This is a genomic window from Microbacterium atlanticum, from assembly GCF_015277815.1.
Classification (GTDB): domain Bacteria; phylum Actinomycetota; class Actinomycetes; order Actinomycetales; family Microbacteriaceae; genus Microbacterium; species Microbacterium atlanticum.
This window is the reverse complement of the sequence record NZ_CP063813.1, coordinates 1,783,050-1,839,569: the sequence shown is the minus strand read 5'-3', so window position 1 is coordinate 1,839,569 and position 56,520 is coordinate 1,783,050. Positions and strand designations below refer to the sequence as shown.

General features: G+C 71.5%; 56 protein-coding genes (2 of these 56 running past the window's edge). 5 read left to right on the top strand and 51 right to left on the bottom strand.

All coding sequences use genetic code 11. The features are described from left to right. The 7 genes in view from IR212_RS08285 to rpe are tightly spaced (at most 50 nt apart) and all read right to left on the bottom strand, a layout consistent with a single transcriptional unit that may run on beyond the window. Positions 1 to 278: the start of a Trp biosynthesis-associated membrane protein gene (locus tag IR212_RS08285; protein ID WP_337907631.1), read on the bottom strand. It extends 337 nt beyond the left edge of the window; 278 of the gene's 615 nt are visible here — the first part of the coding sequence; its start codon is at positions 276 to 278; the stop codon falls past the left edge of the window. Positions 279 to 288: 10 nt separating this feature from the next. Further along, positions 289 to 2,136: a cell wall-binding repeat-containing protein gene (locus IR212_RS08280; protein ID WP_194398422.1), complete on the bottom strand. Its 1,848-nt coding sequence runs from the start codon at positions 2,134 to 2,136 to the stop codon at positions 289 to 291. A 29-nt stretch (positions 2,137 to 2,165) separates the two neighbouring features. Beyond that, complete coding sequence (gene hisI / locus IR212_RS08275; protein ID WP_194398421.1) at positions 2,166 to 2,531, bottom strand: phosphoribosyl-AMP cyclohydrolase; 366 nt, start codon at positions 2,529 to 2,531, stop codon at positions 2,166 to 2,168. After that, positions 2,528 to 3,301 carry an imidazole glycerol phosphate synthase subunit HisF gene (gene hisF, locus IR212_RS08270; RefSeq protein ID WP_194398420.1) on the bottom strand — a complete coding sequence of 258 codons (774 nt, stop codon included), beginning with the start codon at positions 3,299 to 3,301 and terminating at the stop codon, positions 2,528 to 2,530. The genes hisI and hisF overlap by 4 nt, the downstream gene beginning before the upstream one ends. Next, the gene (gene hisG / locus IR212_RS08265) at positions 3,301 to 4,143 is read right to left on the bottom strand and encodes an ATP phosphoribosyltransferase (RefSeq protein WP_194398419.1); all 843 of its coding nucleotides are present in this window, start codon (positions 4,141 to 4,143) and stop codon (positions 3,301 to 3,303) included. Before hisG ends, hisF begins: the two co-directional genes overlap by 1 nt. A 40-nt stretch (positions 4,144 to 4,183) precedes the next feature. After that, a complete protein-coding gene (locus IR212_RS08260) occupies positions 4,184 to 4,447 on the bottom strand; it encodes a phosphoribosyl-ATP diphosphatase (RefSeq protein ID WP_194398418.1) in 264 nt (87 codons plus the stop codon). Positions 4,448 to 4,497: 50 nt separating this feature from the next. Continuing rightward, a complete protein-coding gene (gene rpe / locus IR212_RS08255) occupies positions 4,498 to 5,193 on the bottom strand; it encodes a ribulose-phosphate 3-epimerase (RefSeq protein WP_194398417.1) in 696 nt (231 codons plus the stop codon). Between the two features lie 20 nt (positions 5,194 to 5,213). On the opposite strand from rpe, the gene glsA reads away from it, so the two are divergent. Then, entirely contained in the window at positions 5,214 to 6,386 is a 1,173-nt protein-coding gene (glsA, locus tag IR212_RS08250) for a glutaminase A (RefSeq protein ID WP_194398416.1), read from the top strand. 23 nt (positions 6,387 to 6,409) lie between these two features. Here glsA and IR212_RS08245 read toward each other — a convergent pair whose 3' ends face one another. The 33 genes from IR212_RS08245 to IR212_RS08085 all read right to left on the bottom strand — a co-directional run bounded on the left by IR212_RS08245 (position 6,410) and on the right by IR212_RS08085 (position 42,140). Next, positions 6,410 to 7,780 (bottom strand): RsmB/NOP family class I SAM-dependent RNA methyltransferase, encoded by a 1,371-nt coding sequence (locus IR212_RS08245; RefSeq protein WP_194398415.1) that lies wholly within the window; start codon positions 7,778 to 7,780, stop codon positions 6,410 to 6,412. Further along, positions 7,777 to 8,700 (bottom strand): methionyl-tRNA formyltransferase, encoded by a 924-nt coding sequence (gene fmt, locus IR212_RS08240; RefSeq protein ID WP_194398414.1) that lies wholly within the window; start codon positions 8,698 to 8,700, stop codon positions 7,777 to 7,779. Before fmt ends, IR212_RS08245 begins: the two co-directional genes overlap by 4 nt. A gap of 16 nt (positions 8,701 to 8,716) precedes the next feature. Beyond that, on the bottom strand, positions 8,717 to 10,735 hold the full coding sequence (locus IR212_RS08235; RefSeq protein ID WP_228479549.1) for a primosomal protein N' family DNA-binding protein: 2,019 nt from the start codon (positions 10,733 to 10,735) through the stop codon (positions 8,717 to 8,719). Positions 10,736 to 10,745: 10 nt separating this feature from the next. After that, positions 10,746 to 11,939, bottom strand: coding sequence for a methionine adenosyltransferase (metK, locus tag IR212_RS08230; RefSeq protein ID WP_194398412.1), 1,194 nt, complete (start codon positions 11,937 to 11,939; stop codon positions 10,746 to 10,748). Positions 11,940 to 12,047: 108 nt separating this feature from the next. Next, positions 12,048 to 12,302, bottom strand: coding sequence for a DNA-directed RNA polymerase subunit omega (gene rpoZ, locus IR212_RS08225; RefSeq protein WP_194398411.1), 255 nt, complete (start codon positions 12,300 to 12,302; stop codon positions 12,048 to 12,050). A 71-nt stretch (positions 12,303 to 12,373) separates the two neighbouring features. Continuing rightward, a complete protein-coding gene (gmk, locus tag IR212_RS08220; protein WP_194398410.1) occupies positions 12,374 to 13,288 on the bottom strand; it encodes a guanylate kinase in 915 nt (304 codons plus the stop codon). A 1-nt stretch (position 13,289) separates the two neighbouring features. After that, positions 13,290 to 14,123, bottom strand: a complete 834-nt coding sequence (gene pyrF / locus IR212_RS08215) for an orotidine-5'-phosphate decarboxylase (protein ID WP_194398409.1) — start codon at positions 14,121 to 14,123, stop codon at positions 13,290 to 13,292. Further along, entirely contained in the window at positions 14,120 to 17,407 is a 3,288-nt protein-coding gene (gene carB, locus IR212_RS08210; protein WP_194398408.1) for a carbamoyl-phosphate synthase large subunit, read from the bottom strand. The genes pyrF and carB overlap by 4 nt, the downstream gene beginning before the upstream one ends. Next, positions 17,400 to 18,557: a glutamine-hydrolyzing carbamoyl-phosphate synthase small subunit gene (carA, locus tag IR212_RS08205; protein ID WP_194398407.1), complete on the bottom strand. Its 1,158-nt coding sequence runs from the start codon at positions 18,555 to 18,557 to the stop codon at positions 17,400 to 17,402. Before carA ends, carB begins: the two co-directional genes overlap by 8 nt. Next, positions 18,554 to 19,063 (bottom strand): PH-like domain-containing protein, encoded by a 510-nt coding sequence (locus IR212_RS08200; protein WP_194398406.1) that lies wholly within the window; start codon positions 19,061 to 19,063, stop codon positions 18,554 to 18,556. The genes carA and IR212_RS08200 overlap by 4 nt, the downstream gene beginning before the upstream one ends. Beyond that, positions 19,060 to 20,370, bottom strand: coding sequence for a dihydroorotase (locus IR212_RS08195; RefSeq protein ID WP_194398405.1), 1,311 nt, complete (start codon positions 20,368 to 20,370; stop codon positions 19,060 to 19,062). The genes IR212_RS08200 and IR212_RS08195 overlap by 4 nt, the downstream gene beginning before the upstream one ends. Continuing rightward, a complete protein-coding gene (locus IR212_RS08190) occupies positions 20,367 to 21,380 on the bottom strand; it encodes an aspartate carbamoyltransferase catalytic subunit (protein WP_194398404.1) in 1,014 nt (337 codons plus the stop codon). The genes IR212_RS08195 and IR212_RS08190 overlap by 4 nt, the downstream gene beginning before the upstream one ends. Next, positions 21,377 to 21,907, bottom strand: a complete 531-nt coding sequence (gene pyrR / locus IR212_RS08185) for a bifunctional pyr operon transcriptional regulator/uracil phosphoribosyltransferase PyrR (RefSeq protein WP_194398403.1) — start codon at positions 21,905 to 21,907, stop codon at positions 21,377 to 21,379. Before pyrR ends, IR212_RS08190 begins: the two co-directional genes overlap by 4 nt. A 118-nt stretch (positions 21,908 to 22,025) precedes the next feature. Further along, positions 22,026 to 22,562: a DoxX family protein gene (locus IR212_RS08180; RefSeq protein WP_194398402.1), complete on the bottom strand. Its 537-nt coding sequence runs from the start codon at positions 22,560 to 22,562 to the stop codon at positions 22,026 to 22,028. Positions 22,563 to 22,733: 171 nt separating this feature from the next. Next, complete coding sequence (locus tag IR212_RS08175; RefSeq protein WP_194398401.1) at positions 22,734 to 24,308, bottom strand: Rieske 2Fe-2S domain-containing protein; 1,575 nt, start codon at positions 24,306 to 24,308, stop codon at positions 22,734 to 22,736. Between the two features lie 103 nt (positions 24,309 to 24,411). Further along, positions 24,412 to 27,675 carry an SNF2-related protein gene (locus IR212_RS08170; RefSeq protein WP_194398400.1) on the bottom strand — a complete coding sequence of 1,088 codons (3,264 nt, stop codon included), beginning with the start codon at positions 27,673 to 27,675 and terminating at the stop codon, positions 24,412 to 24,414. 43 nt (positions 27,676 to 27,718) lie between these two features. After that, entirely contained in the window at positions 27,719 to 28,129 is a 411-nt protein-coding gene (gene nusB, locus IR212_RS08165) for a transcription antitermination factor NusB (protein ID WP_194398399.1), read from the bottom strand. Positions 28,130 to 28,147: 18 nt separating this feature from the next. Further along, entirely contained in the window at positions 28,148 to 28,708 is a 561-nt protein-coding gene (gene efp / locus IR212_RS08160) for an elongation factor P (RefSeq protein WP_194398398.1), read from the bottom strand. 116 nt (positions 28,709 to 28,824) lie between these two features. Further along, a complete protein-coding gene (locus tag IR212_RS08155) occupies positions 28,825 to 29,283 on the bottom strand; it encodes a type II 3-dehydroquinate dehydratase (protein ID WP_194398397.1) in 459 nt (152 codons plus the stop codon). A gap of 44 nt (positions 29,284 to 29,327) precedes the next feature. Next, positions 29,328 to 29,858 (bottom strand): GNAT family N-acetyltransferase, encoded by a 531-nt coding sequence (locus IR212_RS08150; RefSeq protein WP_194398396.1) that lies wholly within the window; start codon positions 29,856 to 29,858, stop codon positions 29,328 to 29,330. Next, a complete protein-coding gene (gene aroB / locus IR212_RS08145; RefSeq protein WP_194398395.1) occupies positions 29,855 to 30,931 on the bottom strand; it encodes a 3-dehydroquinate synthase in 1,077 nt (358 codons plus the stop codon). Before aroB ends, IR212_RS08150 begins: the two co-directional genes overlap by 4 nt. Further along, positions 30,928 to 31,479 carry a shikimate kinase gene (locus IR212_RS08140; RefSeq protein WP_194398394.1) on the bottom strand — a complete coding sequence of 184 codons (552 nt, stop codon included), beginning with the start codon at positions 31,477 to 31,479 and terminating at the stop codon, positions 30,928 to 30,930. Before IR212_RS08140 ends, aroB begins: the two co-directional genes overlap by 4 nt. 1 nt (position 31,480) lies before the next feature. Continuing rightward, a complete protein-coding gene (aroC, locus tag IR212_RS08135; protein WP_194398393.1) occupies positions 31,481 to 32,692 on the bottom strand; it encodes a chorismate synthase in 1,212 nt (403 codons plus the stop codon). A gap of 30 nt (positions 32,693 to 32,722) precedes the next feature. Then, positions 32,723 to 33,604 (bottom strand): shikimate dehydrogenase family protein, encoded by an 882-nt coding sequence (locus tag IR212_RS08130; RefSeq protein WP_228479547.1) that lies wholly within the window; start codon positions 33,602 to 33,604, stop codon positions 32,723 to 32,725. Further along, positions 33,571 to 35,118, bottom strand: coding sequence for an endolytic transglycosylase MltG (mltG, locus tag IR212_RS08125; RefSeq protein WP_194398392.1), 1,548 nt, complete (start codon positions 35,116 to 35,118; stop codon positions 33,571 to 33,573). Before mltG ends, IR212_RS08130 begins: the two co-directional genes overlap by 34 nt. Continuing rightward, complete coding sequence (ruvX, locus tag IR212_RS08120) at positions 35,118 to 35,585, bottom strand: Holliday junction resolvase RuvX (protein WP_194398391.1); 468 nt, start codon at positions 35,583 to 35,585, stop codon at positions 35,118 to 35,120. Before ruvX ends, mltG begins: the two co-directional genes overlap by 1 nt. A gap of 13 nt (positions 35,586 to 35,598) precedes the next feature. Next, positions 35,599 to 38,256: an alanine--tRNA ligase gene (alaS, locus tag IR212_RS08115; protein WP_194398390.1), complete on the bottom strand. Its 2,658-nt coding sequence runs from the start codon at positions 38,254 to 38,256 to the stop codon at positions 35,599 to 35,601. A gap of 79 nt (positions 38,257 to 38,335) precedes the next feature. Further along, positions 38,336 to 38,617 carry an ATPase gene (locus tag IR212_RS08110; protein WP_194398389.1) on the bottom strand — a complete coding sequence of 94 codons (282 nt, stop codon included), beginning with the start codon at positions 38,615 to 38,617 and terminating at the stop codon, positions 38,336 to 38,338. Between the two features lie 131 nt (positions 38,618 to 38,748). Then, a complete protein-coding gene (gene rpsD, locus IR212_RS08105) occupies positions 38,749 to 39,378 on the bottom strand; it encodes a 30S ribosomal protein S4 (RefSeq protein WP_194398388.1) in 630 nt (209 codons plus the stop codon). 176 nt (positions 39,379 to 39,554) lie between these two features. Next, positions 39,555 to 39,938, bottom strand: coding sequence for a hypothetical protein (locus tag IR212_RS08100; RefSeq protein ID WP_194398387.1), 384 nt, complete (start codon positions 39,936 to 39,938; stop codon positions 39,555 to 39,557). Positions 39,939 to 39,942: 4 nt separating this feature from the next. Further along, a complete protein-coding gene (locus tag IR212_RS08095; protein ID WP_194398386.1) occupies positions 39,943 to 40,239 on the bottom strand; it encodes a hypothetical protein in 297 nt (98 codons plus the stop codon). After that, complete coding sequence (locus IR212_RS08090) at positions 40,236 to 40,796, bottom strand: PadR family transcriptional regulator (RefSeq protein ID WP_228479546.1); 561 nt, start codon at positions 40,794 to 40,796, stop codon at positions 40,236 to 40,238. The genes IR212_RS08095 and IR212_RS08090 overlap by 4 nt, the downstream gene beginning before the upstream one ends. 45 nt (positions 40,797 to 40,841) lie before the next feature. Further along, entirely contained in the window at positions 40,842 to 42,140 is a 1,299-nt protein-coding gene (locus IR212_RS08085; RefSeq protein WP_194398593.1) for a replication-associated recombination protein A, read from the bottom strand. Between the two features lie 238 nt (positions 42,141 to 42,378). Here IR212_RS08085 and IR212_RS08080 point away from each other — a divergent pair, with 238 nt between their 5' ends. The 3 genes from IR212_RS08080 to IR212_RS08070 all read left to right on the top strand — a co-directional run bounded on the left by IR212_RS08080 (position 42,379) and on the right by IR212_RS08070 (position 44,967). Further along, positions 42,379 to 42,696 (top strand): dioxygenase, encoded by a 318-nt coding sequence (locus tag IR212_RS08080; protein WP_194398385.1) that lies wholly within the window; start codon positions 42,379 to 42,381, stop codon positions 42,694 to 42,696. Positions 42,697 to 42,805: 109 nt separating this feature from the next. After that, positions 42,806 to 44,305 (top strand): DUF349 domain-containing protein, encoded by a 1,500-nt coding sequence (locus IR212_RS08075; protein WP_228479544.1) that lies wholly within the window; start codon positions 42,806 to 42,808, stop codon positions 44,303 to 44,305. Positions 44,306 to 44,403: 98 nt separating this feature from the next. Then, complete coding sequence (locus IR212_RS08070) at positions 44,404 to 44,967, top strand: type IV toxin-antitoxin system AbiEi family antitoxin (protein WP_194398384.1); 564 nt, start codon at positions 44,404 to 44,406, stop codon at positions 44,965 to 44,967. Here IR212_RS08070 and IR212_RS08065 read toward each other — a convergent pair. The 11 genes from IR212_RS08065 to pdxS form a co-directional block, all read right to left on the bottom strand. Next, entirely contained in the window at positions 44,937 to 47,186 is a 2,250-nt protein-coding gene (locus IR212_RS08065; RefSeq protein WP_194398383.1) for a RelA/SpoT family protein, read from the bottom strand. The genes IR212_RS08070 and IR212_RS08065 overlap by 31 nt on opposite strands. Positions 47,187 to 47,240: 54 nt before the next feature. Beyond that, entirely contained in the window at positions 47,241 to 48,233 is a 993-nt protein-coding gene (secF, locus tag IR212_RS08060; RefSeq protein WP_194398382.1) for a protein translocase subunit SecF, read from the bottom strand. Further along, positions 48,233 to 49,954 carry a protein translocase subunit SecD gene (secD, locus tag IR212_RS08055; protein WP_194398381.1) on the bottom strand — a complete coding sequence of 574 codons (1,722 nt, stop codon included), beginning with the start codon at positions 49,952 to 49,954 and terminating at the stop codon, positions 48,233 to 48,235. The genes secF and secD overlap by 1 nt, the downstream gene beginning before the upstream one ends. Positions 49,955 to 49,996: 42 nt before the next feature. Beyond that, complete coding sequence (locus tag IR212_RS08050; protein ID WP_194398380.1) at positions 49,997 to 50,455, bottom strand: preprotein translocase subunit YajC; 459 nt, start codon at positions 50,453 to 50,455, stop codon at positions 49,997 to 49,999. Between the two features lie 83 nt (positions 50,456 to 50,538). Then, positions 50,539 to 51,567, bottom strand: coding sequence for a Holliday junction branch migration DNA helicase RuvB (gene ruvB, locus IR212_RS08045; protein WP_194398379.1), 1,029 nt, complete (start codon positions 51,565 to 51,567; stop codon positions 50,539 to 50,541). Next, positions 51,560 to 52,186 carry a Holliday junction branch migration protein RuvA gene (gene ruvA / locus IR212_RS08040; protein WP_194398378.1) on the bottom strand — a complete coding sequence of 209 codons (627 nt, stop codon included), beginning with the start codon at positions 52,184 to 52,186 and terminating at the stop codon, positions 51,560 to 51,562. The genes ruvB and ruvA overlap by 8 nt, the downstream gene beginning before the upstream one ends. 61 nt (positions 52,187 to 52,247) lie before the next feature. Beyond that, on the bottom strand, positions 52,248 to 52,820 hold the full coding sequence (gene ruvC, locus IR212_RS08035) for a crossover junction endodeoxyribonuclease RuvC (RefSeq protein WP_228479543.1): 573 nt from the start codon (positions 52,818 to 52,820) through the stop codon (positions 52,248 to 52,250). Positions 52,821 to 52,890: 70 nt separating this feature from the next. After that, a complete protein-coding gene (locus IR212_RS08030) occupies positions 52,891 to 53,652 on the bottom strand; it encodes a YebC/PmpR family DNA-binding transcriptional regulator (RefSeq protein ID WP_194398377.1) in 762 nt (253 codons plus the stop codon). Between the two features lie 157 nt (positions 53,653 to 53,809). Then, entirely contained in the window at positions 53,810 to 54,331 is a 522-nt protein-coding gene (locus IR212_RS08025; protein ID WP_194398376.1) for a hypothetical protein, read from the bottom strand. Positions 54,332 to 54,367: 36 nt separating this feature from the next. Then, positions 54,368 to 54,973 carry a pyridoxal 5'-phosphate synthase glutaminase subunit PdxT gene (gene pdxT, locus IR212_RS08020; RefSeq protein WP_194398590.1) on the bottom strand — a complete coding sequence of 202 codons (606 nt, stop codon included), beginning with the start codon at positions 54,971 to 54,973 and terminating at the stop codon, positions 54,368 to 54,370. Next, the gene (pdxS, locus tag IR212_RS08015; protein ID WP_228479542.1) at positions 54,967 to 55,872 is read right to left on the bottom strand and encodes a pyridoxal 5'-phosphate synthase lyase subunit PdxS; all 906 of its coding nucleotides are present in this window, start codon (positions 55,870 to 55,872) and stop codon (positions 54,967 to 54,969) included. Before pdxS ends, pdxT begins: the two co-directional genes overlap by 7 nt. Positions 55,873 to 55,986: 114 nt before the next feature. Here pdxS and IR212_RS08010 point away from each other — a divergent pair, with 114 nt between their 5' ends. Beyond that, positions 55,987 to 56,520, top strand: partial view of an aminotransferase class I/II-fold pyridoxal phosphate-dependent enzyme gene (locus IR212_RS08010; RefSeq protein WP_194398374.1) — the 5' end (the start) only. 810 nt of this gene lie beyond the right edge of the window; only the first 534 of its 1,344 coding nucleotides appear in the window; the start codon lies at positions 55,987 to 55,989; its stop codon lies beyond the right edge, outside the window.

Sequence of the window (56,520 nt, the reverse complement as noted above, 5' to 3'; positions counted from 1 at the left end):
GTGAGCACTGTGAGGGCTGCCGCGATGAGCAGGGCGAGCGTGCCGAAGAGGTAGCGGAGGACCAGGCCCACGATCGACAGCGCGGCCCCCAGCGCGAGCACGGCCAGGCTGAGGGGGGCCAGGACCGGGATCGCCGACGCGCCGGGGACGTCGAGCTGATCCTGGGCGCCGTCGCGCAGGACGACGGTCAGCCACGTCTGCGTCGACGAGATGACGCCGACGGCCCCGCACAGCACCATCGCACCCACGGCGATCAGACGGGAACGACGCAGCCTCACGCGCTCGACCTCACGGTGCGACCAGGCAGCAGGCAGCGCCGCCGTTCGCGGTCACGACGCGGTTCCCGGCGGCGTCGTTCCAGTAGCCCCAGTAATCGGTGCCCGAACTGCGGACCGTGTAGCCGCCGAACCGGACCCCCTCGACCGAGACGGGGCTCCCGGCCCGGCGGATCACCAGGTGCACGTGGTCGAACGTCGCACCGCCGCCGCAGGGAACGGTCCGGCCGACGTCGCCGAGGTATGTGCCCGCGGGCACGAACTGACCGACGAGGTGGTCCTGGTAGTTGACCAGGTGGTAGTAGGTGGACTGCCACCCGTTGGCATGGTTGATCCCGAGGTACGAGCCGGATGCGCACTGCACCCGGTAGACCGTGCCGTCCGCGATCGACAGCACCCTGCGGTCGCCGCCCGCGCGGGGACCGAAGTCCAGTGCCCCCCGGGCGCCGACGGTGCCGCCCGAGTTGGCGTGTGGCGCACCCGCCGACCATCGCTGGCCGGACGCGAACGGCAGCCGCCACTGGGGCGAGGATGTGCCGGTCATGGTCGACCACACGATCGCACCGGTCGCCGTGCGCAGCATCACGTCGCCGTCGTCCTGCACGTCCAGTCCGGTGGCTGCGGTGCCCGCAGTACTGGACTGCCACGCGATCCGCCCGTCCCTCGTGTACAGCACGGCGTTGCCATCGGATCGGATGCGCAGCGCGCGCACGCCCGGGTCCGTCGTGCCGGAGGTCCACAGCGGCGTCTGGCCGCGGAAGACGCCGACACCGATGTCGGTGCGCACGCACAGACTGTAGGCCGCGCCCGGCGACGCCAGGCACGCGCCCGCCGGGACCTCGGTGTCACGGGTGAGCCGCCCGCCCGTCGCCTGCGGCAGTGTGGTCGCGACGATCGCGGCCTGTTCGCGCACCGTTTCGGAGAGCGCCTGCGGACCGCCCAGCAGCACGACCCGGCCGGGACGCAGGCGGATCAGCTCGGCGGCTGTCGGCCCGGGGATGGAATCCCGCCCGGCGAGGAGGATCGGGATGCCGCGTGCAGCAGCGGCACCGGCGAGCGCGTCGGGGAAGTCCCCGCCGCTGGCGAGGAACACGGTCGCCGCGCCCGCCGAGTAGGCGCGAGCGCTGATGGCGGCGGCGGTGCCGAACCGGTCGTCGCCCGCGACGCGTTCGACGGTCGCACCGGTGAGCGCGCGCGCACTGTCGAGCACCGCGTCGGAGAGCGCATTCGGGCCGCCCATGGCGATGATCCGGCTCGGGCGCAGCCGGAGCAGCGCCTCTTCGACCACCGGGGGCAGGAGCGCCCCCTGGGTCAGCAGGATGGGGGCCGCGTCACGGCCCGCGACCGGACCGGCCGACAGCGCATCGGGGAACAGGCCTCCGCTGGCGAGGTAGACGGTGGACGCTCCCGCCGGATAGATCGCCTGGCTGATCAGTGCGGCAGTCTCGAACCGGTCGGCGCCGGCGATCCTCGTGACCTCGGTCGGAGTGAGCTCCTGCAGACCGTCGACGACGAGCGGAGAGACGGCCGCTTCGCCGCCGAGCACCACGATGCGGGCCGGCTGAAGTCGGCGCAGTTCCGCGATCGTCGAACCGGGCAGGTCGTTCTGCGCCGTCAGCAGCACCGGCGCCCCCTGGGCGGCTGCTGCAGCGGCACCGGCCAGCGCGTCGGGGAAGCTGGTGCCGCTGGCGACGTAGACCAACGGCGGTCCGGGGGCGAACGTCGAGGCGCTGATGCGCGCGGCCGTCTCATAGCGGTCACCGCCGGCGATGCGATCGGCGGTCGCCGTCGCGGCGACGGCCGCGTCCGTCGGGGCCGCCAGCTGCAGCCCCGCCACGGTGAGAACTGCGGCCAGCGCCACAGCGACGAAGCGGTGGCGACGCGCCGACCTCACTTCGCACCGCTCAACTGGGTCACCGGCTCCAGGTCGTCCGCGTCGAAGCACGTCCGCGTGCCGGTGTGGCAGGCGGGGCCGACCTGCTCGGCCTCGATCAGCACCGCGTCGCCGTCGCAGTCCAGCCGCGCGCCGCGGACGAGCTGGATGTGGCCGGACGTGTCACCCTTGCGCCAGTACTCCTGGCGCGACCGGGACCAGAAGGTGACCCGGCCCTCGGTGAGCGTGCGGCGCAGGGCCTCGGCATCCATCCATCCGAGCATGAGCACCTCCCGGGTGTCCCACTGCTGGATGATCGCCGCGACCAGGCCGTCGCGGTCGAACCTCACCCGCCCGATCCGCTCGTCGACCGTGTCGCTCATGCCGCCACCTCTCGTACCGCGATGCCCTCTGCCATCATGGCGGACTTGACGTCCCCGACGGTGAGCTGGCCGGAGTGGAAGACGGATGCCGCGAGCACGGCGTCGGCGCCCGCAGCGATGGCGGGGCCGAAGTGGGCGGCATTGCCCGCGCCGCCCGAGGCGATCACGGGCACGCTGGACAGTTCCCGCATCAGGCCGACCAGCTCCAGGTCGAAGCCCTGCTTTGTGCCGTCGGCGTCGATCGAGTTCACCAGCAGCTCGCCCGCGCCCCGCTCGATGGCCTCGCGCGCCCACGCGAGTGCGTCCAGCGTGGTCTCGGTGCGGCCGCCGTGCGTGGTCACCACGAAGCCGGACTCCGTCTCCGGCGAGCGCTTGACGTCCAGCGACAGCACCAGCACCTGCGCGCCGAACCGGTCGGCGATCTCGTCGAGCAGCGGCGGGCGGGCGATCGCGGCCGAGTTGACGCCGATCTTGTCGGCGCCGACGGAGAGGAGGCGGGCGACGTCATCCGCCGAGCGGACGCCACCGCCGACGGTGAGCGGGATGAAGACCTCTTCGGCGGTGCGTCGCACGACGTCGTAGGTGGTGGAGCGCTCGTCGACCGTCGCGGTCACGTCGAGGAACGTGATCTCGTCGGCGCCCTGGCGGAAGTACTCCCGTGCGAGCTCGACGGGATCGCCCATGTCGCGCAGATTCTGGAAGTTGACGCCCTTCACGACGCGGCCGGCGGCGACGTCGAGACACGGGATGACGCGGCAGACCAGGCCCATCAGAGCCTCGCGTTGTGGATCGCCGTGACGAGGATGGCGCGGGCGCCGATCGCGTAGAGCGCGTCCATCACCTGGTTCACACCCTTCCGGGCGACCATGACGCGCACCGCGACCCACGCGGGGTCGCGCAGCGGCGAGATCGTCGGCGACTCGATGCCGGGGGCGATCTTGACGGCGTCATCCACCAGCTCGGCCGGGAGGTCGTAGTCGACCATCACGTACCGCCGCGCGACCATCACGCCGCGGAGGCGACGGAGCAGGGTGCCGGTGCCCTCCGCCTGGGTGGGCGATGTGATCAGGACCGCCTCGGACTGCAGCAGCACCGGGCCGAAGATCTCCAGTCCCGCCTGGCGCAGCGTGGTGCCGGTCGAGACGACGTCGGCGACGGCGTCGGCCACGCCGAGCCGCACGGCCGACTCGACCGCACCGTCCAGCGGCACCAGGTCGACCGCGACGCCGCGATCGTCGAGGAACGCGTCGACGAGCCCGGGGTAGGCCGTCGCGACGCGGAAGCCCTGCAGGTCCTCGACGTCGGCGAACCGTCCGGGCGGCCCCGCGAAGCGGAATGTCGAGTCCCCGAAGCCGAGGGCCTCGACCTCTCGCGCACCCGGCATGCGGGCATCGAGCAGCAGGTCGCGGCCGGTGATCCCGACGTCCAGCGCGCCGGAGCCGACGTAGGTGGCGATGTCCTTGGGGCGCAGGTAGAAGAACTCGACCTCGTTCTCAGGGTCGATGACGTGAAGGTCCTTGGGGTCGCGCCGACCGATGTAGCCGGCTTCGTGGAGCATCTCAGAGGCGGTCTCGGCGAGCGAGCCCTTGTTGGGCACGGCGATTCGCAGCATGGGCGGGGCTTTCGGTTCGAGGGCGGACGGGGGCGCGCGCTCAGAGATGTCGGTAGACGTCTTCGAGGGTCAGCCCCTTCGCGAGCATCAGCACCTGGAGGTGGTACAGCAGCTGCGAGATCTCCTCGGCTGCGGCATCCGCCGACTCGTACTCGGCCGCCATCCAGACCTCGGCGGCCTCCTCGACGATCTTCTTGCCGATCGCGTGGACGCCCGCGTCCAGCTGTGCGACGGTGCCCGACCCCTCGGGGCGCTCGGCTGCTTTCGCGGCGAGCTCGGCGTACAGCGCGTCGAACGTCTTCACCACGCCAGCGTACCGTCCGGGCGGGATGCCTCGCCGACGCGTGACCGCGGTCAGTGCACGTGGTGGGCGGCGGCCGCCTCGCGCAATCCGATGATCGCGCCGGCCGGGTCGCCGGCGCCGAACACCGCGGATCCGGCGACGAACGTATCGGCGCCCGCCTCGGCGGCCTGGGCGATGGTGCTCTCGCCGATCCCGCCGTCGACCTGCAGCCACACCGAGGACCGGCGCCGGTGCGCCTCGTCGGCCAGCCGGCGCAGCTTGGGCATGGTCTCGGGCATGAAGGACTGCCCGCCGAAACCCGGTTCGACGGTCATGACGAGGATCTGGTCGAAGTCCTCGAGCAGGTCGAAGAGGCTCTCCACGGGCGTGGCGGGCTTCACCGCGACACCGGCGCGGGCGCCGATGCCGCGCAGCCGGCGGGCCAGCGCGACCGGCTCGGTCGCGGCCTCGAGGTGGAACGTGACCGAGGCGGCCCCCAGCTCCGCGTAGCCCGGTGCCCAGCGGTCGGGGTCGGTGATCATGAGATGCACGTCCAGCGGCACCGGGCTGGTGGCCTGGATGCGCTCGACCATCTGCGGCCCGAACGTGAGGTTGGGCACGAAGTGGTTGTCCATGACGTCGACGTGCACGAAGTCCGCGGTGGCGATCCGGGCCAGCTCCGCCTGCATGTTGACGAAGTCGGCGGCCAGGATGCTGGGGTTGATGCGGATGCCGCCCGCGCGGCCGGTCTCGTCGTTCGGGAGCACGGCTCCATTATGGTCGAGCCGTGGATCCCATCACGGCGCTGCTGCACGAGGCACTGGAGGACGTCCGCCCGCAGACGGGCGGTGCCACCGCGGACTACATCCCGCAGCTCGCAGCCGCCGACCCGGATCGGCTGGCGCTGGCTGTCGTGGGCCCCCGCGGACGGGTGCGCGCCGTCGGGGACGCCGACCACGAGTTCACCATCCAGTCGATCTCGAAGCCGTTCGTGCTGGCGCTCGCCCTGGCGGACCGCGGACGCGACGAGGTGATGCGCAGGGTCGGCGCCGAGCCGAGCGGAGAGCCGTTCAATGCGATCAGCCTCGAGGCCGGAACCGGCCGCCCCGCCAACCCGATGGTCAACGCCGGTGCCATCGCGACGTCGGGGCTGATCCCCGGCGGCGGCGTCGACGAGCGGACGGCACGCATCGTCGACGGTCTCTCGGCGTTCGCCGGACGCTCGCTGTGGGTGGACGAGCAGGTGTACGCCTCGGAGTCCGCCACCGGCGACCGCAACCGCGCGCTGGCGCATCTCCTGCGATCGCACGGGATCATCGACGGTCCCGTCGACACCGCCGTCGAGACCTACTTCCGGCAGTGCTCGGTGCTGGTGACGGTGCGCGACCTCGCCGTCATGTCCGCGACCCTCGCCTTCGGCGGGGTGAACCCCGTCAACGGCGACCGGGTCGTTCCCGAGCCCGTTGCGCGCGACGTGCTGTCGATCATGACCAGCTGCGGCATGTACGACTACTCCGGTGAATGGCTGCTGCGGGTGGGGCTGCCCGCCAAGAGCGGAGTGAGCGGCGGCCTCCTGGCCGTCGCACCCTCGCAGTTCGGGGTCGCGGCCTTCAGCCCTCGCCTGGACGAGCACGGCAACTCCGTGCGCGGCATCGCCCTGCTCGAGGCGCTCTCCGAACGATTCGGCATGCACCTGCTGGAGCCGCACGACAGCGTCGCGGTCCCCGCATTCACGGTCGAGGACACCGATCGCGGCCGGGTGCTGCGCCTCTCGGGCGAGCTCGGGCTGGCGGGGATGGAGCGGGTGGTCGCGGTGCTGCGGGAGGTCGCGGAGGCGATGCCCGACGGGGCCGAGGTGACCGTCGACGCTCGCGCTCTCGGCCGCGCGCACGACGCGGCGCTCGTCGCGCTGCGCACCGAGTTCGAGCAGATGCCGCACTCGATCCGCCTCGCCGATTGACCGGGACGCCGCCGGCGTCGAGGTCAGACGCGCCGCAGCAGCGACACCGACATGGCGTCGGTGTTGTGCCGGTGCGGCCAGAGCTGCGCCCGCCCGCTCTCGTCGGACTGCCGAGGCAGGCCCGGGTCCGCGGACGACAGTGCGGTGATGACGTCGCGGGCCGAGAGCTCCTCGAGCGCGCTGTCCCACTCCCTGAGGATGTCCGCCACGACGCCGGAGGTCTCGGCGAGGTGCGGTGAGCACGTCACGTACGCGACGACGCCTCCCGGCTTGAGGGCGGTCACCGCGGCGTCGAGCAGCTCGCGCTGCAACTCGGTCAGAGCGGGCACGTCGCTGGGCGCCTTGCGCCACCGGGCTTCGGGGCGGCGCCGCAGCGCGCCGAGACCGGTGCACGGGGCATCCACCAGGATGCGGTCGTAGGTACCCGGAGCATCCCCGGCGCGGGTGCGACCGTCCTGCTCCGAGACCGTGACCCCCAGTGGCACCCCGGCCAGCGCCTGACGGACCAGGCCCGCCCGCGTGGGCGAGATCTCGTTCGCCTCGAGCGACGCCCCGTGCGCGAGCGCCTCGGCCGCCAGCACGGCGGTCTTGCCGCCGGGTCCGGCGCACAGGTCGAGCCAGCGCTCCCCCGCCGACACCGGCATCGCCCGCGTCAGTGCGAGCGCGGCCAGCTGGGAGCCCTCGTCCTGGACGCGGATGCGCCCCCCGCTGGCGCTCACCAGGGTCTCGGGGTCGCCGCCGCCCAGCCGGAAGCCGATCGGCGAGAAGGGCGTCCGCCTCGCCTCCTCGGGCACGTCGGCGAGCTCCGGGAGCGCGGCCATCGTGACGCGCGGCGAGGCGTTGTCGGCGGTGAGCAGGGCTTCCAGCTCGTCGGCGCGCCCCTCCGCGGCGAGGGCACGGCGGAACGCCCGCACGACCCAGACGGGATGGGAGAACAACAGGCCGAGCTGCTCGTCGTCCGAGCGCGCGCTGGCGGCCACGTGGGTCATCCAGTCGCCCGGGGTGTCGCGCGAGACGCGCCGCAGCACCGCGTTCGCGAACCCGGCCGCACCCCGGCCCCCGGCGGAGCGGGCGAGCTCGACGGACTCGTTCACCGCGGCGTGCGAGGCCACCCGGGTCGACAGCAGCTGGTGGACGCCGAGGCGCAGCGCGTCCAGAACGGCGGGGTCGATCTCGCCGATGGGCCGGTCGGCGGCGATGGAGATCACGGCGTCGTACGTGCCCTGCCGCCGCAGCGTCCCGTAGGTGAGCTCGGTCGCGAGCGCGGCGTCGGCGCTCGACAGCCCCGCGCGGGTGATCGCCGTGGGAAGCAGGAGATTCGCGTACGCGTCCGATTCGTGGACCGCCCGGAGGGTGTCGTAGGCGACGCGGCGCGCGGCGACGGTGCGGCTCACGATCCGGCCACCGCGTCGCCGGCGCGGCGACCCCGCCACCAGTCGGCTGCCCGCATCGCACCCTTGCCGGCCGGCTGCACGGTCTCGAGCACAACGGGGGCCGAGCCCGTCCCGGCGAGCACCTGGCGGCCGTGCAGGGCGAGTGCTCCCGGGGCGAGGACCGGCGCGTCGTCGGGCGCCGCGGCGACCGCGAGCACCTTCAACCGTGCGCCGTCGATCGTCGTGTGCGCCCCGGGCTCGGGGGTGACGCCGCGGATGCGTCCGAGGACCGCCGGCCTCGGATCCTCCCAGCGGATGCGGCCGTCGTCGTCGCCGAGCTTCCCGGCGTAGGTGACACCGCCCTCCTGCGGTCGTGCGCTGGCCGTCCCGGCCGCGATGGCGTCGACCACTTCGGCCAGCAGCCCCGCGCCGGACTCGGCGAGGGACGTCAGAAGGTCTCCGGCGGTCGCGTCTGCCGGGATCGACACGGCGCGCTGGCCGAACACGTCTCCCGCGTCGAGCTCGGCGACGAGCTGGAACACGCTGGCGCCGGTCTCGGCGTCGCCGGCGATGAGCGCCTGCTGAACGGGCGCCGCACCCCGCCAGCGCGGAAGCAGCGAGAAGTGCAGGTTGATCCAGCCGTGCTCGGGGGTCGACAGGAGCGGCTCGCGCACCAGGCCGCCGTAGGCGACGATGACCCCGAGGTCGGGGGCGAGAGCGGCGACCTCGGAGGTCACGCCGGCGTCCAGTCGATCCGCTCGGATCACCCGGAGTCCCAGCTCGTGCGCGGCCGCGGCGACGGGCGACGGCGTGAGGACGCGTCTTCGCCCGACGGGCGCGTCGGTGCGGGTGATGACGGCGACGATGTCGTGAGCGGATGCCGCGAGCCGGCGCAGCGACGGCACAGCCGGCGCCGGGGTGCCGGCGAAGACGAGGCGCATGAAGCTCCTGAGCAGGTCAGAGATCGAGATCGGGCACGTCGACCCGAACCTTCAGTGTATGGGCGGCGGCCGGGGCGCGACCCTTCGCGGGACGCCGGCCCTTGACCGCCTCGCTCACCACAGAGGCGCGCAGGCTCGCCGCGACCCGCGCTCCGACGGCGTAGTCGAAGCGGACCAGGGCACGCACCCCCTCTCCGCGCGGGACGGGCCCGAGCACCGCCTCCGCGTCGAGCTCCGGCACCGCGCGGCGCAGGTCCGCGAGCGCGGCGTCCACGGCACGCCGCTGGCCGTCGACGGCCGCCACCCGCACCGCGGGCGGCATGCGCAGGGGCGTCCGATCGGCCAGTTCCGCGCGCGCGTACGCCGCCTGCGTCCACGTCGCGAGCGCACGTGCCACGTCGCCGGTGACGCCCACCAGGTGCACCGGCGCTCCGGGCGCCGCGAGCGCGGCCGCGTTGGACCACCAGCGCAAGCACGATTCACCGATGCGCAGGTCGTCGGCCATCAGCATCCGGTCGCCGTCCAGCAGGATCACCGCCCGGTAGCCGCCGAGCGCGAGCGGCTCCGCGCCGCGCGTCGACACGACGAGGGCGGGACGGGCGTCGACCTGTGTGACGGGGTGATCGCCGTCGGCGACGACGACGCGGGTGCCGGGGAACGCGCGCCCGAGTTCGTCGGCGGTGCGCTCGCTTCCGGCCGACGCCATCCGCAGCATCGCCGAGGTGCACTCCGGGCACGTCCAGGCGTGGGCGGCGCGCCCGCACCATGAGCACGTCGGCACAGCACCGTGACGGGCGGCATGCAGCGGCCCGCCGCAGGAGGGGCAGCGGGCAGGATGCCGGCACGCCGCGCACACGAGGACCGGGGCGTAGCCCGGCCGGGCGACCTGGACCAGCACGGGCCCCTCCGCGAGTGCCTCGCGCGCGGCTGCGAACGCCGAGGAGGGGATCCGCGCCGCCCGCGACTCGCCTTCGCGCGTGGAGGTGAGCACCACCCGCGGGCTCACGCGCCGCGCAGCCGGAAGGTCTCGCACCCAGCCCACCGCCACCAGGCGTTCGACATCGGTGGTGCGGGTGTGTCCGGCGAACAGGAGCGCGCTGCCGTCGAGCTCCTGGCGCAGGAGCGCGGCGTCGCGGGCGTGGACACCGGGACTGAGCGGTTCGCCGAGCAGCGGGTCGCCGTCGTCCCACAACGCCACCAGGCCCGGATCCGAGACGGGCGCATAGACGGCGGAGCGGTTGCCGATGACCACGCACGGCGCGTCGCTCAGGGTACGCAGGAAGGCGGCATAGCGGGCCGGTCCGCTCTGCCGCGCGTCGTCGCGGACGAGCGCTCCGCTGGGGATGCGCGCTTCCAGCACGGCCTCGAGCTGTGCGCGATCTCGGTGGTCGGGCACGGCCAGCACGACGCTGCGCCCGCCGGCCAGCACGTGCGTCGCAGCCGCGCCAAGCAGCACCGCCCACGATCCGATCGCACGGGCGTCATCGAGCCGGGAGGGGATGGGCGGCGCGTCGACGGCCAGGCGCTCACCGTCGTCCAGCGCCTCCGCCAGCCCCGGATACGCCGCCAGCACCCCATCCGCCCACGCGAGATCGGTGGGGTCGACTGTCGGGCGCGCCGGCGGGTCCGCGGCCAACCAGGCTTTCTCGGCACGCACCATCCGCCTGGGGATCGCGAGCCGGAGGATGTCGCCTGCCGAGCCCGCCGCGCGGTCGGCGGCCCTGCGGGCCAAGGCGTACAGCGACGGCGGCAGCACCCGCACCGGCGACACCACCGCCTCGAGCTGCGAGAGGGGCCGGCTCTCGGCATCCGGCTCCCCCAGATCGACGAGCAGCCCGTCGACCACGCGGCCCGCGCTCCGCAGCGGAACGCGCACCCGCACGCCGGGAACCGCCTCCGTCGCGAGCGCGGCGGGAACCTCGTAGTCGAACAGCCGGTCCAGTTGAGGCAGCGGCGAGTCGATCAGCACGCGGGCCACGCGGCGTCCGCTCTGCGCGCCCGCCGGCGCGGAGCCCTCGTCGTCCACCGCCGTCACGCGGGCGCGGTCAGAGCCCGGCGGCCGCGCGCAGTGCGTCTGCGCGGTCGGTGCGCTCCCACGTGAAATCGGGCAGCTCTCGCCCGAAATGACCGTAAGCCGCCGTCTGCGCATAGATGGGGCGGAGCAGGTCGAGCTGGTCGATGATGGCCTTGGGGCGCAGGTCGAACACCTCGAGGATCGCGTCGGTGATGACCTCGTCGGCCACTCTGCCCGTGCCGAACGTCTCGACGTACAGCCCGACAGGCTTGGCCTTGCCGATGGCGTACGCGACCTGCACCTCGAGCCGCTCGGCGAGACCGGCGGCGACCGCATTCTTGGCGACCCAGCGCATCGCGTAGGCAGCGGAGCGGTCGACCTTCGACGGGTCCTTGCCGCTGAACGCGCCGCCGCCGTGCCGGGCGGCGCCGCCGTAGGTGTCGATGATGACCTTGCGGCCTGTCAGGCCGGCATCGCCCTTGGGGCCGCCGATGACGAACGGGCCCGCGGGGTTGATGTAGAACTTCACGTGGGGAAGGTCGAGCCCCGTCGCCTCGAGCACCGGGTCGATCACCTCGGCCCGGACCGCCGCGCGCAGCGCCTTCTGCGAGATGTCGGGGTGGTGCTGCGTCGAGAGCACGACGGAGTCGACGGTCTTCGGAGTGTGCCCGTCGTAGCCGAGCGTGACCTGGGTCTTGCCGTCGGGACGCAGGAACGGCAGCTCGCCCGAGCGGCGCACCTCGGCGAGGCGCTCGGCCATCCGGTGCGCCGTCCAGGCTGCCATGGGCATGAGCTGCGGAGTCTCGGTGGTCGCGTAGCCGAACATGATCCCCTGGTCCCCCGCGCCCTGCAGGTCGTGGGGGTCTTCCGAGCCGTCCTCGCGCCGCTCGAACGCCTTGTCGACGCCGGCGGCGATGTCGGAGGACTGCGCACCGATCGAGACGCTCACGCCGCACGAGTCGCCGTCGAAGCCCGTCTCGCTCGACGTGTAGCCGATGCGGTTGACGACGTCGCGGACGATCGCGGGGATCTCGACGTAGGCCGAGGTCGACACCTCGCCCGCCACGTGGACGAGACCGGTCGTCACGAGCGTCTCGACCGCGACCCGCCCGTCGGCGTCCTCAGCGAGGATCGCGTCGAGGATCGAGTCGGAGATCTGGTCGCAGATCTTGTCGGGGTGCCCCTCGGTGACGGACTCGGAGGTGAACAGACGCAGTTCGGTCATCGATGCTCCCGTTGTCGGCCTCGCGCAGACGCCGGCGCGAGGGGGCGGACACCAGTATGCCCCCGGCGGCGGACATCTCCGCCGACGGGGGCATCACGGCGAAATCAATCACTCCAGGTGGCGAAGGCGCAGCTTGTCCTCGTGGATCTCGTGCAGCGCGATCGTCAGCGGCTTGTCCTCCACGGTGGAGTCGACCAGCGGACCGACGTTGTCGAAGAGGTTGCCCTCGTGCAGGTCGGAGTAGTAGTCGTTGATCTGGCGCGCACGCTTGGCGGCGTAGATCACGAGCTGGTACTTCGAGTCGACCTTCTCGAGCAGGCTGTCGATGGGGGGCTCGATGATGCCCTGGTTCGTTCCGGCCATGGCGAAACCTCCTGGATCGGATGGAAGGAGTGGGAGTCTGCGGGCCTCGGGTGCCGAGGCATCCCACCAGTCTACGGGACGGGGCGCGCCGCGTGCGCAAGGGCGGCCACCTCAGCGGCGGCACGGGCGACGTCGTCGTTGACCACGCGGTAGTCGAACTCATGCTGCGATGCCAGCTCGGTCTTCGCGGTCCGCAGGCGCCGCGACCGCTCCGCGGCATCCTCGGTGCCGCGACCGACCAGACGCTGCACGAGCTCGTCCCAGCTCGGCGGCAGCAGGAAGACCAGGGTGGCCGTCGGGTCGGCCTCGCGCACCTGCCGTGCGCCCTGCAGGTCGATCTCGAGCAGCACCGTCCGGCCCGCGGCGAGAGCCTCCTCGATCGGCCGGCGAGGCGTTCCGTAGCGGTGGGCGTTGTGGACCGTGGCGTGCTCGAGGAGCTCGCCCTCGGCGACCATGCGGTCGAACTCGGCGTCGTCGACGAAGAAGTAGTGCTCGCCGTCGGTCTCACCCGGCCGGGGCGCGCGGGTGGTCGCCGAGACCGAGAGGTGGATCTCGGGGTGGTGCTCCTTGATGTGCGCGGCGACCGTCCCCTTGCCGACCGCGGTCGGACCGGCGAGCACGATGAGGCGGCTGCGGCCGCCGCGGGGCTCGAGCTCCGGCCAGCGCTCGTCCAGGAAGCGCCGCAGATCCTCGCGCTGGCGCGAGCCGAGCCCGCCCAGTCGCTTGACCGGCGAGATCTCCAGCTCGTGCAGGATGCGATCGCGCTTGCCCTCGCCGATCGCGGGGATCGCGGTGAGGAACTCGGGCACCCGCATGGCGCCTGCGGGGGACGCGGGGTCGGCGAGGGCGCGGCGCAGGAGCTCCTGCGGCGTGATCACCCGCATCGCGACGTCCTTCTTGAGGGCGGCGCGCTCGCGGCGGGCGGCGACGGCACGGCGGGAGGCCGCCGCGCGGTCGACCTCGGGAGGGGTGCGCGAATCGGGCATGTCATTCACCACGGTAGAGAAGGGCGCGCTCGGATATGCGCGCGGCGAGCCGGTCGGGTCCGGCAGCCAGGATGCTGCGGCTCTCCGACGCTACCACCGCTTCGGACAGCGCGCCGTAGCGCGCGCGAAGCTGATGCGGCTCTGCCCCCTGATGACCGAAGCCCGGACCGAGGATCGGTGCCACCGGCGAGAACGGCCCGAGGCCGGCATCCGTCCACTCGACAGTGCCGCCGATGACGAAGCCGAGGCTCCCCCACTGACCGTCCGAGGTCGCGGCCGCGTTCCGATCGGACACCTCCCGCACCACTTCGGCGGAGACGGTGTCGCCGCCCGCGGTCCGCGCGCGCTGGAGCCCAAGCGCCTCGGAATTGCTCGTGGCAGCCAGCACGAAGACACCCTTGCCGTGGCGGTGAGCGAGTTCGAAGGTGCCCTCGAGTGCGCCGACGCCGAGGAACGGGCTGACCGTCACCGCGTCCGCCTCCAGCGGCGAGTCCGGTGCCAGCCACGCCGCCGCGTAGGCGTCCATCGTCGAGCCGATGTCGCCGCGCTTGGCGTCGGCGATGACGATGAGGCCGGCCGCGCGGCCGGCGGCGAGCACGTCCTCCAGCGCCGCGATGCCCGCGGAGCCGAAGCGCTCGAAGAACGACACCTGCGGCTTGACCGCGGCCACGCGGCCGGCCGCGGCCTCGACCACCCGGAGGCCGAACTCACGCGCACCGGCGGCCGTGGCATCCAGACCCCACTCGGCGAGCAGGTGCTCGTGCGGGTCGATGCCGACGCACAGCTGCCCGTGCGCCGTCATCGCCGCACGGACCCGCTCGCCGAACGGGGTCATGCGCCCGCCCGCCGATCGGTGGCATACTCCTGCAGACTCTTGACGTCGAACCCGTCCCGCAGCACGGGCAGCGCGCTGACCGCCGCGCCGAGGACCGCCATGGTGGTGAAGAGGGCCTTGTCACCGGCGACGGCCGCCGCGCGGATCTCGTACCCGTCGGCGCGCGCCGCTCCGCCGGACGGCGTGTTCACGACGATGTCGATCTCACCGGCGTTGATGAGGTCGACGACGTTCGTGCCGCCCGTCGCGTGGGTCTCGGAGTACTTGCTGACGACGTCCACGGCGATCCCGTTGCGGGCCAGGATCTCGGCGGTGCCCTCCGTGGCGACGAGGTCGAAGCCGAGCTCCTGCAGGCGGTGGGCGGGCAGGATGACGGCTCGCTTGTCGCTGTCGGCCACCGAGATGAACACCGTGCCCGACTGAGGCATGCCGCCGTACGCGGCCTCCTGCGACTTCGCGAACGCGGTCGGGAAGTCGCGGTCGATCCCCATCACCTCGCCCGTCGAGCGCATCTCCGGTCCGAGCACGGAGTCGACGGTCTGGCCGTCGGCCGTGCGGAACCGCTTGAACGGCAGCACCGCCTCCTTGACGGCGACCGGCGCATCCAGCGGCACGCGCGAGCCGTCCTGCTCCGGCAGCAGACCCTCGCCGCGCAGCTCGGCGATGGTCGCGCCGGCCATGACCCGTGCGGCGGCCTTGGCGAGGGGTATCCCCAGCGCCTTGGAGACGAACGGCACCGTGCGGCTGGCACGGGGGTTGGCCTCGATGACGTAGAGCACGCCGGCCGAGATGGCGAACTGGACGTTCAGCAGGCCGCGCACGCCGACGCCCTCCGCGATCGCGCGGGTGGCCTCCCGCACGCGGTCGACGTCGGTGCGGCCGAGGCTCACCGGCGGGAGCGTGCACGACGAGTCGCCCGAATGGATGCCGGCCTCCTCGAGGTGCTCCATGACGCCGCCGATGTAGAGCTCCTCGCCGTCGAACAGCGCGTCGACGTCGATCTCGATCGCGTCGTCGAGGAACCGGTCGACGAGCAGCGGAAGACCGGGCCCGATGATGGCCTGGTCGGCGATGCGGACGAAGTAGTCCCGCAGCGACTCGGTCGAGTAGACGATCTCCATGCCGCGGCCGCCCAGCACGAAGCTCGGACGCACCAGCACGGGGTAGCCGATCTCCTCGGCCACGGCGACGGCGCCCTCGACGTCGATCGCGGTGCCGTTGCGGGGAGCGACGAGGCCCGCGTCGTCCAGCAGGCGCGAGAACAGCTCGCGCTCCTCGGCGAGGTCGATCGCGGCGGGCTTGGTGCCGAGGATCGTGTAGCCGGCCTCCTCGATGCCCTTGGCCAGACCCAGCGGGGTCTGACCGCCGAGCTGGCAGATGACGCCGAGGATCCTCCCCGACCGGGATTCCGCGTGCAGCACCTCCAGCACGTCCTCGAGCGTCAGCGGCTCGAAGTACAGGCGGTCGGAGGTGTCGTAGTCCGTCGACACCGTCTCGGGGTTGCAGTTCACCATGATCGTCTCGAAGCCGGCGTCGGCCAGTGCGAACGACGCGTGCACGCACGAGTAGTCGAACTCGACGCCCTGGCCGATCCGGTTGGGGCCGGAGCCGATGATGACGACCTTGGTGCGGTCGGACGGCGAGACCTCGGTCTCGGCGTCGTAGCTGGAGTAGTGGTAGGGGGTCAGCGCCGGGAACTCACCCGCACACGTGTCGACGGTCTTGTAGACGGGTCGCACGCCCAGGCCGTGGCGCACGCCCCGCACCTCGGCCTCCGAGTCGCCGCGCAGCTGCGCGATCTGCGCATCGCTGAAGCCGTGCTCCTTGGCGATGCGGAGGGTGGCGGCATCCAGCTCTCCCGCCTGGCGCACGAACTCGGCCACCTCGTTGATGAGCACGATCTGGTCGAGGAACCACGGATCGATCTTCGTGGCCTCGAACGCCTGCTCGACCGTCGCGCCCTTGCGCATCGCCTGCTGCAGCACGACGATGCGCCCGTCGGTGGGCGTCCTGGCGATCTCCAGCAGCTCCTCCGCCGAGCGCTCCTCGTCGCCCCAGTGGAAGCTGGAGCCGCGCTTCTCCAGTGATCGGAGCGCCTTCTGGAGCGCGGTGGCGTAGTTGCGGCCGATAGCCATCGCCTCGCCCACCGACTTCATGGTGGTGGTGAGGGTGGTGTCGGCGGCGGGGAACTTCTCGAAGTTGAAGCGGGGGACCTTGACGACGATGTAGTCGAGCGTCGGCTCGAAGCTCGCCGGCGTCACCTTCGTGATGTCGTTCGGGATCTCATCCAGCCGGTAGCCGATCGCGAGCTTGGCGGCGATCTTGGCGATCGGGAAGCCCGTCGCCTTCGACGCCAGCGCGGACGAGCGCGACACGCGCGGGTTCATCTCGATGACGATGACGCGGCCCGTGGCCGGGTCGACGGCGAACTGGATGTTGCAGCCGCCGGTGTCCACGCCCACGGCTCGGATGATGTCGATGCCGATGTCGCGGAGCTTCTGGTACTCGCGGTCCGTCAGCGTCAGCGCGGGCGCCACGGTGATCGAGTCGCCGGTGTGGACGCCGACCGGGTCGACGTTCTCGATGGAGCACACGACGACCGTGTTGTCGGCGGTGTCGCGCATCAGCTCGAGCTCGTACTCCTTCCACCCGAGGATCGACTCCTCCAGGAGCACCTCGCTGGTCGGCGAGTCGTGCAGGCCGGCGCCGCCGATGCGTCGCAGGTCCGCCTCGTCGTAGGCGAAGCCCGATCCCAGTCCGCCCATGGTGAAGGAGGGGCGCACGACGAGCGGGTAGCCGAGCTTCTCGGCCCCGGCGAGGAGATCCTCCATCGAGTGGCAGATGACGGACTCGGCGACGTCGGCGCCGGCCTCCAGGACCAGCTCCTTGAAGACCTGCCGGTCCTCGCCCTTGCGGATCGCGTCGACCTTCGCGCCGATGAGCTCGACGCCGTACTTCTCGAGGATGCCGCGGTCGTGCAGGGCCATCGCGGCGTTGAGGGCGGTCTGCCCGCCGAGCGTCGGCAGGATCGCGTCGGGCTTCTCCTTCGCGAGGATCGTCTCGATCACCTCCGGGGTGATCGGCTCGATGTACGTGGCGTCGGCGAAGTCGGGGTCGGTCATGATGGTGGCCGGATTCGGGTTGACCAGGATGACGCGGATGCCCTCCTCCCGCAGGACGCGGCAGGCCTGGGTCCCCGAGTAGTCGAACTCGGCGGCCTGGCCGATGACGATCGGACCCGAACCGATGACGAGGACGGAGTGGATGTCGTCGCGCTTAGGCATTCTTCTTCGTCTCCAGGGTCGCGACGACCAGGTCGCGGAAGCGGTCGAACAGGTAGTTGGCGTCGTGCGGGCCGGCCGCGGCCTCGGGGTGGTACTGCACCGAGAACGCGGGGATGTCCAGGGCGCGGAGGCCTTCGACCACCCGGTCGTTCAGCCCGACGTGGCTCACCTCGATCCGGCCGTACCCGTGGGGGCTGTCGAACTCGCCCTCGATGGGGGCGTCGACGGCGAAGCCGTGGTTGTGCGCCGTGATCTCCACGCGACCGGTCGCCTTGTCCAGGACCGGCTGGTTGATGCCGCGGTGCCCGAAGGGCAGCTTGTAGGTGCCGAGGCCGAGTGCCCGCCCCAACAGCTGGTTGCCGAAGCAGATGCCGAAGAACGGCAGGCCGTCATCGAGCACTCCGCGCAGCAGCTCGACGTGGTCGCCGGAGGCCGCCGGGTCGCCGGGGCCGTTGGAGTAGAACACCGCGACGGGGTCGATCGCGCGGATCTGCTCGATGGTGACGTCCTGCGGCAGCACGTGCACGTCGAACCCGCGAGCCGCCAGGTTGTCGACGGTGGCCTGCTTCACGCCGAGGTCGAGCACGGCGAGGTTGCCGATCCGCTCCCCCGCCGCCGCGGTCACCTCGACGGCGGCGACCGAGACCTGGGCGGAGAGGTTCCGTCCTGCCATCTCGGGCGCCTCTCGGACGAGGCGCAGCTGCTCCTCCGGGTCGATGCCCGCGGCGTCGCCGGAGAAGATGCCGCCGCGCATGCTGCCCGCCGAGCGGATGTGGCGGGTGACGGCGCGCGTGTCGATGCCGCTGATGCCCACCACGCCGTCGCTCGTGAGCGCGTCGTCCAGCGACTCCTCGGCTCTCCAGTTCGAGACCACGCGCGAGGGATCGCGCACGATGTAGCCCGACACCCAGATGCGTCGCGACTCGGTGTCCTCGCCGTTCATGCCGGTGTTCCCGATGTGCGGCGCCGTCTGCAGCACGATCTGGCCGGCGTACGAGGGGTCGGTGAGGGTCTCCTGGTAGCCGGTCATCCCGGTGGCGAAGACGACCTCGCCCAGTGTCGTGCCGATCGCCCCGTAGGCGCGGCCGACGTGGCGGGTCCCGTCCTCGAGCACGAGGACGGCCGGGTCGGTGTGGAAGAGGGGGGTCATGCGCGGGTTCCCGTCTGGGTCGGCGGAAGGATGGCGGCCACGGCGTCGGCGAGGGCGCGGGCCGAGGCATCCTGGGGTCGGAAGTAGGAGTCGACGACGGTGCCGTCCTCGAGTCGCCAGGAGAGGCGGACCAGGCCGTGGCGCTCGACCACCCGGTCGATCGCGACGGTCGCCTGCGCGACATCCTGGATCCGATCGGCGGCGAGGAAGAGACGGGCCTGGCCGGTGAGATCGAGGGCGACGCCCGCATCCGTGACGGTCACGTCGCACCGCGAGCGGAAGCCGAGGCCGTCGATCGCCAGCCGCTCCAGCGGGTCGCCGTGGCGCGTGGTCGCCACGTACAGTGCCGGCCAGGCCGAGCGTGTGGCCGCGCCGGCGGGGATCTCCCCCACCGGTGCGTTCAGGCGCGCGTCGCGCCGGGATCGCCGTCGCCACGCCCAGACGAGCACGCCCAGCAGCACGACCGTGACGGCCACGATGATGGCCAGCGCGCCTTCGCGCGTCATGCCCGCACCCCCGGCGACTCCAGCACGGCGCCGTCGGCGACGGTCACGGTGCCGCGGTGCACCGTCCACCGCACCTCGCCCGGCAGCTCCCGCCCGAGATAGGGCGAATTGACGCTGCGGCCGCGGAGGTCGTCGGTGCGGAAGGGGCGGCGGGGCGAGGGATCGTAGAACGTGAGGGACGCCGGCTGGCCGGCGGTGAGCGGTGTGCCGTGCCCGGAGAGCCGGCCGATGCGCGCGGGCTCGCGCGACATGACGCGTGCGACGTCGCCCCACGTGATCAGCTCCGTGTCGACCATCGCTTCCTGCACGACCCGCAGGGCGCTCTCGAGGCCGACCATGCCGTTGGCGGCGGCGTGCCACTCGCACGCCTTCGCCTCGGCCGGGTGCGGCGCGTGGTCGGTCGCCACGATGTCGATCGTGCCGTCGGCGAGTCCCTCGCGCACCGCGAGCACGTCCTCCTCTCGGCGCAGCGGCGGGTTCACCTTGAAGCGCGCGTCGTAGTCGCGCACCAGCTCGTCGGTCAGGAGCAGGTGGTGCGGTGTGACCTCCGCGGTCACGTCCACGCCGCGCTTCTTCGCCCAGCGGATGATCTCGACCGACCCGGCCGTGGACAGGTGGCAGACGTGCAGGCGCGAGCCCACGTGCTCGGCGAGGAGCACGTCGCGCGCGATGATCGACTCCTCGGCGACGGCGGGCCAGCCTGCCAGTCCCAGCTCCGCCGACACGGCGCCCTCGTTCATCTGGGCGCCTTCGGTCAGCCGCGGGTCCTGCGCGTGCTGGGCGATCACGCCGTCGAAGGCCTTCACGTACTCGAGGGCGCGCCGCATGATGAGCGGATCCCAGACGCAGAAGCCGTCGTCGCTGAAGACGCGCACGCGGGCGCGGGAATCCGCCATCGCACCGAGCTCGGCCAGACGCTCGCCCCGCTGTCCGACGGTGACCGCCCCGATCGGCTGCACCGTGACGAAGCCGGCCGCCTCGCCGAGGGCGAGCTCCTGCTCGACGACGCCCGCGGTGTCGGCGACGGGCGAGGTGTTGGGCATCGCGAACACGGCGGTGTAGCCGCCGGCCGCGGCGGCGCGGGATCCGGTCAGGATCGTCTCGGATGCCTCGTAGCCGGGCTCGCGCAGATGCGTGTGCAGGTCGACCAGGCCGGGCAGCAGCACCAGTCCGTCGACATCGACCGTCGTCGCGCCGGCCCGGCTGAGCCCGGGACCGATCTCGGCGATCACCCCGTCCGAGACGATCACGTCGGCAGCGCCGCTCCCCTCGATCAGCGCTCCGCGGAAGTGCAGGGTCTCGCTCATCGGGTGTTCTCCTTCGCTGTGCGATCCGCGTCCGGGACGTCGGTTGCAGGCATGCTGTCGGCCGTGGTGCGCTCCGCTCCCGCCAGCAGCAGGTAGAGCGCGGCCATGCGCACCGAGACGCCGTTCGTCACCTGCTCGAGCACGGTCGAGCGTGGCGAATCGGCGGCTTCGGCGGAGATCTCCAGGCCCCGGTTCATGGGCCCGGGGTGCATGACGATGCTATCGGCTCCGAGCGCGGCCAGACGGCGCGCGTCCAGGCCCCAGCGGCGCGAATACTCCCGTTCAGTCGGGAAATAGGCCGCATTCATCCGCTCCAGCTGGATGCGGAGCATCATGAGGGCGTCGGGGCTCGCGGAGAGGGCCTCGTCGAGGTCGTAGACGACCGTGACCGGCCAGTTCGACACGTCCTGGGGAACGAGGGTGGGAGGGGCGACGAGCGTCACCTCGGCGCCGAGCGTGTGCAGCAGCCAGACGTTGGAGCGCGCCACGCGGGAGTGGAGGATGTCGCCGACGATGGTGACCTTCACGCCGGCGAGGTCCCGACCGCGGCTGCCCGAGCCGAACCGGCGCTTGCGGATGGTGAACGCGTCGAGCAGGGCCTGCGTCGGATGCTCGTGCGTGCCGTCGCCGGCGTTGACGACTCCGGCGCTGATCCATCCGCTGGTGGCCAGGGTGCGCGGCGCGCCGGAGGCGCCGTGGCGGATGACGACGGCATCCGCCCCCATCGCCTGCAGGGTCTGCGCGGTGTCCTGCAGCGACTCCCCCTTCGAGACGCTGGAGCCCTTCGCAGAGAAGTTGATCACATCCGCCGACAGCCGTTTGGCAGCGGCCTCGAACGAGATGCGGGTGCGGGTCGAGTCCTCGAAGAAGAGGTTCACGACGGTCTTGCCGCGCAGCGTCGGCAGCTTCTTGACCTCGCGCTGCTGCGTGTCGGCCATGTCCTCCGCGACGTCGAGGATGCGCAGGGCTTCGTGGCGGCCGAGTGTCTGGGTGTCCAGCAGGTGCCTCATGACTCGATCGTCACCTCCTCGCGCCCGTCGGTCTCCTTCAGCCGCACATTCACGCGCTCGTCCCGCGCGCTCGGGAGGTTCTTGCCCACGAAGTCGGGCCGGATCGGCAGTTCCCGGTGGCCGCGGTCGACGAGTGCGGCCAGGCGCACGGCTGCCGGTCGCCCGATGTCCTGGAGGGCGTCCAGCGCGGCGCGGATGCTCCGGCCGGAGAACAGCACGTCGTCCACGAGAACCACGATCTTGCCGTCGATCCCGCCTGCGGGGATCTCGGTGGGCTGCGGCGCGCGCGTGGGGTTGCGGTGGAGGTCGTCCCGGTACATGGTCACGTCCAGCGCGCCCACGGCGACCGATGCCCCGCCGAACTGCTCGACGAGTGCGCCGATACGGAGTGCGAGGGTGACGCCGCGGGTCGGGATGCCGAGGAGGACGAGGCCGTCGGGGCCCCGGTTGGACTCGAGGATCTCATGCGAGATCCGAGTCAGTGCCCGGGCGATATCGGCCTCGTGCAGCACGGTGCGCGTGCTCATCCGGCTCCCTTCTCCGCCTCACAGGACGGGGTTAAAGGTTGCTGCGATCGTCGTCCATCCTACGGCACGACGAGGGCCGGCCCCGTACGGGGCCGGCCCTCGGGCAGCGGGTGCGGGATCAGCGCTTGGCCGCCGGGCCGTGCAGGACGCGGGATGCCACGACCAGCGCTGCGGCGATCAGCACGACGTTCTTGAAGATGTACTGACCGGTCAGCGTCGGGCCGACGGGCCCGAACACCTCGGCCGGCAGCAGCACGATCGGCGACAGGATGCCGACGAACGCGAGGCCCAGCACCACCAGGCCGATACGGGCGAGACGCCCGCCCGCGATGAGCAGGGCACCGGCGAGCACCTCGATGACGGCGGTCGCGATCAGCGCGGCCTGACCGCTCACCATGCCGAACGTGAGCTTCTCCCAGGTGGCGCTGACGAGTGCCTCGACGGGGCTCACGCCCGGGATGAGCTTGAGGGCGCCGAAGACGACGAAGACGGCTCCGAGTGCGATGCGCAGCGCGGAGATGCTCCAGCGCTGGAGCGAGACCTTGAGCGCGGCCTCCGCGCGCGCCTCGAGGACGACCAGGGTGCGCAGCGGGTTCTGGCGGCCGGTGGACGCGGGAACGACGCCGGCGGCGCCGTGGACGGGGACGGTGGTCATGGCGTGACTCCTTCGGGTTCGATCGCCCGCGACAGCGGGCACGGTGATCAGGACCCGATCCGCCGCGCGGTGATACGCGGACCCGGAGATTGACGCCGGTGCTACACACGCACCCGTATCGGAGTGCCGTCTTGTTGTAGAGGTCCTACAACAGGACGGCGTTCACTCCGATCACGCCGCGGGGGTCGTCGCCGCGCGGAAGAGATCGTCCTCGACCTGCGAGGCACGGATGGGGTGGCCCTGGCTGGTGAGGCACCTGCCGCTGGCGAGGTCCCACTTCCAGTCGTGCAGGGAGCAGGTGAGCACGCCGTCCTCGATCTTGCCGGTCTTGGTGAGATCGGCGCGCAGGTGCGGGCACCGCCGCTGCACGACCCAGTCGCCGAGCTGGGCGTCCTCGGTCTGGTCGGTCTGCTCGGCATACCAGTTCTCGACGTACTCGATGCGATCGCGGGAGAGGCACTTGAGGAACGTCGTCAGGAACTCGTTGAACTTGCCCGAGCGCCCGACCTCGAACTGCATCGACAGGAAGATCGAATTGGACCAGTCGATCTCGCGGTCCGCGATGTTGGTCGAGACGAGGTCGGCGGGGATCGTGTACCAGTAGATGCACTCCTCGCCGGCGTACTCGCGGACCTTCGCCTTGGGGAAGTCGACGACCATGTCGAGGTCGCCGATGCGGAAGCGCACCACGCCGCCCACGCCGTTGCGGATCGTGCGGGCCCGGCGCAGCAGCGGCTCCCACCACTCCTTCAGGGCCGCCAGCATCTCATCCGGCGGCAGGACCGGCGCGCGCGACGCCTCCTCAGCGCGGATCTCGTCCTGCCGGGAGTCGCGCTGCTCGGCGAGGTAGGACCACTTGTCATCGAAGATGCGGTCGATCTCGGCATCCGTGTACAGCGTCTGCGTGACCGAAAGCTCGCCGTCGTTCAGTTCCACCACGGTGCCCGGGAGGAACTCGTAGCCCTTCTGCTGCGGGCGCTCCGCCTTCATGTGACGGAGGAACTGCCGCTGGTCGGTGAAGATCGCATCGCCGTCGAGGCCGTGTCCGTTGTACGGGAACAGCTCTTCGCGCAGGAACATGGGCGGACCGGCCATCGGGAAGACATGCTCGGCGTCGACCTTCTCGATGTAGTACATCGCGCGCTTGTTCTGGGCATCGCGCTTGAGCTTGGCGAAGTTCTGCTTGGCGTCCTGCGGCAGGTCGTAGACCATCGGCCACCAGATCGCCCCCGACACCTGCGTGAAGTAGGCCTCGGGCTTGGAGAACGACATCAGCTTCTCGAGATCCAGCGGATGCGAGTCGTTCTGATTGAGGATGCTGGCCGTGCCGTCGTCGACCGACAGCGACGAGTCGCCGATCGGGCCGTCGCTCGGCGCGCGCAACGGCGTGACCATCACCTTGAGCTCGCCGAACTCGAGGGGCACGCCGGCCTGGGTGTAGACGATGTTGTCGTAGCCGAGCTTGCGCAGATCCTGCTCGAGGTCGTCGGTCGGGTACTCGGGGAGCAGCACCTTGATCCTCTTGGGCACGTACCGCTCCATCAGTGCCGGATCGAAGTGGTCCCGGTGGCGGTGCGAGACGTACAGGAAGTCGGCGTCGCCGTACTTCTCCCAGTCGAGGCCCCTGTTGTCGGGGAAGGGGAACCACGATCCGAAGAAGGTCGGCCCGATCACCGGGTCGCAGAGGATGCTTCCCCCCGCCGTCTCGATGAACATGCCGGCGTGGCCGAGGCCCGTGATGCGCATGGGTGTGTCCTCCTGTGTCGAACCAGACGATTCTAGGCGAGGGTCTTCCGAGGTGCTCGTCGCACGGCCGTGCCGGATCGGATCCGCCCGGGACGACCCCGCCTCACCTGTCGAAGAGCCCCCGGATGTCGTCAGCGGTCAGGGCCTGTCCGAAGAGGGCGTCGTCGTCCATGACCGAGCTGAACAGCCGCGCCTTGCGGCGTTGTAGCGCCATCACCTTCTCCTCGATGGTGTCGGATGCGATGAGACGGTAGACCAGGACGCTGCGGTGCTGGCCGATGCGGTGCGCGCGGTCCACCGCCTGCGCCTCGGCAGCGGGATTCCACCACGGATCGAGCAGGAAGACGTAGTCGGCCTCCGTCAGCGTGAGCCCGAACCCGCCGGCCTTCAGACTGATGAGGAAGACCGGCGCCTCGCCGCCGCGGAACGCCGCCACTGCAGCATCCCGGTCCCGCGTCGAGCCGTCGAGGTACGCGTACGGCACCCCGCGGCGCTCCAGTTCGGCGGCGACGAGGCCCAGGAAGGACGTGAACTGACTGAACACCAGCGCGCGGTGGCCCTCCGACAGCGCCTCGTCGAGCTGGTCGAAGAGCGCTCCGAGCTTGCTCGGCGCGATGTGGCTGTGGGCGCGGTCGACGAGCTCCGGCGCGAGGCTCAGCATCCGCAGCAGCGTGAGCGAGCGGAACACGATGAAGCGGTTGCGGTCGAGATCGTCGAGGAGCCCCAGCACCTTCTGACGCTCGCGCTGCAGCACGGTGTCGTAGAGCGCGCGATGCGCGGCTCCCAGCTCGACGCGCACCTCCTGCTCCTGCTTGGCGGGAAGCTCTGCGGCGACGAGCTCCTTGGTGCGTCGCAGCACGAGCGGGCGGATGCGCCGTCGCAGCCGCTCCAGGCGGGCGGCGCGGAAGGGGCCGCCCTCCTGATTCTCGGGCACCTTGCCGCTCTCGATCGGGCGGACGTACTCCTCCCGGAAGCGCCGCGCCGAGGGGAACAGGCCGGGCGCCGTGAGCGAGAGCAGCGCCCACAGCTCGGTGAGGCTGTTCTCCAGCGGTGTGCCGGTCACGGCGTAGACCACGTCGGCGGGCAGGTCGCGCACCGCCCGGTAGGCCTTGGTCCGGCTGTTCTTCACGAACTGCGCCTCGTCGAGGATGACCCCGGCCCACTCCACGTCGCGGAACTCGCGTTCGTTCAGCCGCAGCAGCGTGTAGGACGTCACGACGACGTCGGTCGCCTCGGCGGCTCCCGCCGCCGTCGGTCCCCGCTTCGCGCGCGTGGCCCCTACCACTCGAACTCTGAGCCCCGGGGCGAACCGCTCTGCCTCGGTCCGCCAGGTCGACACCACCGAGGTCGGCGCGACCACGAGGAACGGGCGGGCCTCGCCGCTCTCGCGGGCGTGCGCGATGAGCGCGAGCAGCTGAAGCGTCTTGCCGAGACCCATGTCGTCGGCGAGGATGCCGCCGAGCCGGTGGTGCCACAGAAAGCTCAGCCAGTCGTACCCGTCGCGCTGGTAGGGCCGCAGCTCGGCGTGGAGTCCTGCGGGCAGTGCGGTCTCCGGCACGCCGTCGGCGCGCCGGAGTCCTTCGACCGTGGCGCGCCACGCCACCGCGGGCTGCGCCTCGTCCGCGAGGTCCTCGAAGTCCGCCCACAACGCGGTCTGATACCTGCTGATACGGGGACCGGCCTCCCACTCCTCCAGCTCGCCCGCCTCTTCGATGAGCTCGCGGAGGCGGCGCAGGGAGGGATGCGCCAGGGAGAAGTAGGCGCCGTCGCTCAGGAGGATCTTCCGCCGACCGCGGGTCAGCGCGGTGAACAGCGTGCCGAACGGGATGCGCCGCCCGTCGATCGTCACGACCACCCCGAGGTCGAACCAGTCCGGATCCGCCGTCTCGACCGTGCGGACGTCGATCCGCGGGTCGCCCGTGAGCTCGCGGTACCGCGGTCGTCGGCCGGAGACCTCGATGCGGACGTCGGGCTCCTCCTCGAGCACCGGCAGCAGCCGTGAGGCGAACTCGGCGGCGTCGAGTCCCGCCAGCGAGCCCGACGAGGCGAACCCCACGGGTGCGTGCTCGTGCCAGAGGTCCTGCACGCGGGCACGGATGACGTTCTCGGCGTCCGCGTCGCGATCGTCGCCCGGGGCGTCGAGACCGAGCGGGTCGCCGTCTCCGTAACGCCACGCCAAGGTGTACACCAGCCGGTGGTCCGGCTCGAAGTGCACCCGCACCACCAGGTGCGGGCGCGGCGGTGCGGTCAGGGCGATCCCCGGCGCCTCCACGGTCACGCGACGCGCGATCCTCGGCAGGTGATCACGGACGAACTCGTCCGCCTCCTCTCGGGGAACGCGGACCGGGTCGCGGGCTGACAGCAGCGTGGGCACCGGGTCCGGGAGCGCGACCGGCGCGAGGACGAGCTCGATCCGATCGGGAGCGACCGCGAACCGGTAGACGCCCGTGCGTCCGACCGGACGCACCGCCGCGGCATCCGCCCGCTCCCCGTCGATCGTCACCACCGGGGCGACATCGAAGCCTCCTGCCGTCCGCAGGGCCCGGACGGCGACGGTCGCGCTGTCGGCGAGCGTCACGACGGTGCCGCGCTTGGTGGCCACGAGCGGGATGCCGCGCTCTGCCGCCGACCGCAGGTGCGGCCACAGCAGGCCCGACTCGATGTCGTCGAGCGTCAGCCACTCCGAGACGTCGGAGAAGGCACCGAAGGAGCGCACGTCACGGCCGATGCTGTGCAGCTCGGCGAACCAGCGGGCGTGTGCGGGGTCGAACCGCCCCCCGGGGCGGCGCAGCGCGTCCCACGAGACGCCGCCCTTGATCCACGCGTCGGAGCGGGACGAGCGCTGCAGCGGGCGCATTCCCACCAGCACATCGGCGCCGAACTGGTGCAGCCCGCGCGGTGTCGCCGTCTCCACGCGGGCAGGCGCCCACGTGGACGCGCCGCGATGGATGCGCTGGCGCAGCTCCAGCCCGAGCGCGAGCACGATCCCGTCGGTGCGCGCGGGGGGCGCGGGCGCGAACACCGCCCGCCAGGAGGTGCCGTCGTCGGGGGACGCCGCTGCCGCGGCGAGGCGATTGGCCGCCAGCAGCGTGGCGACGGTGTGCTTGCAGTCGAACTGCACCGGACAGGTGCAGGACGTCGCCGCGATCGGCCGATCGGCCCGCTGCGGATCGATCCGGACGCGGCAGCGATAGGAGCGTCCGCCGCCCCCCTCGACCGACGACTCGAGCACGCCGGCGCCCGCGTCCCATCTCAGCTGCTGCACGGCGCCGTCGGCGAAGTACGCCGCGCCGCGCACGTAGGAGCCGGCGTCGGTGAACGCGCGGATGTGCGAGGGATCGACGAACGGCGGGGTCACGGCATCCATCCTGGCAACCCCTCCGGACAGCCGGCCGGCCGGTCCCGCTCGCTCAGGACGCGCGGGCGATGCGGGCCAGGACGCCGTGGACGAACGCGCCGGAGTCGTCGGTCGAGTACTCCTTCGCGAGCTCCACCGCCTCGTCGATCGCGACGGCGGCGGGCACCTCGTCGTTGTACAGCAGCTCCCACGTGGCGATGCGCAGGACCGCGCGATCCACGGCGGGCATGCGCGCGAGCGACCAGTCTTTCGCGAATGTCGTGATCTGCTCGTCGATCGCGTCCTGGTTGTCGATCACCCCGTCGACGATCTCACGGGCGTACAGCCACGACGCCTGCCGCGCCGGCTCGCCGGCCGCGCGCCGGGCCTCCGCGGCGAGGATCACCGCCGGCTGGTCGCCGCGGACGTCGGCCTGGAAGAGGATGTCGAGCGCGCGCTTGCGCGCCTTCGAGCGGGAGCTCATGGTCGGCAGCCGGCGGCGTCAGTTGACGCGGCCGAGGTAGTCGCCCGTACGGGTGTCGACCTTGACCTTCGTGCCGGTCTCGAGGAACAGCGGGACCTGGATCTCATAGCCCGTCTCGACCGTGGCGGGCTTGGTGCCCGCCGAGGAGCGGTCGCCCTGCAGGCCGGGCTCGGTGTAGGTGATCTCGAGCACGACCGACGCGGGAAGGTCGATGTACAGCGGGTTGCCGTTGTTGAGGGCGATGGTCACCTGCTGGTTCTCCAGCAGGAAGTTCTTCGCGTCGCCCACCGTGGCGGCGGGAACCGTGATCTGGTCGTAGTCGCTGGTGTCCATGAACACGAAGCCGTCGCCGTCACTGTACAGGTAGGTGAAGTCGCGGCGGTCGACGTTCTCGATCTCGATCTTCGCGCCCGCGTTGTACGTCTTGTCGACGACCTTGCCGGTGACGACGTTCTTGAGCTTGGTGCGCACGAAGGCGCCGCCCTTGCCGGGCTTGACGTGCTGGAACTCCACGACGCTCCAGAGCTGCCCGTCGATGTTCAGGACGACGCCGTTCTTGATGTCTGCGGTGGATGCCATGAGGATGCGGGTCCGTTTCGTTGAAGTGAGGGAGGCCGCCCCTGCCCCGTCTGCGAGCGCCGGGGCCGGGCATGCCGACGGTCGATTCTACGGGATGCCTGCTCCCGCCCCGCCCGTCAGCCCTCGGCGTGGCCGGTGATGGCGTCGATCAGCAGGTCCACCGCCCGGCCGTACCCCGCCACGCCCTCACCCATCACGTGCACGACCGCGACGTCGGCGATGTACGAGTGGTGGCGGAACTCCTCGCGGGAGCGGATGTCGGAGATGTGCACCTCGGCGACCGGGAGCCCGACTCCGGACAGCGCATCGCGCAGGACGACCGAGGTGTGGGTGAGGCCTCCCGGGTTGATGACGATCCCGGCGCAGTCGTCGCGGGCCGCGTGGATCGCGTCCAGCAGCACGCCTTCGTGGTTGCTCTGCACCGCGCGGACATCGAAGCCGCGGCGGGCGGCGGCATCCGTCGTCAGGCGCTCCACGTCCGCGAGCGTCGCGGTGCCGTAGACGGCGGGCTCGCGGATGCCCAGGAGGTTGAGGTTCGGGCCGTTGACGAGGAGCAGGCGACGGGCGGCGGTCACGCGCCCACCCTACCGGCGTGCCGGCGTCCTCCCCGCGCGCGGGGTCAGAGCACCCGCTCCATCACGATCTCGGGTCCGATGGAGCTGGTGAAGCTGTCGCCGGTGGGTGCGAAGCCGTTGCGGCGGTACGCCGCCTGCGCGCGGGAGTTGTCGGCGTGCACGTCCAGGGTCAGGCGACGGATGCCGAGACCGGCGACCCACGCCGCCGCGGCGTCGAAGAGGGCGTCCACGGTGCCGGCGCCGCGCTGCTCGGGACTCACGTACACGCCCACCACGTCCGCGCGGGCGGTGTACACCGTGCGGCCGGTGTGATCGGTGGTCCCCGTGGCCCGGACGATGACGGTGGCGGAGCCCACCCACTCCCCGTCCACCTCGGCGATGAACTGGGCCGCCTCGTCGCCCGCCGAGGCGTGCAGCGCCCGGGCGCGCCAGAACTCGTCGTCGTGCGCCAGCTCCTGCTCGGGCGTGGTCAGGAACGCCATCGCGGCGTTCGGATCGCTGACCGCGCGGATCCGGAGGTCGCGCACGCGCGCCCACTCGTCCTCGCGGACGCGGCGCGCGAGCGGCGCCGTCACCCGGCGACCTCCTGATACGCCGCGTACAGCAGCGACTCGTCGGGCGCCTGCAGCACGGTGGGCTTGGCGATGTCGTCCAGCACGATGAATCGCAGCATGCCGCCGCGGCTCTTCTTGTCTCGCTGCATCGTCGCCTTCAGCTGCGGCCACGCGCCCGCGCGGTACGTCGTCGGCAGTCCGAGGGTGTGGAGGATGTCGCGGTGACGCTGCGCGGCGGCGTCCGGCAGGCGTCCGGCCAGTCGCGAGAGTTCCGCGGCGAAGACCATGCCCACCGAGATGGCGGCGCCGTGACGCCAGCGGTAGCGCTCGGCGTGCTCGATCGCGTGGCCGAGCGTGTGCCCGTAGTTGAGGATCTCGCGCAGATCCGCCTCGCGCAGGTCCTCTCCCACCACCCGCGCCTTCATGTCGATGGCGAGCTCGATCGTGCGCCGGAATGCCTCGCTGCGCGGGTCCACGGCGGCCTCGGCGTCGGCCTCGATGAGGTCGAGGATCTCGGGCGCCCAGATGAAGCCGGCCTTCACGACCTCGGCGTAGCCGGCGACCCGCTCGTTGCGCGAGAGGCTGTCCAGGAGGTCCAGGTCGCAGAGCACCGCGCGCGGCGCCCAGAACGCGCCCACCAGGTTCTTGCCCTCGGCGGTGTTCACGCCCGTCTTGCCGCCGACCGCCGCATCGACCATGGCGAGCACCGTCGTCGGCACCTGCACGACCTCGACGCCGCGCAGCCAGGTCGCCGCCACGAATCCGGCGAGGTCGGTCACCGCTCCTCCGCCGAACCCGACGACGGCGTCGGTGCGGGTGAAGTCGGCCTTGCCCATCACCTGCCAGCAGAACGCGGCGACCTCGATGCGCTTGCCGGCTTCGGCGTCGGGGATCTCCGCGAGCAGCACCTCGCGGTCTCCGATCAGCTGCGCGCGCAGCCGCTCGGCCTGTTCCGCGAGGGTCGGGGGGTGGATCACCAGCACCTTGCGGGCGGCGAGTGGCAGCGCCTCGCCGAGAGTCGACAGGATGCCGCGCCCCACGGTGATGTCGTAGCTCGCGTCGCCGCCCACGGCGATGGTCGTGGCATCCGTCATTCCGTCTCCTCCTCGTTCCTGCCGGCGGCGGCATCGGCCCCGTCGCCCCGCACCCAGGCCACCAGGGCGTTGACGACGTCCTGCATGGGCCCGCTCGACGTGTCGAAGACGACGTCGGCGAGCTCCTCGTACACCGGCCGGCGCTCGTCGTAGATCGCCGTCCAGCGCTGCATGGCGTCGTCGCCCTGCAGCAGGGGCCGGTGCGAGTCGCGCACCCGCCCGGCCACGACGCGCGGCGACACGGTCAGCAGCACGACCCGGTGGCGCGCCAGGTCGGAGCGCGTCTGCGGATGGGTGACTGCGCCGCCGCCCAGCGAGACGATCCCCCCGCCGCGAAGTCCCTCGACGACAGCTTCGCGCTCCAGAGCGCGGAAGTGCGCTTCGCCGTGCTCGGCGAAGAGCTGTTCGATCGGACCGTGCTCTCGCACCACTGCGGCGTCGGTGTCGAAGAACGGCACGCCCAGGGCGCGCGCCGCCTTCTTACCGATGCTGGACTTGCCTGCGCCCATCGGGCCGATCACCACGACGGGGTCATGAAGCGCCGCCATGTCAGAGCAGGCCGGCGTCGCTCTGCGCGGCCGTGCGCAGCTCCTCGGGAATCGCCGCGAGGTAGCCCTCGAGGTTGCGACGCGTCTCGGCGACGCTGTCGCCGCCGAACTTCTCCAGGACGACGCCTGCCAGCACGACCGCGACCATCGCCTCGGCGACGACGCCGGCCGCCGGCACCGCGCACACATCGGAGCGCTGGTGATGGGCGGAGGCGGAGTCGCCGGTGGTGACGTCGACGGTGCGCAGCGCGCGGGGCACCGTGGCGATCGGCTTCATGCCGGCCCGCACCCGCAGCACCGTCCCGGTGGACATGCCGCCCTCGGTGCCGCCCGCCTTGTCGCTGGAGCGCGTGATGCCGTGCTCCGCGGTGAACAGCTCGTCGTGGGCGGCCGACCCGCGGCGGCGGGTGGTCTCGAAGCCGTCGCCCACCTCGACGCCCTTGATGGCCTGGATGCTCATGAGCGCCTGCGCCAGCTTCGCATCCAGGCGGCGGTCCCAGTGGACGTGCGAGCCGAGCCCCGGCGGAAGTCCGTATGCGAGCACCTCGACGATGCCGCCGAGCGTGTCGCCGTCCTTGCGGGCGGCATCGACCTCGGCGACCATCGCCGCGCTCGTGGCGGGGTCGAAGCAGCGCAGCGGATCCGCGTCGAGGGCGCTGACGTCATCCGGTGCCGGCAGCGGCGCGCCCTCCGGCACGCGCACAGGACCGATCGACAGCGTGTGGCTGACCAGACGGATGCCGAGCTCCGCGAGGAACGCGCGGGCCAGTGCGCCCAGGGCGACGCGGGCGGCGGTCTCGCGGGCGCTCGCGCGCTCCAGGATCGGCCGGGCCTCGTCGAAGCCGTACTTCTGCATGCCCACGAGGTCGGCGTGGCCCGGACGCGGGCGCGTGAGTGCGGCGCCGCGACCGCGCGACTTCTCGGTCAGCTCGACCGGTTCGGCGCTCATCACCTCGACCCACTTGGGCCACTCGGTGTTGCCGATCCGCAGCGCGATCGGACTGCCGAGGCTCAGGCCGTGGACGACGCCGGACGAGATCGTCAGCTCGTCCTCCTCGAACTTCATGCGCGACCCGCGGCCGTAGCCGAGCTTGCGCCGGGCGAGATCCGCCTGGATTGCGGCGCGGGAGACGGGGACGCCGGCGGGAAGTCCCTCCATGATGGCGACGAGTTCGGGGCCGTGCGATTCGCCGGCCGTGAGCACGCGGAGCATTGCTCCAGTCTCCCACGCGAGGCGACGCCGTTACGCCGGACGCGGGTCGGCGAGGACGCCGCGCATCGCAGCGAGAGCCTCCCCCTCGCGCTCCAGTGGCGTGTCGGGATCCCCGTGACGGAAGATCCGGATCTGGAGCACGGCCTGGTGCAGCAGCATCCCGAGCCCGGAGCGCGCGGGCGCTCCGGCGCGCTCCCAGGCGTCGGACAGCGCGGTCGGCCAGTGCCCGTACACCACGTCCAGGAGCAGTCCGCCCGAGCGCGCGAGCACGTCAGCCGCGGCATCCGGAATCCGTGCGTCGCCGGGGAGCGTCGCGATGGTGAGTGCCACCGAGGGATGGGCGGATGTCTCCAGGGACGTGGCCGCGACCGTGACACCGAGCCGGCCGCCGAGCTCGACGATGGGCGCCGCTGCCTCAGGTCGGCGCGCCACGACGTCGACCTCGCGGGCGCCCAGCTCCGACAGCGCCACCAGCGCGGACGTCGCCGTGGCGCCCGCCCCGACGATCCGGGCGCGGGGGGCGGCGGTGATCCCGTCGTCGGCGAGCGCTCGCACGATGCCGCCGACATCGGTGTTGAACCCGCGGTGTCGGTCGTCGGCGGCGAGCAGCAGGGTGTTGACCGCACCCGTCAGCTCTGCGCGCCGGTCGCGCGTGGCGGCCGCGGCGAACGCGACGCCCTTGAGCGGCATCGTGAGCGACAGCCCGCGCCACGAACCGTCCAGCGCAGCGAGCTCCGCCGGGAACGAGGTCTCGTCGACACGGCGGCGACCGTACGCCCAGTCGAGGCCGAGCACCGCGTACGCGGCGGCGTGCAGCTGCGGCGAGCGGCTGTGCGCGATGGGGTCGCCCCACACCTCCAGGCGCGACGCGCCCCCGGTCAGCACCCCGCGTCCGGGTTGTCGGCGCACCACTGCTGCCACTGGTCGACGTAGCGCAGGTGTTCGCGGTAGGTCTCGGTGAAGATGGTCTCGCCGGTGTTCAGGTTCACGGTCACGAAGTACAGCCACGGGCCGTCGGCGGGGTTCATCGCCGCATTGATGGCGACGTCGCCCGGATTGGAGATCGGCCCGACCGGGAGGCCGGCGTTGACGTACGTGTTCCAGGGGTTCGGGTCGTTCTGCGCCGCCTCGGAGGTGCTCACGGCGAGACCCACCTCGCCCGCGCCGTACTGGGCCGTCGAGTCCATCTGCAGGAGGCCGAAGGTCTCCTGGTTCGACGGGTCGAGGCGATTCAGGATGACGCGGGACACCTTCTGCATCTCGTCCTCCACCCGCACCTCGCGCTGGATGATCGACGCGATGGTGAGGACGCGCTGGCGGTCGCCCTCGGGCACGCCCGCGGCATCGAGGGACTGCTTCGTGCGGTCGACGAGCGTCTGGATGGCCGATTGGGCCGTGACGCCGGGGTCGAACGTGTAGGTCGCGGGGAACAGCCATCCCTCGAGCGGCTGACCGCCGGCCGCCACGACGGCAGGGTCGATGGGCACGCCGTACACCGACGGGTCGGCGATCGCCGCCTGGAACTCCTCGAGGGGGATCCCGGTGCCCTCGGCGAGCCGCTCGAGGGTGCCCTCCACGGTGTAGCCCTCGGGGATCGCCGCGGTGTACTCCTGCTTGTTCGCGGGGTCCAGCAGCGCGGCGAGGGCGGCCGCGCTCGTCATCTGCTTCTGGAGCTTGTAGACGCCCGGCTGGAAGTTCGGGTTCTGCGCGGTGTCGATGAGGTAGTCGTAGAACGCGTCGGGGGTCTTGGTCACGCCGGCGTCGAACAGCGACTGCGAGATCGGCGACCCGGTGTCCCCCGCGGCGATCGTCACGAGCGCCTCGCCGGTGGCCAGGCCCTCTTCGAAGTCCTTGGGCTCCTCCCACCCCATCACCTCGCGGATCTTGTCCTCGTATGTGTTCCACGCCCACAGTCCGCCGGCGGCGATGCCGCCGAGCATCGCGAGCACGATCCCGAGCACGATCCATCCCGCGAGGCGCCGCCGCGTGCGGTTGACGGGGGGCGGCACATCGCCGATGTCGTCCGTCGAGGTGGAACCGCTGAACAGATCCTCGAGGGTCCCGCCGGCGAAGCCGCCGTTCGGCTGATCGACGCGGGGGGCCGTCGGCCGCGCCGCCGGTGCGGAAGCCGTGCCGTCTGCGGTGCCGCGTCCGTACGTCATCGCCGGGGCGACCGCCGCTCCCGCGAAGATCCACGGATCGTCCTCGGCTGCCTCCGCTGTGCTCGCCCGACCGGTCGGCCGGGGCGCGCGCGAGGACACCGGCGGGAAGCCCTCGTCGAGGGGAGCGGGCTCCGGGGACGCCGGGCGAGCGGACTGCGGCGGCTGCGCGGGGGTGGCGCCGGTGGCCGCCTGGCGGGCTGCGGCCTCGCGGGCGGCGCGACGCGACGGGGGGATCGCTTCGCCGTCAGGCGATGAGTCGGACATCAGGCGGGCTCCTGGGGGACGATGGTTCCGGGCGGACGGCCGGTGCTCTTCTCGACGTCGAGGGCTTGCTGGAGCAGGACGACCGCGGCGACCTGGTCAACGATGGTACGCGACGAACGCTGGGATCTGCCCGAACTGCGCAGCGCCGCGTGAGCGGACACGGTCGACAGCCGCTCGTCCACGAGCCTCACCGGGCGCTCGGATGCCGCCGCCACCGCCGCGGCGAACTCCCGCGCGTCACGGGTCGATGCGGTGTCCTCGCCCTGCATGTTCAGCGGCAGGCCGACGAGCACCTCCAGTGCCGCGTGCTCGTCGGCGAGGGCCACGATCCGCGCGACGGACGCGTCGTCGCGCGGCACGGTCTCCACCGGCGTCGCGAGCAGACCGTCGGGGTCGCAGGAGGCCACGCCCACGCGGGCCCTGCCCACGTCGACGCCGAGCCGTCTGCCCCTGCGGAACCCGCTCATGCCTGGACGCCGCTCACGCGGCGAGCGCGTCCTTCACGGCGGCGAGCGCCGCCGGCAGGGACGCGGCATCCGCTCCCCCGCCCTGGGCGACGTCGTCACGTCCTCCGCCACCGCCGCCCAGCACGCCCGCGGCGCCCTTCGCGAGCACTCCGGCCCGGGCACCCGCGGCGCGCGCGGCGTCGTTGGTGGCGACGATCACGACCGGGCGCTCGTTGACCACGGCACCGAGGGCGACGACCGCTGCGTCGGATCCGAGCCTCTCGCGCACCTGCAGGGCGAGCGAGCGCACATCGTCGGCTGACGCGGCGGTGCCGAGCGACTCGGCGACGACCAGCGTGTTCCCGATGCGGGTGGCCGCGCCGGCGAGCGCCGGCAGGCGATCGCCGAGCGCCTTGGACTCGAACGCGGCGATCTTCTTCTCCGCCGCCTTGAGACTGGCCTGAAGCTCCGCGATGCGGGCGGGAAGCTGCTCTCGCGGCGCCTTGAGCGACGCGGTGAGCTGCGAGACCAGGGCTCGCTCCGCGGCGAGCGAGCGGAAGGCATCCAGGCCGACGAGCGCCTCGACGCGGCGGTTGGAGGCGCCGACCGAGGACTCGCCGACGAGGCTGATCAGCCCCACCTCGGCGCTCGTGGACACGTGCGTGCCCGCGCACAGCTCGCGCGACCACGGACCGCCGATGTCGACCATGCGCACGGTGTCGCCGTACTTCTCGCCGAACAGCGCCATTGCCCCGAGCGCCTTGGCCTCGTCCAGCGGGAGCACGCGCGTGGTCACCTCGAGGTTGTCGCGCACCGCGTTGTTCGCGATCTCCTCGATCTCGGACTTCGTCTGGTCGGACAGCGACTGCCCCCACGAGAAGTCGAACCGCATGTAGCCGGCGCGGTTGAGTGAACCGGCCTGCGTGGCCGTCTTGCCGAGGGTGTCGCGCAGCGCGGCGTGCACGAGGTGGGTTGCAGAGTGCGCCTGGCGCGCGGCACGGCGGTTGGCGGCATCCACCACCGACGTGGCCGGCTGCCCGACGCCGACCTCTCCCGTGGAGACCTCGACGGTGTGGCTCACCAGGCCCGGCACGGGCTTCTGCACGTCGAGCACCTCGAGCTCGTAGCCGGGGCCGACGATCACGCCCTTGTCGGCGACCTGACCGCCCGACTCGGCGTACAGCGCCGTCTCGGCGAGGATGACCTCGGCGATCTGGCCGGCCTGTGCGCGGTCGACCGAGAGGCCGTCCACGAGGATCCCGAGCACGCGCGACTCGGTCTCGAGGTCGGTGTACCCGGTGAACACCGTCTCCCCGAGGGCGCGAAGGTCGCGGTACACGCTGGTGTCGGCGAGCTGACGCTTGCGGGCGCGGGCGTCGGCCTTGGCCCGAGCACGCTGCTCCTGCATGAGTCCGTCGAACGCGACACGGTCGACGGAGAGCCCGGCCTCCTCGGCGATCTCGAGGGTGAGGTCGATCGGGAAGCCGTACGTGTCGTGCAGCAGGAACGCCTCGTCGCCGGGGATGGACGTCCCCCCGGCGGCCTTGGTCGCGCGGAGCGAGTCCTCGAGGATCGCCTCGCCGGCGGCGAGCGTGCGCAGGAAGGTGGCCTCTTCGGCGAGGGCGTACTGCGAGATGCGGGCCCAGTCGGTCTGGACGACGGGATAGGCGTCCTTCATCGCGTCGCGGGAGGCCGCGAATAGGTCGGCGAACGTCGGACCGTCGACCCCGAGGAGACGCATCGACCGGATGACCCGGCGCATCAGGCGTCGGAGGATGTAGCCGCGGCCGTCGTTGGACGGCGTCACGCCGTCCGACAGCAGCATGAGCGAGGAGCGCACGTGATCGGCGACCACGCGAAAGCGCACGTCGTCGTCGTGGTCGGCGCCGTAGGTGCGGCCCGAGAGCGCGACGGCCCGGTCGAGCACCGGGCGCACCTGGTCGGTCTCGTACATGTTGTCGACGCCCTGCTTGATGAACGCGATGCGCTCCAGGCCCATCCCGGTGTCGATGTTCTTGTTCGGCAGCTCCCCCACGACGTCGAAGTCGTACTTCGAGCGGACGTTCGTGATCTCGTACTGCATGAACACGAGGTTCCAGATCTCGACGTACCGGTCGTCGTCGGTGGCGGGGCCGCCGTCGATGCCGTACGCGGGGCCGCGGTCGAAGAAGATCTCCGAACAGGGACCCGCCGGGCCGGGCAGGCCGGTGCTCCAGTAGTTGGTGTCCTTGCCCAGCCGCTGGATGCGCTCCTCCGGGAGGTCGGTGAGCCGCAGCCACAGGTCGTGGGCCTCGTCGTCCTCCTCGTAGACGGTGACCCAGAGATCCTTCGCGTCGAAGCCCAGGCCTCCGTCGGCCTCAGAGGCTGTGAGGAGCTCCCACGCGTAGCGGATGGCCCCTTCCTTGAAGTAGTCGCCGAACGACCAGTTGCCGAGCATCTGGAAGAAGGTGCCGTGACGAGGGGTCTTGCCGACCTCCTCGATGTCGTTCGTGCGGATGCACTTCTGGTTGTCCGCCGCGCGCGGGTACGGGGCGGGCACGTCGCCCGACAGGTACGGGATGAAGGGGACCATGCCGGCCACGGTGAACAGCAGCGCCGGGTCGTCGGTCACCAGCGACGCCGACGGGACGATGGTGTGGCCGTTCTTGTCGAAGTAATCGAGGAAGCGCTGGGCGATCTCGGCGGTCTTCATGCGGGTCCTTGGCTGTCGTGCGGGGCGTGCGGGGAGGAGGGATGCGCGATGTCCCAGGGGTGCGCGCGGTGGCCGCGCGTCAGTCCGCGAGCTTGCGGGCCGCGGTCTGCGCCGAGTCGAGGGCGTCGGATGCCGCGGCGGCGGCCGTGCCGGCGGCCTCGGCGGCAGCATCCCGCACATCGTCGACGATGTCGGCGAATCGGGCCTCCTGCTCGCGATACGCGTCGCCGATGCGGTCGGTGAACTCCGTGATGCGGGCGTCGACCTCGGCGAGGATCTCGTGGCCGCGCGGGTCCTTGTTGACCAGGTGCGCGAGGACGAATCCGGCGGCGATGCCGAGCAGGAACCACAGGAGCTTCATGTCACCACTTCCTCGCAGGCCGCCGGGGCGCGGCATCCCCCCATCGTATGCGTGTCTCGATGCGTTCGCTGGCGCGTCCCGCCGGACGACGAAGGGCGCCGGGTCGCCCCGACGCCCTTCGTGCGACCGTGTTACCGGGCCGCGTAGTACTCGACGACGAGCTGGACGTCGCAGACCACGGGGACCTCGGCGCGCTTGGGGCGACGCACGAGACGGGCCTGGAGCTTGTCGAGCTCGACCTCGAGGTAGGCCGGAACCGGGGGCAGGACGTCGGCGTGACCGCCGGCGGCTGCCACCTGGAAGGGCTCGAGGCCCTCGCTCTTGCCCTTGACGTGGATCAGCTGACCCGGCTTCACGCGGAACGACGGGCGGTCGACGAGCTGGCCGTCCACAAGGATGTGGCGGTGCACGACGAGCTGACGCGCCTGCGCGGTGGTGCGGGCGAAGCCGGCGCGGAGCACGAGGGCGTCCAGACGCATCTCGAGCTGCTCGACCAGGTTCTCACCGGTCAGGCCCTGGGTGCGGCGGGCCTCGTTGAACTGGATGCGCAGCTGCTTCTCGCGGATGCCGTACTGCTCGCGCAGACGCTGCTTCTCGCGCAGGCGGACGGCGTAGTCGCTGTCGGCCTTGCGCTTGGTGCGGCCGTGCTCGCCCGGAGCGTACGGACGCTTCTCGAGGTAGCGGGCGGCCTTGGGGGTGAGCGCGACGCCAAGGGCGCGCGACAGACGGACCTTGCGGCGGTCCTGGGACTTCGTAGCCACGAAGTGTTCCTTTCGATGACGCTGCCGTGTCTTTCACGGCTCGCGGACGTATCGCCCTGTCTCCGCCCTGTCCGGACTGCACGCCGGGGCATGCCGGAAGGTAGGTGTAGAAGAGAGGGGATGCCCGAAAACGCAGTTTCGAGCCGCTCAAGCCTACCAGACGCCGGGCGAGCTCCTCATGAGAGCGCGATCACCAGCGCCGCGGCGGCGAGCACGACGCACACCGGGGTCATCGTCACGCGCTCGGCCCGACTGCGCGAGATGCCGTTCATCACGATCCCGACGGCGAAGTACGCGAACAGCACCCACGTCAGGATGCGGACGAGAAGGCTGTCGCTGCCGGGCAGAATGTCCGCGCGGCTGAGCAGCACAGCGGCGAAGCCGGCGTAGAGCAGGACGGAAGCCGTGCTGGCGACGCGCAGCCGACGGGGCAGCACGCGATGCGTCCCGCCCCACACCAATCGTCCCCACGGAGCGCCTGCTGCCACGCAGATCTGCAGGACGGCGAGGGTGGCGAGCATGAGGCAGGCGACGAGCGCGGCGACGGTCGCGAGGGTCATCGGGCTATCTCCACACGAAGACCGCAAGGAGGAAGACGGCGTACGTGATCCCGGCTGCGATCGCGAGCACGTTCGACAGCCGGCTCCACTTCGCGCGCACCGTCGCGATCGCAAAGGCGATCGCCAACAGCACCCACACCAGTGTGTGACCGCCCTCGATCACCACGGCGCGCAGCCCTGTCGCCTCGGGGACCTCGACCCCGTCGCCGACGCCCGCGAAGACGACAGCCACGACGAGGGCGACGGCCGCGGCTGCGCCGAAGAGCACGCGTGCCCGGTTCGCCTGCTGCTTCTGACTCATCGCCACTCCCCCATGTCGTCGATCCACTCGCGCATCAGCGCGTGCGAGCGCAGCCCGTACTCGAGCGTCGCGCGCTGGAACGTGAAGACGTGCCGTGAGGCGTCGTCGAGACCAGCGGCCTGCGCATCCACCTCCGCCGCCAGCGTCTCCAGCGTCGCGCGTGAGCTGTCGATGTGCTCACGGATGCTGCGGAGCACGGCGGTGCGGTCGGCCGGCGCCTCGAGCCGCCCGAGGAGGAACACCTTCGCGAGGACGGTGGTCTCCGCATCCGTTCCATCCGGGATGGGGGCGAGCATGAACGCGCGCCAGCGCTCGCGACCGTCGTCGGTGATCCGGTGGACCTTGCGGCCGCGACGGCTGCCGTCGGCCTCGGCGACGACCACGGCGCCGTCCGTGACGAGGCGCTGCAGAGCGCGCTGGATGCTGCCGGAGCTGGCGCTGTAGAACAGCGAGATGCCTGCGGCGAACCGCTTCTGCAGGTCGTACAGCGACAGCGGCCCGCCGAGCAGCAGGCCGAGGATCACGAATTGCATCGGCGCCTCCGGGGTCGACGCCAAGGATATCCCCTTGAGGGATATTCATCTACCTTTGAGGGATATCCGTCATCCGCCGTCGAGGATGCGCCGGATCTTCTCCAGGCGCGCCTGGACGTCGCGCTCGGCACCGAGCGCTTTGGGCTCGTAGTACCGCCGACCGCGCAGCTCGTCGGGCAGGTACTGCTGAGGTGAGACCCCGATCTCGGTGTCGTGCGGATAGACATACCCCTTGCCGTGCCCGAGGCGCTTGGCACCCGGGTAGTGGGCGTCGCGCAGGTGCACCGGCACGCGCCCGAAGCCACCGGCACGCACATCCGCGATCGCCTTGTCGATCGCGAGATACGCGGCATTGGACTTCGCCGTCGTCGCGAGGTAGGCCGTCGCCTCCGCCAGCGGGATGCGTCCCTCCGGCATCCCGATCAACTGCACCGCGTCGGCGGCGGCCACCGCGATCGGAAGGGCCTGCGGATCGGCCAGCCCGATGTCCTCGGCGGCCGAGATGATCAGGCGGCGGGCGATGAACCGGGGGTCCTCGCCTGCCTCCACCATGCGGGCGAGGTAATGCATGGCGGCATCGACGTCCGAGCCGCGGATCGACTTGATGAACGCGCTGATGACGTCGTAGTGCTCGTCGCCCTGCCGGTCGTAGCGCAAGAGCGCCCGGTCCACGGCCTGGGAGACGTGCTCGACCGTGATCTCGGCGAGGGCTTCGGCGTCGGCGTCTTGGTCGTCGTCCTCGTCCGGGACGGCGAGGGAGGCGGCGGCCTCCAGCGCGGTCAGGGCACGCCTGGCGTCGCCGGACGCCAGGCGCACGATCGCATCGCGGGCCTCGTCCCCCAGCACCACCGCGCCGGACAGCCCGCGCGGATCGGACACCGCGCGATCGAGCAGCAGGCGCAGGTCGTCGTCGGTGAGCGGCTTGAGCGTGAGCAGCAGCGAGCGTGACAGCAGCGGCGAGATGACCGAGAAGGACGGGTTCTCCGTCGTCGCGGCGATCAGGACCACCCAGCCGTTCTCGACGCCGGGAAGGAGGGCGTCCTGCTGCGCCTTGGTGAACCGGTGGATCTCGTCGAGGAAGAGGATCGTGGACTGGCCGTACAGATCGCGCTGGGTGAGCGCCTCCTGCATCACCTCGCGGACGTCCCGCACTCCCGCCGTGACGGCGGACAGTTCGACGAAGCGCCGGCCGGACGAGCGGGCGATCGCCTGGGCGAGCGTCGTCTTGCCGGTGCCCGGCGGACCCCACAGGATGACGGAGGTCGCCGCGCGGGCGGCCGCGTCGGGATTGGCGAGCGTCACCAGGGGCGACCCCGCCCGCAGCAGATGCGACTGCCCCGCCACCTCGTCCAGCGAGGTGGGCCGCATGCGGACCGCGAGGGGGGTGAGCCCCTGGAAGAGCGCGGTCGGACTGGTCACCGTCCCAGGCTATCCCCGGGCGCCGACGGCGGGGCCCGCGGCGTTTTGGCGCCCGACGCGGGTGCCCGTAGGATCAACCCGCCCGGGGCGCGGCCCCGCGAGTGCCGCACGGCCGGTCCGGTCCGAGGCGGACGACTCAGCGCTCCCCTGCGGGGCGGCAGGCGACGAGGCGAACGAGGAGGTCCCCGTGGCGACCGGTGGCAAGGACCGCGGCACACGTGCGGCGAAGGAGCGCGCGCGGCTGTACCAGGCGCGGCAGGAGTTCCATCAGGGTCAGGCCCGTCGGCGACGCCGCGACAACCTCGTCGCCGGCATCGCCGGCGGCGCTCTCGTGCTCGTCCTCATCGGCGCACAGACGCTCTACTTCGTCGCCGGGCCGGGTGCGCCCGCGCCGTCTCCGGCGACGACGTCGACGCCGGCACCCACGCCCGCGCCGACCGAGCCCGCACCGCAGCCGACGCCCACGACCACGTCCGAGCCCACCCCCAGCCCCAGCGCGTCCTGACGAGAGCCGGGTCGGGGCCGGCGAGACCATCGGAGTCCGGCATCCGCCGTACTAGGCTTTAGCCGTCCTACTCCCTACAGACGGCGCGAGCCGCGATGAGGTGCATCCCGTGACTGCCGCAGCAGACTTCCAGCCCGAGACCGACGCCGCCGAGGACATCGCCGGCGGAGAACACGAGAACCCCGCCGCGGCCGCCGAAGCCGCCGACGCCGGCGAGAGCAGTCTCGAGGAGACGGATGCCGCGGCAGCCCCCGCCGGCACCGACCTCACCCCTCCCGACTCCCTCACGTCGGCCGACGAGTCCGAGGGCTCCACGGTGGCCGAGGCTGGGGATGCCGGGTCCGCGGGCGCCGAGCCGGCGCAGGCCACCTCCGAGCCGTCCTCGGACGAGCCGTGGGGTCGCGTGGACGAGGACGGAACGGTCTCGGTCCGCGAGGCGACCGGATGGCGCGTTGTGGGGCAGTACCCGGACGGCTCGGCCGAGGAGGCCCTCGCCTACTTCGAGCGCAAGTACGCGGACCTGGCCGGCGAGGTGACGCTCCTGGAGGTGCGCCACCGCCGCGGGGGCGCCTCGGCGTCTGATCTGCGGGCCACCGCGCGCACCGTCAACGGCAAGCTCGAGCACGCCGCCGCGGTCGGCGATCTCGCGAGCCTGGTCGCCCGCGTGGCGGCGCTCACCGAGACGCTCGCGGCGGAGTCGGAGAGCGAGGCTCTCGCCGCCCGAGCGGCCGTCGAGGACGCCGTCCGGGCGCGCACCGAGCTCGTCGAGAAGGCCGAGGCCCTGGCCGCGCGCGACCCCAAGACGGTGCAGTGGAAGCAGGCCACCGCCGAGCTCAACTCGCTGTTCGAGCAGTGGCAGTCGCAGCAGCAGAGCGGGCCGCGCCTGCCGAAGTCCACCGCGCAGCAGCTCTGGAAGAGGTTCCGTGACGCGCGTGCGACGGTCGACAAGCACCGTCGCGCCTTCTACGCGGAGCTCGACGAGGCGCACAAGGGCGTCCGCGACCGCAAGACCCGTCTGGTCGAGAAGGCCGAGGCGCTGTCGTCCAAGGGCGAGGACGGCATTCCCGCCTACCGAGAGCTGCTGGATGAGTGGAAGACCGCCGGAAGGGCAGGCAAGAAGGTCGACGACGCGCTGTGGGCGCGCTTCAAGGCCGCCGGTGACGCCCTCTACGGCGCGCGGATCGAGCGCGAGGCCGCCGATGCCGAGGCGTCGCGCGAGAAGATCGAGCTCAAGCGGGGGCTGCTCGAGGAGGCGAAGGCGGTCGGCGACGAGCGCGACATCGCGAAGGCTCGATCGATCCTCACGGGCATTCAGCGTCGCTGGGACGAGATCGGGCGGATCTTCCCCCGCGACACCGAACGCTCCCTCGACGATGAGCTGCGCCGCGTCGAGAACGCGCTGCGCACCCGCGAGGATGCCGACTGGAAGCGCAACGACCCCGAGCAGAAGGCGCGCGCCAACGACATGACCCGGCAGCTCACCGACGCGATCGAGAAGCTCGAGGACGAGCTGGCGGCCGCGAAGAAGTCGGGTGACAAGCGTGCCATCGCCGACGCCACCGAGGCGCTGGAGGCGCGCCGCTCCTGGCTGAAGGCCCTGGGCGGCTGATCCGCCGCGCCCGCAGCGGCGCCGCACGCCGGCCCGATTGTCCACAGCGACGCCACCGCGCGCCGCGCCGCCAGAGCGAGCTGCGGCACACTTCCCTCATGGGATCGCCGTTCCTCTACTTCACCGATGACCGCCTGTCGCGGGCGGAGCTCACGGCCGCGTGCCTCGACGGCGACCTCGTGGCGCTCGGCGAGGCCTACATCCCGGCGGACGCGATCGAGACCGCGGCTCTGCGAGCCGGCTCGCTGAGTCCGATGCTCGGCGACAGGCTCGCCGCCACCCACCTCACCGCCGCGTGGATCCACGGCGCCCTCCCGACGCCGCCCGTTCGGCACACGGTCCAGCGCGCGGTGGCGCGGCGGCTCCACCTGGTCACCGATCGACGGCTGGTGTACCGCGACCTCGCCGTCACGCCGGACGACCTCCAGCGCGTCGGAGGCGTCTTCGTGACGACACCCGAGCGTACGCTGGCCGACCTCGCCCGGATCGGCGACGAGCAGCACGAGGAGGCGGCGCGGCTGCTGGCCGAGGCCGTCCCGGGACTCGTCGCCGCCGCCGTCGGCCGCCTCCAGGCCGGCTCGCTGCCCTACAAGCGGGCGGCGCTGGCGGTTCTCCAGCGGATCGCGGCGGCTCAGGAGGACGTGACGCGATACACGTCGTAGACCGCGTCGATGCGTCTCACCGCGTTCAGCACACGGTCGAGATGGACGATGTCTCCCATCTCGAACACGAATCGGCTGAGGGCCAGCCGGTCGTTCGACGTCGAGACCGTCGCCGACAGGATGTTGACGTGGTGCTCGCTGAGGACGCGGGTGACGTCGCTGAGGAGTCCCGAGCGGTCCAGCGCTTCGACCTGGATCTGCACCAGGAAGACGCTCTTGGTCGTCGGCGCCCACTCGACGTCGATCAGACGCTCCGGGTCCTCCATCAGCGACTTGACGTTCGTGCAGTCCGCGCGGTGCACCGAGACTCCGCTCCCCCGCGTCACGAAGCCGACGACCTCGTCGCCGGGCACCGGGGTGCAGCATTTCGCGAGCTTCACCAGGATGTCAGGTGCTCCTCGGACGAGGATGCCGGAGTCGCCGTCGCGGGGCGCGCGGGCGCGGCCCACCACGGGGAGGTCGATCGGGCCGGTGGTGGTGTCGTTGGCCGCGACGAGCGCAGTGACCTTCTCGATCACGGACTGCGTCGAGACGTGGCCTTCGCCGACGGCCGCGTACAGGGCCGAAACGTCCTCGTAGCGCAGCTGATGGGCGACCTCGGCGAACGAGTCCTGGCTCATCAGACGCTGCAGCGGCAGGTTCTGGCGGCGCATCGCACGCGCGATCGATTCCTTGCCCTGCTCGATCGCCTCCTCGCGGCGCTCCTTGGTGAACCAGCCCCGGATCTTGTTGCGCGCACGCGTGCTCTTGACGAAGCCCAGCCAGTCCTGGCTCGGCCCGGCGTCGGGATTCTTCGAGGTGAAGACCTCGACGACGTCGCCGCTCTTCAGCTGCGACTCCAGCGGCATGAGGCGCCCGTTCACCTTCGCGCCCATGGTCCGATGGCCGACCTCGGTGTGGACCGCGTAGGCGAAGTCGACCGGGGTCGCGCCGGCCGGGAGGCCGATCACGCGGCCCTTCGGCGTGAAGACGTAGACCTCCTTGGCGCCGATCTCGAAGCGCAGCGAGTCGAGGAACTCCCCCGGGTCGGCGGTCTCGGCCTGCCAGTCCGAGATGTGCGCGAGCCAGGCCATGTCGGTGTCGACGGACTTGGCGTCCGTCTTGCCGCCGTTCATCTGCTCCTTGTACTTCCAGTGCGCCGCGACGCCGTACTCCGCCTGCTGATGCATCTCGTGCGTGCGGATCTGGATCTCGACGGTGCGGCCGCCCGGACCGATGACCGTGGTGTGCAGCGACTGGTAGAGGTTGAACTTCGGCGTCGCGATGTAGTCCTTGAAGCGGCCGGACAGCGGCGTCCAGCGGGCGTGGATCGCCCCGAGGACGGCGTAGCAGTCGCGCACGCTCCCGACGAGGACGCGGATGCCGATGAGGTCGTAGATGTCGTCGAACTCGCGACCGCGCACGACCATCTTCTGGTACACCGAGTACAGCTGCTTCGGCCGGCCCATCACACGGCCCCGGATCCGCAGCTCGCGGAGGTCGCTGTCGACGGCCGCGATGACGTTCTGCACGTACTGCTCGCGCTGCGGGGTGCGCTGCTTGACCAGGCTGTCGATCTCGGCGTACAGCTTCGGGTGCAGCACCGCGAACGACAGGTCCTCGAGCTCCGACTTGATCGCCTGGATGCCGAGTCGATGCGCGAGGGGTGCGTAGATCTCGAGCGTCTCGGTGGCCTTCTTGCGGGCCTTCTCGGGCGGGACGAAGCCCCACGTGCGGGCGTTGTGCAGCCGGTCGGCGAGCTTGATGAGCAGGACGCGGATGTCGCGGGACATCGCGACGATCATCTTGCGGACCGTCTCGGCCTGGGCGCTCTCGCCGTACTTGACCTTGTCGAGCTTGGTGACCCCGTCGACGAGCATGGCGACCTCGTCGCCGAACTCGCTGGTGAGCATGTCGAGGGAGTACTCGGTGTCCTCGACCGTGTCGTGGAGAAGGGCGGCGGCGATCGCGCGGGGACCGAGACCGAGGTCGGCGAGGATCTGCGCCACGGCGAGCGGGTGCGTGATGTACGGCTCGCCGCTCTGCCGCGCCTGACCGGAGTGCGCCGCCTCGGCGACGGAGTATGCGCGCTCGACGATCGACAGATCGCCCTTCGGGTGGTGCGTGCGGACCGTCCGAAGGAGCTGCTCGACGTCGTCGCGCCGAGCCGACCGGGAGAAGATCCGCGGCACCAGTCGCCGCAGCGACGAGGACTGGGCGGGGGGAACGGTCTCGGTCATACGAAACCCTCCCCTCCGCCGGACCTCACAATCCTACGCCCGCGTGTCGCGCGCTCAGGCCGGGATGCCGGCCAGCTCGCGCGCCGCGATCACGCGCGCATCGCGGGCCTTGATCGCCGGCTCGTTCTCGCGCAGCAGCGAGTACAGCGGGGCGGCGACGAAGATGGTCGAGTACGCCGCCACGATCGTGCCCACGAAGATCGACAGCGAGAGATCGGTGAGTGTCTGCGCGCCGACCCAGATCAGACCGATGAACAGGATCGCGCCGGTCGGCAGGATCGCCACGACGGTGGTGTTGATCGAGCGCACGAGCGTCTGGTTCACGGCGAGGTTGACCGACTCGCCGAACGTGCGACCGGACACCTCGCCGTCCTCACTCGTGTTCTCCCTGATCTTGTCGAACACGACAGTGGTGTCATAGAGCGCATACGAGAGGATCGTCAGGAAGCCGATCACCGCGGCGGGAGAGATCTCGAACCCGAAGAGGGCGTAGATCCCGATGGTGATGATCAGCACATCGACGAGGCCGATGATCGCCGACACCGACATCTTCCAGGTGCGGAAGTACAGCGCCAGGATGATGAAGGTCAGCGCGAGGAAGATCGCCAGGCCCCACAGCGACTGGCGGGTCACGTCGGCGCCCCAGCTCGGGCCGATGAAGGCGTAGCTCACCTCGCTGGCCGGGACGCCGTAGGCCTCGGCCAGGGCGTCGGAGACCTCGCGGCTCTCGGCATCCGTCATCTGGTCCGTCTGGACGCGCACCGCGTCCTCGCCGATCGTGACGACCTTCGTCGTCGCGTCGGGAACCACCGAGAGCACCGCGTCCGTGGCGAGCGACTGGTCGACCGGCGACTGCACTCCGTTGACGGTGAACTGCGAGCCGCCGGTGAACTCGATGGAGAACTGGATCGGCCGGAACAGGGGAACGAGCGCCGACCCGAGCACGAGGAGCGCGGCGATGAGGAACCACAGGTTCCGGCGGCCGACGAAGGGGAAGGACGTCTTGCCCGTGTAGAGGTCGTTGCCGAACTGGCTCATGGAGCGCATCAGTCGTCTCCCTCCTTGACGGTCGTGCCCGGCCTGCTGTCGGCTGCGGCGAGCTCCGCCTGCTTGCGCTCGGCGATGGTCTGGCGTCGTGCCGCTTCCCCGCGCGCCTTCACGGTGCGGCGGCCGGCCGCGCCTGCGGCCGGCACCGGCTCGCGGAACTGGGCGCGGCCGCGGTACACCGCGCCGAGGGCGGTCGGGTCCAGGCCGGACAGCGGATGCCCCGACCCGAAGAACCGCGTGCGTGCCAGCAGCTGCAGCACCGGGTGGGTGAACAGGATGAAGATCAGCACGTCGATGGCCGTCGTGAGACCGAGGGTGAAGGCGAAGCCCTTCACCGTCGAGTCCGCGAGGATGTACAGCACCACGGCGGCCAGGATGTTGATCGACTTCGAGATGTAGATCGTGCGCTTCGCGCGACCCCAGCCGTCCTCGACGGCCGCGGTGATCGACTTGCCGTCTCGCAGCTCGTCGCGGATGCGCTCGAAGTACACGATGAACGAGTCGGCCGTGAAGCCGATCGTCACGATGAGGCCGGCGACACCGGCGAGCGAGAGGCGGAAGCCCATGCGCCACGCGAGGATGCACAGCGTGATGTAGGTGAGCACCGCCATCACCGCGAGCGACGCGATGATGATGAAACCGAGCGCGCGGTACACGATGAGCGAGTACAGCGCGACCAGCGCGAGACCGATGAGACCGGCGATGAGGCCGATCTGCAGCTGCTGCGAGCCGAGCGTCGCCGAGATCGAGTTGGAGCTCTCGACCGTGAAGCTCAGCGGCAGCGCGCCGTACTTGAGCTGGTCGGCGAGCACCTTGGCGGTCTCCTGCGTGAAGCTGCCGGTGATGCTCGGCTTGCCGTCGGTGATCACGCCGTTCATGGAGGGGGCCGACAGCACGTAGCCGTCCAGCACGAAGGCGAACTGGTTCAGCGGCGGCTCCGCGCCGTACAGGCGCTGGCTGATCTCGCCGAACGTCCCGGTGCCCTCGCCGTCGAACTGAAGGTTGACCGCCCAGAGTCCGTTCTGCTGCTGCAGGCCGAACGTCGCATCGTCGATCGACGAGCCGTCCAGCTCGACCGGCCCGAGGATGTACTTGACGGTCCGGTCGGCATCACACGTGATGAGCGGCTCGTCGGCGGGAGCGGAGGCCGGGTCGTTGGCGGGGTCGGAGCAGTCGTATGCGAGGAACTCCGCCTGCAGCGCGGGCGTGATCCACGCCGTGTCGCTGCCGTTGGTCGGCGACGTCGTCGGGGTCGCCTGCAGCGAGGGGTCGGGTGTGGGGTACGGCGTGGCGTTGCCGTCCTCGCCGACGAACTCGGTGGCGGGGTCGCCCGCGAACAGCACCGCGCGCAGCTGCAGCTGCGCGGAGGCCTCGATCCGGTTGCGCGTCTCCTCGTCGGCCTGACCGGGGATCTGCACGACGATCTGGTTGCCCGCCTGCGTCGTCACCTCGGCCTCGCCGACGCCCGAGGCGTCGACGCGCTGGCGGATGATCGTGACCGCCTGCTCCATCTGCTCGGCCGACGGGTCGGCCCCGTCCTCGGTCTGGGCCTCGAGGACGATCTGCGTGCCGCCCTGCAGGTCCAGCGCCAGGGCGGGGGTCCACGAGCTCTGTCCGAACACGTACACGCCGAGGGCGTTGATTCCGAACAGGAGGGCCGTGATGGCGAGGAGGCCGGTCAGCGCGCGCCACGCATGCCGGACGGGAGTGGATGTCGCCACGTGTCTGCTTTCTTGGATGCCCGAACGGGCGGAGGAGGGGCGTCAGCCCTGCGACTTGGTGCCGGACTCGGTGTCGGGGTCGGCCTTGGTGTTGCCGGCGGCGGCCTGGTCGTCGCTGATCGAGCTGATGTCACCGTTCGCGACGCCCTCGGCGTACTCGGCGTGGCTCTCTTCGGCGGCGAGGTACTCGTCCTCGGAGACGGCGCCGACGGTGGGGTTCACGATGCGCAGGATCGCCTGGCTGTGAACCTTGATCTGCACGCCGGGCGCCAGCTCCACGATGGCCGGCTGGTCGAGGTTGTCGGCGTCGTAGGAGACGATCGTGCCGTACAGGCCTCCCTGCAGCAGCACCTCTGCGCCGGGGACGGTCTGACGGGCCTTCTCCTCCTGCTCGAGCTTCTGCTTCTGCATCCGCCGGCGCGAGCTCCAGAACATGAAGACGAGGAGTCCGGCCAGCAGGATGATGAGGCCGTAATTGCTCAGGAACGAAGCGAGATCCATGGAGGCGAGAGCACCTTTCGGTTCAGGCGTGCGCCGACGGCGGCACTGCCTTGCAGGAGGGGTTCGGCGAAAGCCTCCAGCGATTATAGGTCATCGAGTCGCAGCGCCGAGTCGAGGAGCGGCACGCCGAGGTGGGCGTAGGCCTCCGGCATCGCGATGCGCCCGCGGGGGGTGCGGCCCATGAACCCGATCCGAACCAGGTACGGCTCGACGACGGACTCGATCGTGTCGGGCTCCTCGCCCACGGCGACCGAGAGGGTGCCGAGCCCCACCGGCCCGCCGCGGAAGCGCCGCACGAGCGCGTCCAGGACGGCGCGGTCGAGGCGGTCCAGCCCGATGGCGTCGACGTCGTAGAGGTCCAGCGCCGCGTCCACGGTGGCGATGTCGGCGCCCCGGCGGTTGCCGTGCACGACGAGGTAGTCGCGCACCCGGCGGAGCAGACGGTTGGCGATGCGCGGCGTCCCCCGTGAGCGGCGCGCGATCTCGGCGCGCGCGGCGGGCGGCAGCGAGACGCCCAGCATCGCGGCCGACCGTTCGATGACGCGCTCGAGCTCTTCGGGCTCGTAGTACTCCAGGTGCGCGGTGAAGCCGAAGCGGTCGCGAAGGGGATTGGGCAGCAGGCCCGACCGCGTCGTGGCGCCGACCAGCGTGAACGGGGCCAGGTCCAGGGGGATGCTCGTCGCGCCGGCGCCCTTGCCGACCATGATGTCGATGCGGAAGTCCTCCATCGCGAGGTACAGCATCTCCTCCGCTGAGCGCGCCATGCGATGCACCTCGTCGATGAAGAGCACCTCACCGGGCGTCAGGCTCGACAGCAGCGCCGCGAGATCGCCGGCGTGCTGGATCGCGGGACCGCTGGACAGTCGCAGCGGTCGCTCGCTCTCGTGCGCGACGATCATGGCCAGCGTCGTCTTGCCGAGCCCAGGGGGTCCGGAGAGCAGGATGTGGTCGGCGGGTCGCTGCTGGATGCGGGCCGCGTCCAGCAGCAGCTGCATCTGGCCGCGGACCTTCTGCTGCCCGACGAACTCGGCGAGCGAACCGGGGCGAAGCGCGCCTTCGATCGCGAGCTCGGCCTCGTCGACGTGCTGACTGGTCTCGCGCACCTCAGCCACCGACCGGCTCCTTCCGTGCCGGGCCGAGGCTCGACAGCGTCAGGCGCAGCAGCGCGGGCACAGACGAGCGATCGCGGTCGGTCGCGTCGGCGGCGACCGTGTCGACGGCTTCTGCCGCCACCCGCTCCGACCAGCCGAGGCCCACGAGCGCCTGCACCACCTGCGCCGGGATCGCAGCCGGCAGCGTGCCGGCCCCTGCGGTGGGACCCCCGGGCCGCGACACCGCGATCTTCCCGGCCAGCTGCACCACGATGAGCTTCGCGGTCTTCGGGCCGATCCCCGACACGCGCCGGAACGGTGCATCATCGTCGGCGGCGACGGCGTCCGCGATCTGTGGGACGGACAGGGTCGACAGCACGCCCAGGGCCGACTTGGGCCCGACGCCGGTGACCCCGAGCAGCAGGGCGAAGACGCCGAGCTCCTCACGGGACTGGAACCCGAAGAGCGACAGGGCATCCTCGCGGACGATGAGGCTGGTGTGAAGGGTGATGGCGTCGCCGACGTGTGTCATGCGCGCGACCTGCGGGGTGACGGCGACGTGCAGCCCGACTCCCCCGACCTCGACGACGACCGCATCCGCATCGACGTGCACGGCGGTGCCGCGAACTGAGGAGATCATGCTCCGAGCCTACGGCGCGGTTCGGACGTTTGTTCGAGCGACACGCGCGCCGGCGTCGGCGTCATCGCCGCGCGAGCCGCTCGGCATCGGCCCACGCGCGCTGCGCCGGCGTCAGTGGGCCGGAGGACCCGCTCCCCGCGGGGGCGCCGCGCCACGCATGGCACAGCGCCAGCGCCAGGGCGTCGGCGGCGTCGGCGGGTTTGGGCAGCTCCTCCAGTCGCAGCACGCGCGCCACCATGGTCTGCACCTGCCGCTTGTCGGCGTTGCCGTAGCCGGTGATGGCGGCCTTGACCTCCGACGGCGTGTGGGTCGCCGCGGGAAGACCCCGTTCGCCCGCGACGAGGAGCGCGATGCCACTCGCCTGTGCGGTGCCCATGACCGTCTGGCGATTGTGCTGCGCGAAGACGCGCTCGACCGCGACGACGTCGGGGGCGTGCGCGTCCAGCACCGTCCGCAGGCCCGTCGCGATCAGCGCCAGCCTCTCCTCGATCGGCGCGTTGGGATCGGAGCGCACCACGCCGACATGCACGAGGCTCGCAGACCGGTCGGGCAGCACGTCGACCACGCCCACGCCGCAGCGGGTGAGGCCCGGATCGATTCCGAGCACGCGCAGAGGGCCGCGGGAGGATGGCACTCCCCCACGCTAGGCGAGGACGACGGATGCCTCCCCCAGGCGCGCTGGGAGAGGCATCCGTGATCGCTCGTCAGTCCTCGTCGTCCTCGAGCTCGGCCTGGACCTCGGGCGTCAGGTCGAAATTGCTGTAGACGTTCTGCACGTCGTCGCTGTCCTCGAGGGCGTCGATGAGGCGGAACACCTTGCGCGCCGTGTCGGCGTCGACCTCGACCTTGAGATTGGGGACGAACTCGACGTCGGCGGACTCGTAGTCGATGCCCGCCTCCTGCAGCGCGGTGCGGACCGTCACGAGGTCGGACGCCTCGGTGATGACCTCGAAGCCCTGCGCGTGCGGCTCGACCTCTTCCGCGCCCGCCTCCAGCACGGCCATCATGACGTCGTCCTCGCTCGTCGTCTCGCCGCCGACGACGATGACGCCCTTCCGCGTGAAGTTGTAGGCCACGCTCCCGGGGTCGGCCAGCGTTCCGCCGTTGCGGCTGAGGGCGGTGCGCACCTCGGCGGCGGCGCGGTTCTTGTTGTCGGTGAGGCACTCGATCATCAGGGCGACGCCCGACGGTCCGTAGCCCTCGTACATGATCGACGAGTACTCGACCGATTCGCCGCCGATGCCGGCGCCGCGCTTGATGGCGCGGTCGATGTTGTCCTTCGGGACCGACGTCTTCTTCGCCTTCAGCACGGCGTCGAACAGCGTCGGGTTGCCCGCGAGGTCGGGCCCGCCCAGCTTCGCGGCGACCTCGATGTTCTTGATGAGCTTGGCCCACGACTTCGCACGGCGCGCGTCGATGACCGCCTTCTTGTGCTTGGTCGTCGCCCACTTGGAATGCCCGGACATGGTCCTCCTGAATCACGCTGGTCGGCGGTTCGCACCAGCCTGCGCCGTGCGGCGCGGCGCCCGCCTGACGGACAATTGTATTCCCCGCGCGCCGGCGCTTCGCCGTCGCGGGCGCCGCTGCGGTGGCTGCGCCGACTCCGGCTCGGCGCTCGGGGTGTCAGAGGGCGAACTCGAACCCGAACCGCGACGACAGCAGCGCCACGAGGTCCCGCGGCATCTTCGTCAAGTAGGCCGGAGCGGGCGCGAGCGTCTGCGCCGACCCGATGAACGGGAAGTACACCGGTCCCGGGGTCACCTGCTCGACGCGATCGCGGACCGCGACGATCTCGGCTCCGACACGACGGAGCTGAGCGAGGGTGATGGGCGACGCCAGGCGGAGGGTGTCGCTGATGGGCATGCGCCAGTGGCGCAGCTCCGCGCCCCGGCGGGCCCGGGTCTCCTCGCCGAGGGGACCGAGCACCCGCCCCCACGCGGCGATGCCCGGAGCGGGCCCGGTGCGGTCCCACACGAAGAGCGTGTCACCGGGCTCGGTGAATGCGACGAGCTCGTGCGACCACTCGAACCGACGGCCCACTCGCGCCTTCGGGGCCGACAGGGCGTCGCCGACGACGCCGCGGGAGGGGGCGATCATCCAGTAGCGCTCTTCCGGGTGCTCGCGCCACCAGGGGTCGATCGTCATGGGTGCGAATGTACCTCGCGGTGCGGCATCCGACGGTCAGCGGGCCCGATCCCGGACCATGTCGAGGAACAGCGCGTGGAAGCGATGCTCTCCGGTCACCTCCGGGTGGAACGAGGTGCCGAGGAGGGCTCCCTGCCGGACGGCCACGATCCGGCCGTCGGCCAGTGCGGCCAGGCGCTCCACCCCCTCGCCGGCCTCCTCGACCAGCGGCGCGCGGATGAACACCGCGTGCACGTCGGGGCCCTCGAGGACGGGGACGTCGAGGTCCACCTCGAACGAGTCGACCTGACTGCCGAATGCGTTCCGGCGAACCGTGACGTCCAGGCCGCCGAACGTCTGCTGGCCGGCGATGCCGTCGGTGATCCTGTCCGCGAGGAGGATCAGGCCGGCGCAGGTGCCGTACACCGGCATGCCGCCGGCGATCGCATCACGCACGGGCCCCTGCATCCCGAAGGCTCGCGCGAGCTTGTCGATCACGCTGGACTCCCCGCCCGGGAGGACGAGACCGTCCACGCCGGCGAGCTCATCGGGCCGGCGCACGGTCGACGCCTCGGCGCCGAGGTCCGTGAGCACGCGGACGTGCTCACGGACGTCCCCCTGCAGCGCGAGGACGCCGACGCGCGGTCGGGCCGTCGTCACCAGCCGCGCTCGGCGAGCCGGTGCGGAGCGGCGAGGTCGGCGACGTTGATCCCCACCATCGCCTCGCCGAGTCCGCGCGACACGTCGGCGATCACCTTGGCGTCGTCGTAGAAGGTCGTCGCCTTCACGATCGCCGCCGCCCGTTCAGCGGGGTTGCCCGACTTGAAGATGCCCGAGCCGACGAACACGCCGTCGGCACCGAGCTGCATCATCATCGCCGCGTCGGCCGGTGTAGCCACGCCGCCGGCGACGAAGAGCACCACCGGGAGCTTGCCGGTCTCGGCGATCTCGGCGACGAGCTCGTAGGGGGCCTGGAGCTCCTTGGCCGCGACGTACAGCTCGTCCTTGGTCATCGAACGCAGGACGTTGATCTCGGAGCTGATCTTGCGGATGTGCTTGGTCGCCTCGGAGACGTCGCCGGTGCCGGCTTCGCCCTTGGAGCGGATCATGGCCGCGCCCTCGTTGATACGGCGCAGCGCCTCGCCGAGGTTGGTGGCGCCGCACACGAACGGGACGGTGAACTTCCACTTGTCGATGTGGTTCACGTAGTCCGCGGGCGAGAGCACCTCGGACTCGTCGATGTAGTCGACGCCGAGCTCCTGGAGCACCTGCGCCTCGACGAAGTGGCCGATGCGGGCCTTGGCCATCACCGGGATCGAGACCGACGCGATGATGTCGTCGATGAGGTCGGGGTCGCTCATGCGCGCGACGCCCCCCTGTGCGCGGATGTCGGCCGGCACGCGCTCCAGGGCCATGACCGCCACGGCGCCGGCGTCCTCGGCGATCTTGGCCTGCTCCGCCGTGACGACGTCCATGATGACGCCGCCCTTGAGCATCTCGGCGAGTCCGCGCTTGACGCGGTCGGTTCCCGTGTCGGCAGTGGTCACGAGGGTTCCCTTCATACGGCGCGGAGCGCGCTACGGTGAGACTGGTCCGGGTATTGGCCTAGGCCAAAAGATAGCATGTGCTGGGCTCTAGACTCGACGGGAGCCGGAACGATGACGGAGGAGGCGGGCATGGAGCTCGACATCCGGGGCAGATCGGCGTCGGAGATCGCCGACAGCCTGCGCTCCCTCATCGAGCGCGGCGACCTGCGACCGGGCGAGACGCTCCCGCCCGTCCGCGCGCTCGCCGACGGGCTGGGCGTCAATCGCAACACCGTGGTGGCCGCCTATCGCCAGCTCGCGCAGGCGGGGGTCGTCGTCTCGCGCGGACGAGGCGGCACCCGCGTGGCCGATCTCGCGCCGGTCGCCCAGGAGGGCTTCGCGGCGGGCAGCGTGCTGCGCGACGTCGGGACGGGCAACCCCGACCCCGACCTCATCCCGGATCCGTCCGCCGCCCTGGCCGCGATGGCGGGGCGTCCCGTGCTCTACGGCGAACCGGTGATCGATCCCGCCTTGGAGGACTGGGCGCGCGAGTGGATGCGGACGGGGCTCGCTCCCGCCGAACAGATGCGGCTCACGATCACGAGCGGCGCCGCGGACGCCGTCGAGCGGCTGCTTGCGCAGGCGCTCACCCGCGACGACGCGGTGGCACTCGAGGACCCCTGC

Coding starts and splice junctions, on each gene's coding strand:
- hisI (WP_194398421.1), bottom strand. CDS start 2,531: ATGAGCGACACGGTCGACGAGCGGATCGGGCGGGTGAGGTTCGACCGC.
- hisF (WP_194398420.1), bottom strand. CDS start 3,301: ATGGGCCTGGTCTGCCGCGTCATCCCGTGTCTCGACGTCGCCGCCGGC.
- hisG (WP_194398419.1), bottom strand. CDS start 4,143: ATGCTGCGAATCGCCGTGCCCAACAAGGGCTCGCTCGCCGAGACCGCC.
- fmt (WP_194398414.1), bottom strand. CDS start 8,700: ATGCGCCTCGTCTTCGCCGGCACCCCGGCGCCGGCTGTGCCGTCGCTG.
- metK (WP_194398412.1), bottom strand. CDS start 11,939: ATGACCGAACTGCGTCTGTTCACCTCCGAGTCCGTCACCGAGGGGCAC.
- rpoZ (WP_194398411.1), bottom strand. CDS start 12,302: ATGGCCGGAACGAACCAGGGCATCATCGAGCCCCCCATCGACAGCCTG.
- gmk (WP_194398410.1), bottom strand. CDS start 13,288: ATGCCCGATTCGCGCACCCCTCCCGAGGTCGACCGCGCGGCGGCCTCC.
- pyrF (WP_194398409.1), bottom strand. CDS start 14,123: ATGACCCCGTTCGGCGAGCGGGTCCGTGCGGCGATGACGGCGCACGGG.
- carB (WP_194398408.1), bottom strand. CDS start 17,407: ATGCCTAAGCGCGACGACATCCACTCCGTCCTCGTCATCGGTTCGGGT.
- carA (WP_194398407.1), bottom strand. CDS start 18,557: ATGACCCCCCTCTTCCACACCGACCCGGCCGTCCTCGTGCTCGAGGAC.
- IR212_RS08200 (WP_194398406.1), bottom strand. CDS start 19,063: ATGACGCGCGAAGGCGCGCTGGCCATCATCGTGGCCGTCACGGTCGTG.
- IR212_RS08195 (WP_194398405.1), bottom strand. CDS start 20,370: ATGAGCGAGACCCTGCACTTCCGCGGAGCGCTGATCGAGGGGAGCGGC.
- IR212_RS08190 (WP_194398404.1), bottom strand. CDS start 21,380: ATGAGGCACCTGCTGGACACCCAGACACTCGGCCGCCACGAAGCCCTG.
- pyrR (WP_194398403.1), bottom strand. CDS start 21,907: ATGAGCACGCGCACCGTGCTGCACGAGGCCGATATCGCCCGGGCACTG.
- IR212_RS08180 (WP_194398402.1), bottom strand. CDS start 22,562: ATGACCACCGTCCCCGTCCACGGCGCCGCCGGCGTCGTTCCCGCGTCC.
- IR212_RS08175 (WP_194398401.1), bottom strand. CDS start 24,308: ATGCGCATCACGGGCCTCGGCCACGCCGGCATGTTCATCGAGACGGCG.
- IR212_RS08170 (WP_194398400.1), bottom strand. CDS start 27,675: ATGGATGCCGTGACCCCGCCGTTCGTCGATCCCTCGCACATCCGCGCG.
- nusB (WP_194398399.1), bottom strand. CDS start 28,129: ATGAGCTCCCGCTCGAAGGCGCGCAAGCGCGCGCTCGACATCCTCTTC.
- efp (WP_194398398.1), bottom strand. CDS start 28,708: ATGGCATCCACCGCAGACATCAAGAACGGCGTCGTCCTGAACATCGAC.
- aroB (WP_194398395.1), bottom strand. CDS start 30,931: ATGACGGATGCCACGACCATCGCCGTGGGCGGCGACGCGAGCTACGAC.
- IR212_RS08140 (WP_194398394.1), bottom strand. CDS start 31,479: ATGGCGGCGCTTCATGACCCCGTCGTGGTGATCGGCCCGATGGGCGCA.
- aroC (WP_194398393.1), bottom strand. CDS start 32,692: ATGCTCCGCGTGCTCACGGCCGGCGAATCGCACGGCCCCGAACTCGTC.
- mltG (WP_194398392.1), bottom strand. CDS start 35,118: ATGTCCGACTCATCGCCTGACGGCGAAGCGATCCCCCCGTCGCGTCGC.
- ruvX (WP_194398391.1), bottom strand. CDS start 35,585: ATGAGCGGGTTCCGCAGGGGCAGACGGCTCGGCGTCGACGTGGGCAGG.
- alaS (WP_194398390.1), bottom strand. CDS start 38,256: ATGAAGACCGCCGAGATCGCCCAGCGCTTCCTCGATTACTTCGACAAG.
- IR212_RS08110 (WP_194398389.1), bottom strand. CDS start 38,617: ATGAAGCTCCTGTGGTTCCTGCTCGGCATCGCCGCCGGATTCGTCCTC.
- IR212_RS08100 (WP_194398387.1), bottom strand. CDS start 39,938: ATGACCCTCGCGACCGTCGCCGCGCTCGTCGCCTGCCTCATGCTCGCC.
- IR212_RS08095 (WP_194398386.1), bottom strand. CDS start 40,239: ATGAGTCAGAAGCAGCAGGCGAACCGGGCACGCGTGCTCTTCGGCGCA.
- IR212_RS08085 (WP_194398593.1), bottom strand. CDS start 42,140: ATGCGGCCCACCTCGCTGGACGAGGTGGCGGGGCAGTCGCATCTGCTG.
- IR212_RS08070 (WP_194398384.1), top strand. CDS start 44,404: ATGGGATCGCCGTTCCTCTACTTCACCGATGACCGCCTGTCGCGGGCG.
- IR212_RS08065 (WP_194398383.1), bottom strand. CDS start 47,186: ATGACCGAGACCGTTCCCCCCGCCCAGTCCTCGTCGCTGCGGCGACTG.
- secF (WP_194398382.1), bottom strand. CDS start 48,233: ATGCGCTCCATGAGCCAGTTCGGCAACGACCTCTACACGGGCAAGACG.
- IR212_RS08050 (WP_194398380.1), bottom strand. CDS start 50,455: ATGGATCTCGCTTCGTTCCTGAGCAATTACGGCCTCATCATCCTGCTG.
- ruvA (WP_194398378.1), bottom strand. CDS start 52,186: ATGATCTCCTCAGTTCGCGGCACCGCCGTGCACGTCGATGCGGATGCG.
- IR212_RS08030 (WP_194398377.1), bottom strand. CDS start 53,652: ATGTCCGGGCATTCCAAGTGGGCGACGACCAAGCACAAGAAGGCGGTC.
- IR212_RS08025 (WP_194398376.1), bottom strand. CDS start 54,331: ATGACGATCGACCCCTGGTGGCGCGAGCACCCGGAAGAGCGCTACTGG.
- pdxS (WP_228479542.1), bottom strand. CDS start 55,872: ATGAAGGGAACCCTCGTGACCACTGCCGACACGGGAACCGACCGCGTC.